A 57671-nucleotide genomic window follows, 5' to 3' on the forward strand; every position below is an offset into this window, starting at 1 on the left:
AGGTAACCTAAAAAAAATGAAACATAGTCTCTATAAAACGAAAAAGCCGCTAGACCGAAGTCCAGCGGTTGTTTCTCTCATTTTTTCGTTCGCAAGTAATTTCAAATTACTTAGCAGAATCAGCAGCAGCTGTATCAGCAGCAGCAGTGTCAGCAGCAGTTGTATCTACCTGAGCTGTGTCAGAATCAGCAGAAGCTGTGTTCTGAGCTGTTTTGTTACCACATGATGCGAAAGAGATAGCTGCGATAGCTACGAACATAAAAACTAATTTCTTCATTTTCTTTGCTTTTTTAAAATCTGTAAAACAATCATTTGTTCTTTTGAACGATGCAAAGGTAAGCATTTTTTTGATACGTTGTTCTTTTTTTTGCGATTTTTTTTTAGGTGATTTTGTAACAAAATTACAAATCACTATAAATCAGTTACTTACAAAGTGCTAACAAAGGTTAAAGTTTTTGATGTGCTCGGAAACAGCCTAATTTTAACACTTTTCGGTGTTTTTTAGCGTAACAAGGGTGCGCGCCAACACCTCTTCAGAGCAGTACTATATACATATAATAAGGTACGCGCGCGAGGGAAAGAACAGAAGATTTTCCCAAGAAATCGTCCCCAAAAACTTTGATTGCCGGGAATTTTTTCGTAACTTTGCACTCAAAACAAAGAAACAAACAGACAGAAAATGATACAGCTAAAAGAAAATCAGGGCATTCCCCGCAGCATTCTTCTGATGATGGCTATCGTCGCAGGACTCACCGTAGCCAACTGCTACTACAATCAGCCGCTTCTCGAACTCATCCGCCACGACCTGGATATTACCGAGCAGAAGGCTAACCTCATCACCGTCATTACCCAGATAGGTTATGCGCTGGGCTTATTCTTCCTCATTCCCTTGGGCGACATGCTTTCGCGCAAGAAACTCATCCTTGTCAATATGACCATTGCTGCATTGATGGCAATTGTGATGGCTACAGCGCAAAACGTATGGATGCTCTGGGGAGCTTCACTGCTGATTGGCGCCTGTTCGGTGATTCCGCAGTTCTTCATTCCGATAGCCGGACAGTTTTCGGAACCCAAGAACAAGAGCAGGAATATGGGCATTGTACTCTCCGGACTGCTGACGGGCATTCTCGCCTCACGAGTAATCAGCGGTTACATCGGCGAATGGCTGGGATGGCGGGAGATGTTTATCATAGCTGCTTTCGTGATGGTGGTTTGCATGGGAATCATGCTGCTGATGATGCCTGAAATGAAGCGCAACTATGTAGGAACCTACAGAGGGCTGATGACCACGATAGCAGAAATTTTCTTTTTCCATTCTTCTATCCGCATCTATTCCACCCGTGCAGCCTTCGGGTTCGGCAGTATGATGGCAATATGGTCTTGTCTGGCGTTCCATCTGGCGCAGCCACCTTTCAGCGCAGGAAGTGATATGGTAGGAATGCTCGGACTTTGCGGAATCATGGGAGCCGTTGCTGCCAGTGGTGTGGGAAAACTGGTTCCTAGGTTCGGCATTCGAAAATTCAATCTGTTCGGAGCAGGAATGCAGATTATCGCCTGGGCAATAGCCTTGCTTTTCGGCGACACTTACGCCGGACTCATCGCAGCCATCATCCTGGTTGACATCGGTCTGCAATGTCAGCAGCTCAGCAATCAGAGTGGTTGTCTGCAGGAGGTTCCGCAGGCTTCCAACCGCGCCAACACCATCTTCATGACCAGCTATTTCATCGGTGGTTCGCTAGGCACTTTCTGTGCCGGTTACATCTGGACGCAAGCCGACTGGCTCGGTGTCTGCATCGTAGGAATCGCCTTCGCCATGATTTCCCTGCTTATCACGCTAAACTGCAAGAAATAAACATATAAAAGAAAAGAGATTATATTCCCGACTTACAGGAACATAATCTCTTTTCTTATTTTAATAGAGACTGAAGCTGGCATTTCTGCCGAAGCTTCAACTACATCTTTTCATCTCCGTACATTTCCGTCCACCAGGAAGCATCATCCTGCAACCACTTAGCAAACCAGGCAAAGATGGTGTTCTGCCATTTCAGTCGCTTCTCGTAGTCGATGATGTGATGATCCTGACCATCTACCAGAACCATCGCCGTAGGACGGCCAAGGAGTTTCAGCGCTGTATAGAGCTGGATACTCTCGCCCACAGGCACATTATTATCTGCCGTGCCGTGAACAAACAGCAGCGGAGTATGAATCTTGTCGGCATTATAGAGCGGACTCTGATCTACAAAGAGATGCTTGTTGGTCCAAGGATATTCGTTCGCCATAGAAACTTCGCTGTAGCTGTAGCCCCAATAGCCCTCACCCCAATAGCTGGTGTGGTCGCTGATGCCTGCATGCGAGATGGCAGCAGCAAAGAGGTCGGTCTTGGTCTGAAGATACTGAGTCATGAATCCGCCGTAGCTTGCGCCGATGCAGCCAATCTTCTTGCGGTTTACGAAAGCATGCTCATCGCAGAAAGCCTGGGTGCTGGAGATGATGTCTTCAGCCACTCCCTCGCCTGCCGTATCTACATGGCGGGCAGAGAATTTCTGACCGAATCCGGTGGCTCCACTAGGATTCACAACCAGCACTACATAGCCCATCGCTGCATAAACATGATGAGGATAACGGCTCTGGAACATGCGGCTCGTAGGACTGCAACCGCCATAATAATTCACTATCATCGGATACTTCTTGGCAGCATCAAAATGAGGTGGCAGATAGTAACGGCAGCAAAGGGTGTCGCCACGAGAGTTCACGAAATTCCAAGCCTTGCATTCGCCCAGTTCAACATTCTTCAGTTCGCGCGCACTCAAATCGTCAACCAATTGCGATTTCAGCGCCTTCGTATTCATCTTATAGAGTCGGTCAGCATTGGATGCACTCTGACCGGAGAAAGCCATTTCTGCTGCAGAAGATGCAAGCGAGAAACTCTTGATGTACTCTTCAGGAGTCTTGAGAAGCGTAAACTTGCCCGATTTCGGATTGAGCTGGAAGAGATGCACGCAGTCTTTATCTTCAGCTGTAAAATAGATGTTTCCATCTGCCTTACTCCAATCCACACTCTGCACGTTCGGATTGAAATCCTTGGTCAGCGGACGAACCTTCTTATCCGACAAGGTCATCAGATAGAGCTGGGTGTCGATCATGCTAGGTGTCTGTCCTTCTTCCACATTCTTTCCAATGCCGTTGAAAGCTTCTGGCGAAGCACTGACGAGAATGCTCTTGCCATCAGGTGAGAACTGGGCGCTGTTCAGAAATTCGCCCTTTTCTATCAGGGTTTCTACCTTTGGCGTTGTGGCTGAAGATGCATTCATACTGCCCAAATCCAGGCGGTAGAATGATGTCAGGGTTGTAGGACGCTTGGTAAGTCGCTCCTCTCCCTTGCCTATGAGCAGATAACGCGAATCGGCAGAAATATCCATCAGATAGATGTTGTGGTAACCGAAGGTAAGCGGCTGGAGAATGCCCGATGCAAGATCATATTTGGCGAGATTGCTGCGCTCGCGCCAACCAGGCTGTCTGTCTTCCGGTTCTTTTACATCATAAACTTGCGGATCCTTTTTTCTGCCTTCAGTAGTGAGCGTATAGATGAGCGTTTTTTCATCGGGTGTAAACTGGAACCAGCCTTCTGGAAGATGGCTTGCCAGCACTTCGCGCTCCATCGTCAGCGGATTGATGGTGATGAGCTGCAATGTGCCATCCTGCTTTTCTTCTCCGGCAATACTGCTGTCGCTCGCCTTCTGGGTGAAATACAGTTTATTGCTTGCAGGCATCCATTTTACGCTCTCCTCAAATGTAGCCATCACTCTGTTAGTCTGAGCGTTGCGCAATTCACTAATGCTATGGTTATTACCTTTTCTATCTACCCAGGTTTTCCGAACTACGATAAATTTTCCATTTGGTGAGATAGAAACACTCGGATAGTTGGGCGCACAAATCACATCATAGATGTTATAGGCGCGCTTGGCTGCCGCATCGCCTACAGAAAGCGGAGCGCCGTTGGCTGCGGTTACGGTCAACTTGATAGATTTCTTATCAGAAGATGCATTCTTCCGGGTAAGATATTTGATGACAACCGTATGCTGCGAAGGAGTCAGGATGGTTTCAGCCTTATCGCCGTTCACCGCTACCTGTTCGCCGTCTACAAACAGGCGGTATTGCTCCAATCCTTCTACCGCGATGGTTGCTTTGGTGCGCTGGGTGTTAGAAACGCAGAAAGAAGCCAGATGGAGCGCATCCTGCTGCTTGTCGGCAAGGAGTTGGGCTGCACTCACCTCCTTGCCCTTATTTAATAAGGTGAAAGACAATGGCGAATCGAGCAGCTGCTTAAGGTCGAACGCTTCGCCCTTGATGTTCACACTGTCAGCCATCCAAGGCTGTGCTACGGCATAGGGGCCTGCATATTTCAGCGTTTTCACCTCTATGGTTTCGGCACTGGCAGAGATTGAAGCCATCAGGGCAGCTGCCAGCAGTCCACTTTTTGTTGTTTTCAGAATCAGTTTATTCATAAATATCCTTATTTTGATTTTGGTGCGAAATTACAAATAAAAATCGAGATAAACGAATGTTTGTATTACAAATTGCTCTTTTTACTGCATTTTTGCCATACAAATGTTATCTTTAAGTTAATCGGATGAGCCAGTAGGTTATTGTTGGGTTAACCCCCTCTCCAACGAGTTGCAATGCATAAAAAGCATTCGCAACTCGTTTTTTTTATGCGATTTATTGTCTATTTGATTTCTTTTTTGTACTTTTGCACGCAAAATATCACATAAAATAACAGAATGATGAAGAAACAGACTCAAGCTATTCATTTGGAATATGAGCGCCGCGATGCATACGACTCGCTGAGCGTGCCAGTATATAACACCCTTGCCTACGAATTCGACAATGCTGCCGTCATGGCTGAAGCATTCACCGACAAGATCAAGGCTCCAGATTATTCGCGCGTAGAGAACCCTACGGTGACCAACCTGGAGCGCCGTGTGGCAGCCCTTACCGATGCTGCTCATGCCACCGCCTTCAACTCAGGAATGGCGGCCATCAGCAACACCCTCATGGCGCTGGCAGCACAAGGCAAAAATATTGTTACATCCAAGCATCTCTTCGGCAATACTTATGCCCTGCTCGTAGCCACTCTGCGCCGTTTTGGTGTAAAGGTGCGTTTGCGCGATTTAACCAATATCGAAGCCGTACGCGAAGCCATTGATGATGACACCTGCTGCGTCTTCCTCGAAATCCTGACCAACCCACAGCTGGAGGTTGCCGATCTGAAAGCCATTTCTGAAGTGGCACATGAAAAAAATGTACCTTTGGTGGTGGATTCTACCGTGATTCCTTTCACACAATTCTCGGCTAAGAGTCTGGGAGTAGATATTGAGGTAGTTTCCAGCTCTAAATATGTAAGCGGCGGTGCTACTTCGCTCGGCGGTCTGGTTATCGACTACGGTACTCCTTACAACGGCGATTTCGCCAAGCGTCTTTATGGAGAAATGCTCTTCAATTTCGGTGCCTATATGACCCCACAGGTGGCTTATATGCAAACCATCGGACTTGAAACGCTCGATGCTCGCTATCGTGTGCAGAGCAGCAATGCCTTGGAACTTGCCAAGAAGCTGCGCTCTCTGCCTCAGATAAAATATGTAAACTATGTTGGTCTGGAGGATAATCCTTATCACGAGTTGGCGCAGCGCCAGTTTGGAAAAACTGCGGGAGCCATGATCTGCATCGACCTGGAGAGCAAGGAAGCCTGCTTCAGTTTTCTGAACAATCTGAAGCTCATCCATCGCGCCACCAACCTCTTCGACAACCGTTCGCTCGCCATTCATCCGGCAAGCACCATCTTCGGAGCTTTCTCTGATAACATGCGCAAGTCGATGGACGTGAAAGACACCACAATCCGATTGAGCATCGGCTTGGAAGATGTGGATGATCTCTTCGAAGACATCAAGCAGGCGGTTAATAGTTTATAATTGATAGTTTATAGTTAATAGGGCTGAGTAAAAAGGGCTAATCATAAAGTTCAATGTTCAAAGTTCAAAGTAAAATGTACAATTTCGATAAAGTCATAGACCGTTCGGGCAGCGACGACCTGAAGCATGGCGCCCTGTTGCCTCGTTGGGGACGAGATGATCTGCTGCCACTTTGGGTAGCTGATATGGATTTCGAGACCCCATCTTTCATTACAGATGCCCTCAAGGCACGTCTGGAACACTCTCTTTTCGGTTACACGATGGAGCCGGAAGATTACCGTCCTAGCATCATCGACTGGGTTCGCGACCACCACCAGTGGGATGTGAAGCGAGAGTGGATAAGATTCATTCCTGGTATTGTTAAAGGCATCGGACTCGTGGTGAATGTCTTCACCCAGCCTGACGAAAAAGTCATCATCCAGCCTCCCGTTTATCACCCATTCCGCCTCACCCCAGAGGGTAATGGCAGAGAGGTGGTCTTCAATCCGCTGAAGATGAGGGAAGACGGATATTACGAGATGGATTTCGAAAACCTCGAGAAGGTTTGCGATGAGAAATGCAAGATTCTCATTCTCTGCAATCCCCATAATCCGGGCGGTATTACCTGGAGCAAGGAAACCCTGCAGCAGCTTGCCGACTTCTGCTATGAGCACCATCTGCTCGTTATCAGCGATGAGATTCACGCGGATATGGCGCTCTTCGGCCACAAGCACATCCCGTTTGCTTCGGTTTCAGACAAGGCACGCAACATCAGCATCACCTTCCAGGCTCCTTCCAAGACCTTCAATATAGCTGGAATTGTGAGCAGCTACGCCATTATTCCAAACGAAGATATTCGGAATAGATTTTACAAATGGTTAAGCGCTAACGAGTTGGATGAGCCAACCCTCTTTGCTCCTATCGCCACTATCGCAGCCTTCCGCAAGGGAGAAGAATGGCGCAAGGCGATGCTTGCCTATATTGAGGACAATATCCGGTTTGTAGAAGATTACTGCCGTGAACATATTCCGGGCATTCGCCCTTTGCGTCCACAGGCTTCCTTCCTCGTATGGCTCAACTGCCGTGATCTGCATCTTTCTCACGATGCACTTCTCGACCTATTCATCGACAAGGCGCATCTGGCATTGAATGATGGAGAGATGTTCGGTCCTGGCGGAGAAGGATTCATGCGATTGAATGTAGCTGCACCAAGAAGTGTTATCAAACAGGCTTTGCAGCAGCTGGAAGAGGCTGTGAGCCAACTCTAGATAATTTAAAAAAATAGCCGTAACTACTGCAAATATAGTTACGGCTATTATTATAATATGGTGGAAGAAATGCTTTATTCCCCCTCCATCAAATCATGAACCAGTTTGATTTCGTAATAATCAATACCAGCTCCCAGAGCTTCCTTTATTTCGCTAAAATGCTCCAATTCAGGATGAGCCTTCATGAAATCACGGATTTTCTTTTCATGGGCACTTGAAATCAGCGCCCGCAGTCCAATCTTTCCTTCTTTCACATAAGGAGTAAGATGACCAATAATGGTACCTTTGGTATAACCCCGCTTAGCAGCAATCTGATCTACCGTCATTCCCTGCATATAGAAATCATAACTTACCTCCTTCGAAGCGACTTTCGGCACCTTCGGCACCTTCGGTTCATTCGGTTTTTTCTGTCTCCTTGACTTTCTGCCCGAACCGCTATCTGATGAGGCATCTGCATCCAACAGCAAGAACTGCGCCTTCTTTTTCAGATAATCTGTTACCGTGAATTCTGCACTACATTCATACTTCAAAAGCCGTTCTTTTAATTTTACATCCTCTGAGAAAACAGAGAAGCGGTCTTCAAACTTTTTCCTAGCCACCTTGTTGTCTGTATCAAGATTCGACTTTCTGATTAAATCACTCAGAATGCCGATTTTGTCAAGAAAATACATAGCTCCCTTATGAATACGATCTTGCAGCTCAGCCTGTCTTACATAAGGATTTCGGGCAAGCATACCCGTATACTGCACACGGAATTTATCCGATACGGCTATCAGACTCTTCAGCACCACCTGCAGCTTCTGATACTCGCTTACCACGCGCGGATATTTACCATTAAAGAACTCTACCAGGCAGCGCATCAGATGCTCATAGCTGGCTCTGATGGAATAAAAATCGAAGAGTTCGCTGATGCAATAAATGATGTATTGCAACTCCAGGCTGCTGATTTGCTCCTGACTAGGCGCAGCAAGCTGGCTGGTGAATGCATCCACCGTCTGACTGCTGATAATGGCTCCGCGAGAAAGCGGTTGACTGAGCACCATTCCCTCCAAAGTCTTGCAGCGGCTCAGTGCCACATAGGTCTGACCATGGGTAAAAGAATGAGAAGCATCGATGATGGCATGTTCGAAAGTAAGTCCCTGACTCTTGTGGATAGTTATCGCCCACGCCAGACGCAGAGGATACTGCATGAATTTTCCTTCCACCGTCTCCTCTATCTCCTTGGTTTTCTCGTTCAGCGTATATTTCGCATTGGTCCACTCCATTTTCTCCAGGTCAAACTCCTCGCCCGAATCCTTACTGCGAACGGTAATCTTGCTGCCGTCTTCATCGGTCCTAACCCCTATCACCTCGCCTATCATACCATTATAAAAACGGTGCTGCGGGTCGTTCTTGATGAACATCACCTGTGCTCCCGGCTTCAATGTGAGCTTGAAATCGGCCGGATAAGATGTTTCAGGGAAATCGCCCTCTATATCTGCTGTAAAAGAAAATGACTGCGCAGGCAAGGCAGCAAGCTGCTGTTCGTTGATATACTGGGCAGGTGCATTATGGGTGGTAAGCCTGATATAATTGCCCTCCTTAGGTGGTACAAAATTTGGAATATAGCGCTGATTCAGAGCCTGCAGCGTAGCTTCAGAAGCCTTGTTCTCCCTAATCTGGTTGAGCAGCGAGATAAACTGTTCATCCTGCTGCCTGTACACCTTTTTAAGTTCGATGGTGAGATAACCCACCTGCTTCAGAGCGTTGCTGCTGAAGAAGAAAGGAGTATCATAATGCTGCCCCAGCAGATGCTCTTCCTGTGGCGTAACCACGGGTGCCAGCTGCTGCAAATCGCCTATCATCAGGAGTTGCACACCACCGAAAGGCAAATCGTGGCGCTTGCGATACTGGCGAAGCACAGAATCTACAGCATCGAGCAGATCGCTGCGCACCATACTGATTTCGTCGATAACGAGCAGGTCGATGCTGCGGATGATATTGCGCTTGAGCTTGCTGAACTGATAGCGTTTCTGTTCGCCGCTGCCAAAGGTCGTGCCCGGCACGTATGGCGAGAAGGGAAGCTGGAAGAACGAATGGATGGTCATTCCTCCGGCGTTGATGGCTGCAATGCCCGTAGGAGCAAGCACAATCATTCGTTTGGGCGACAGTTCTTTCAATCGCTTGAGGAAGGTCGTCTTACCTGTGCCCGCCTTTCCGGTAAGGAAGAGGTTGGCATTTGTCTTTTCTATGATATTCCATGCCAGGATGGATTCTTCGTTCATTTCCATACAGCTTCGTTTTATACCAGTTTTTATACCAGAACTAGATTTCTTCTTATATCAGAACTAGATTTCTTCCGTAATTTCGCTCATCTCCTTACGCTTCTTCTCAGCGCGTGGACAGTCTTCAGCAATATGACCTACAGGGATAATTACCACCGTCTCATAGCCCTCGCGAGCAAAGAACTGCTGCATCTTCGCCGTATCGTAATTGCAGACCCAGCAGGTGCCCAGTCCCTTTTCGGTGGCAGCCAGACAGAGATGCTCTGCCGCTATCGCCACATCAATATCGCCATGCGGTTTCTCATCATATCTGCGCACCCAGTTCTCATTCACGTTTTTCATACCTATAATATATATAGGAGCCGTCTTGAACCATTCGCGGTCGTAGCAATCCTGCAGTTTCTTCTTCGCCTCTTCTGAGCGCACGATGAGCCAGCGCCAAGGCTGCCTGTTCACTGCCGATGGTGCCAGGCGCACACACTCCATGATATAGTCCAAATCCTCCTGGCTCACCGCCTCCGGAGTAAACTTGCGAGCCGAAAAACGCTCCTGGCTCAATGCCAACATGTTATTCTTATCATTCATATCGTTCAGTTTTATAATGTTTCAATACTAGCTTATGACCACAAAGGTAAGAATAAATCACGAAACGACAAAAAAACTTGAATGAAAAACTATCGTTTTCGGATTATTTTTTGTATTTTTGCACATCATACCAGGATTTCTGGTGAGAACAAGAGGTGTTAATGATAAGATATGATAGGACTGGCAGACTGCAACAACTTCTACTGTTCGTGCGAGCGAGTGTTTCGCCCCGACCTGACAGGAAAGCCCGTGGTTGTATTGAGCAACAACGACGGGTGCGTCATCGCACGCTCTGAAGAAGCCAAGGCATTGGGCTATAAGATGGGAGACCCGTTCTATCAGGTGAAGGAAAAACTGGAGGCTGAAGGAGTGGCTATCTTCTCCAGCAACTATACGCTCTACGGTTCGCTCTCCAACCGCGTGATGTCGATGCTATCCCGTTATTCCCCACGCATCGACCAATACTCTATTGATGAGAGTTTCTTCGAGGCAGACGAATCAATGGCGAAAGTTTTCTTTCGGGAGCATGCGGAAGACCATCCTACTTTGTTCAATAAAATGACAATAGACGAGCTATCAGAAAAGCCCGATAGCCTGCTCCATCGCTATGGCTCCAAAATATCGGCAGATGTACTTCGGGCTGTTGGAATCCCGATATCCGTAGGCATTGCAGAAACGAAGACATTGGCGAAAATCGGCTCTAAATTCGCCAAGAAATACAAGGGTTTCCAAGGCTGCTGCCTCATCGACACGGATGAACGGAGACACAAGGCGCTGTCTCTCTTCCCCGTAGAAGATGTATGGGGAATAGGCAGGCAGATAGCCAGAAAGCTCGATTACATGGGCATCAGGACCGCCGCTCAGTTTGCCGACAAGAAAGAAAGTTGGGTCCGCAGCCATTTCAATATCACCACCCTAAGAACATGGAAAGAACTGAATGGCGAAAGCTGCATCAGCATCGAGGAATTGCCGCAGAAGAAGAGCATCTGCACCAGTAGGAGTTTTGCCAACGAGGGCATTACCGACAAAAATGTGATAGAAGAAGCCGTGGCTAATTTCGCTGTACGTTGTACAGAAAAATTAAGGAGACAAGGTAGCGTATGTCAGGGCATCACGGTGTTCGCATGGACTTCCCGTTTTAACGAGCATGTGCCTGAATACACCATCCACGATTCCCTTACCCTGCCCATCGCCACCAATGCGCAGGAAGAAATAGTAGGTGCTGCCCTCAGCATTCTCCGTGCCAAATACCCGAAACCGATGGCAGACAGCAGGCCCGATCACCCCGACATGTCGTTTCACTTCAAGAAAGCTGGCGTTATCCTGTGGCAAATCTCACCCGACCATCCTCGCCAGCAAGACCTCTTCGACCCCATCGACCGAAGCAAGCAAAAAAAGCTGATGGAGGCTATCGACGCCATCAACCGGAAGAATAGTTATGGCACCATACGCCAGGCCATACAAGGCACAGACTGCCGATTCGACCTGAAACGCGAGTACATGTCGAAGCAGTTTACCACGAACATCCATGATATTCTGAAAGTAAAAACAAAATGAATAAGAATAACGATAACAAGATAAAACTGACATTTCACCCTGCGGAATTCGGAACAAAGATACCTATTCCGCTGGCAGAGCAAAGCGTAAAGGCAGGCTTCCCTTCGCCGGCACAAGACTATATGGAGGGAGAGATAGACCTCAACGATATTCTGGTTCGCCATCGTGAGGCCACCTTCTACGTGCGCATATCTGGCGACAGCATGCAGGATGCAGGCATTCTGGACGGTGATCTCGCTGTAGTTGACCGGCAGATAGAACCCTCAAACGGCAATTTCGTCATCGCCTTCGTAGATGGCGAATTCACCATCAAGCAGTTCAAGATGGACGAGAGCGGCACCTTCGGCTGGCTCATCCCATGGAACAAAAACTTCTCTCCTATCCGGGTAGATGAAACCAACCGATTCATGATTTGGGGCGTGGTTACCTATGTAATTCATCAAATTGCAGAATAATTCATCTTTTTCTACCCATCTTCCTTTGCCTCCTCATCAAAAAGTTGTACCTTTGCAGTCGAATTTTCAGCAAGAACCAGGCATTACGCCTTATAGAGAACAGAATTTTCAGCAAATATATGTAATTAATATGTAAAAACAGCAGTAGTTATGAGCATTAATATCAAGAGAAATCAGTTGAAGAGAGTAGTTATCGTAGGTGGCGGACTCGGTGGTCTTCGTTTGGCAGAAGACCTCTGCAATTCAAACCTGCAGGTGGTGTTGATCGATAAGAACAATTTCCATCAGTTCCCTCCGCTTATCTATCAGATAGCCTCAGCAGGTATCGACCCAAGCTCCATCTCCTTCCCTTTCCGCCAGATTTTCCGCAAGCGCAAGAACTTCTACTTCCGCATGGCAGAGGCGAGAGCCGTATTCCCAGACAAGAAGATTCTGCAGACTTCCATCGGTAAGATTGAGTACGATTACCTGGTGTTCGCAGCAGGAACCACTACCAATTTCTATGGCAATGCCAACATCGAGAAGTGGGCTATTCCGATGAAGACCGTTTCAGAGGCAATGGGATTGCGCAACGCCGTGCTGAGTAACCTGGAGCGTGCATTGACCTGTGCCACAGAAGAGGAGCGACAGGAACTCCTGAACGTGGTCATTGTGGGCGGTGGTGCCACAGGTGTGGAGATAGCCGGAGCCCTCTCTGAAATGAAGCGCTACGTGATTCCTTACGATTATCCGGATATGGACTCCTCTCTGATGCACATCTATCTCCTGGAAGCGGGCGACAGACTGCTCGCCGGAATGTCACAGGACTCTTCCAAGAAAGCATACGATTTCCTCACAAGCATGGGTGTGGATGTGCAGTTTGGCAAAATGGTAACCGACTACAAGGACCATAAGGTACTGATGAAGGATGGTCAGGAGATTCCTACCCGCACCTTCCTCTGGGTATCAGGTGTAAAGGCACAGCCTATCACGGGTATTGATGGCGACCATCTGGGTCGTGGTTTCCGCATCGTGGTAGATGAATTCAACCGCATCCCTGGCATGGACGGTCTCTTCGCCATCGGCGACCAATGTATCCAGACCACAGACCCAGCTTATCCTGGCGGTCACCCACAGTTGGCTCAGGTAGCCATTCAGCAGGCAGCACTTCTGGCTAAGAATATCCAGAAGATTGCCGAGGGAGCCACTGATTCCCAGCTCAAGCCTTTCCGCTACAAGAACCTGGGTTCTATGGCTACCATCGGAAGACACAAGGCTGTAGTAGAGCTTGGCAAGTTCCACAGCCAGGGCTTCTTTGCCTGGGTATTGTGGCTGGTGGTTCACCTCCGCTCCATCCTTGGCGTAAAGAACAAGGTAATGGTAATGCTCAACTGGCTCTGGAAGTACGTAAGCTATAACGATTCTATCCGAATGATTACCTACGCCACCAAGCCTAAGGAAGTGCGCGACCGATTAAAGCGTGAACAGACCACTCACCTCGGCACCGACTTGCTGGAGAATGAAGAAGAGGAAGAGGAAGCTTAAGATAAGGCGATAGATTAAGCTTAAATGCTTAAAATAAAGAGATAGAAAACGGGTGTATCATTCAATAATATAGATGATACACCCGTTTCTTTTACACTGTTTTCTGAAAATAGCTTCTTTTATGCAGATTCCTGAAGCCGATACCTTTATTAAGTAGATTCCCTTATCACTGTTTCACCTCTCAATGCAATTTCCTCTATCCTTCTATAACCATCGGCAATATGCTCCAGCAGCAGTCGGCAACTTTCCTGCGCCATTTTCTCAATAGGCTGCTCCACTACCGTCAACTGAGGATGAACTAAGGTAGCCAGAGCTGTGCCAGACATGCAGCAAAGTGCCACATCCTCCGGAATGCGCAAGCCACGTTTCTGGATAGCACTCTTGGCTCCCAAAACAGCAGTCTCCGTAAAGCCAAAGACCGCATCAAAGGGCACATTCTTCTCCAGGAAACGCTCCATCACCCAACTACCCTCTTCAGCCGACAATGCTGGCGACAAGACATCTTGCGCCTGATACTCTATATGAAACTTTTCCAGCGCATCCCGATAGCCCCTCAATCGTTCATAGCTGTTTCGGATATAAGCAGGTCCCGGGATATGAATAATATGCTTATACCCCTTGCGCAACAAAGTCTCCACCATGAAAAACGACATGATGTAATCGTCCATGTGCACCTGTGAAGCCTTTACCTTCTCCACCGTTCTATCGAAAAACACGATGGGAATGCCCCTTTCTATCACCTTATTATATAGGTCCACATTATGCTCCTTATCGCATGCACTCATCAGGATGCCATCCACACGCAGCTGCTCCATCATCAGAATGTTCTCTCTCTCCTGCTCAGGATTCTCGTTAGAGATGGCAATCATTACCTTATACCCCTGCTTGCGCAAGATGGCTTGAGCATCATTGATAAAGGTCATATAGAACGTTGTTACGATTTCGGGAATGATGATGCCGATGTTATGAGTACTCTGCTGGCGAAAGTTCACAGCCAGTTCGTTGCGATGATAGCCCATCCGCTCGGCAGTTGCCAATATCTTCTGCAAGGTTTCCGCCTTCACATTACCCGTATCTCCCGAAAGAGCACGCGAAACGGTGGACTTGGAAATCCCCAACTCCCTTGCAATGTCCATGATGGTTACATATTTTGCCATATCTCTTTTTGGTTTCTTGTTATATGTGCCTGCAAAGATACTTATTTTCCACGAAAGCAACAACAAAAAACAGAGAAATCTTTTTGGGAACGGTTGCGGAAAATGGGAACGGTTGCGGGAACGGTTGCGAAAAAAGAGTCGATTTTTTTCTTGTTTCTTCTGCAAAATCGTTCTATCTTTGCAACGTGAAAAGGAAAAACGATTTCTCAAATCGCTCTATTCCTACACAAAACAAAGAATAAACAACATTAAGTATCACAATCAAACCTAAAAAAAGAAATATGGAACAAGATTCTAAATTTCAAGCGAACACTTCGCTAGAGAACAATTCACAGGGAAAGGTTCCCTTCATCAGTAAGCTCGCCTATGGTATGGGCGATGTGGGCTGCAACTTCAGTTGGATGTTCGTGGGCAATTTCCTCATGATTTTCTACACCGATGTGTTCGGAATCAGCATGAGTGCCGTAGCAACCCTGATGCTTGTTTCCCGATTCTGGGATGCCATCAACGACCCCATCATCGGCACACTTACCGACAAGACCCACACCCGATGGGGACGATTCCGCCCATGGCTGCTCTTCGGAGCTCCTATCACGGCACTGGTACTGATACTCACCTTCTGGGCACATCCGGAATGGAGCCAGACCGCCAAGATTATCTATATGGCAGTAACCTACTGCATCCTGGTACTGGGATATACCTGCGTGAACCTGCCTTACGGCACACTCTGCGGAGCCATGACGCAAGACATCGATGAGAGAGCCAAGCTCAACACCAGCCGTTCGGTGAGCGCCATGATGGCCATCGGAGTAATCAACATCGTAACCGTTCCGCTCATCAGCTGGTTTGGCGCAGGTGATACAAAATATGGTTATCTGGCTGTGGCTGTACTCTACGGCATCATCTTCGCTGCCTGCCATCTGTTCTGTTTCCACAAGACCAAGGAAGTGGTAGAAGTTCCTGTGGGACAGAAGCTCCCTCTAAAGGTGCAGCTACGCTCCGTGATGAAGAACAAGCCCTATCTGCTCGCCCTCTTAGGACAGTTGCTCTTCGGTTTCATCCACTACGGACGCAACGCCGACATGCTCTACTATTTCACTTATGTAGAAGGTTCGGCAACGCTCTTCTCCTACTATTCCATGGCCATCATCGTGCCAAGCATCATAGGTGCAGCCTGCTTCCCTCTGGTATTCAGAAAAACGGGCAACAAGGGTTTCACGGCAGCCATCTTCGCTTTCCTCACCGGTATTACGATGATAGGTCTGTACTTCTTCAGCCCTAACGGCAGCGCCATCATGTTCTATCTGTTCTCAGCTTTGTCGTGGTTCTTCTTCTCAGGCTTCAATACAGCCATCTATGCCATCATCCCCGACTGTGTGGAGTATGGCGAGTGGAAGACGGGCATCAGAAACGACGGATTCCAATACGCCTTCATCTCGCTGGGCAACAAGATAGGAATGGCACTCGGCACATCGCTTCTCGCCATTGCCCTGGGCAGTGCAGGATATGTAAGCAACGCTGTGCAGAATCCAGAAGTATTGAACATCATGCACCACGCCTTCAGCACCATTCCGGGAGTCTTGTGGATCGTCACCGCAGGATGCCTCTGCTTCTACAAGCTCAACAAGAAGCAATACAAGCAGATCATGACCGATCTGGAGAATAAGAAGAAATAAAAAAAAACGGGATCTTTCATCCCACCAACATAACAATAACAATTTCAAAACATTATAATTATGAGACAGGCAATATTGGTAGAACCAAAGCATATCGAATTCAAGGAAGTAGCAGAACCAAAGGCAGCAGACTTAACTGCTCATCAGGTTCTCGTCAACATCAAGCGCATCGGCATCTGCGGTAGCGAGATTCACTCTTACCACGGTCTTCACCCAGCCACCTTCTACCCAGTGGTTCAGGGACATGAGTACTCTGGAGTGGTTATGGCTGTAGGCAGCGAAGTTACCGTCTGCAAGCCTGGCGACCACATCACCGCTCGCCCACAGTTGGTTTGCGGCAAGTGCAACCCTTGCAAGAGAGGACAGTATAATGTTTGTGAGCACCTGCGTGTTCAGGCTTTCCAGGCAGATGGTGCAGCACAGGATTTCTTTGTAGTAGATGACGACCGCGTGGCTAAGTTGCCGGAAGGCATGAGCCTTGACTACGGTGCCATGATTGAGCCTTCAGCCGTTGGTGCCCATGCCAGCAACCGCACCGATGTGAAGGGTAAGAATGTAGTAGTGAGCGGTGCAGGAACCATCGGCAACCTCATAGCCCAGTTCTGCATTGCTCGTGGCGCCAAGAATGTACTCATTACCGATGTAAGCGACCTCCGCCTGGCTAAGGCTCGCGAATGCGGCATCAAGCACACCCTCAACATCACCAAGAAGACCTTGAAGGAGGCAGCCCAGGAACTTTTCGGTGAGGAAGGCTATCAGGTAGGTTTCGAGGTAGCAGGTGTAGAAGTTTCCATCCGTTCGCTGATGGAGACCATCGAGAAAGGTAGCGACATCGTGGTTGTGGCAGTCTTTGCCAAGGACCCAGCCCTCAGCATGTTCTATCTGGGCGAGCATGAGTTGAGACTCATCGGTTCAATGATGTATCGCCACGAAGATTATCTCACAGCCATCGATTACGTAAGCAAGGGCATCGTCAACCTCAAGCCACTCGTAAGCAACCGTTTTGCCTTCGAAGAATACGATGATGCCTACAAGTTTATCGACACTCATCGCGAAACCAGCATGAAGGTTCTCATCGATTTCGAACAGAAACCTGGAGAGAAGAAGTAAAGAGATAGAAGAGAAGAAACATACTGCAAACGATTGCAGAAATTGGAAACGATTGCGGGAACGTTTGCAGAAAGTTTAGATGATTTTTCTTTGTGAAGGTAGCTGAAAAATGCTACCTTTGCAACAGAAATCAAGTAACATCTCTAACATTCTTAAAGTAAAAATGACAATGGAAAAGAAACAATCAGTGATAGGTATCGGCGAGGCACTCTTCGATGTGCTTCCAGAAGGAAAGAAGCTAGGTGGCGCTCCAGCCAACTTTGCTTACCATGTTTCGCAGTTCGGACTCAATAGCTGTGCGGTCAGCGCAATGGGCGATGATGAGTTGGGCAAGGAACTGGAGAAGGAACTCAACGATCACCATCTCAACTATCAGATAGACAAGGTAGCCTACCCTACAGGCACCGTCCAGGTTTCACTCGATGCCAACGGCATTCCTTGCTACGACATCAAGGAGGGAGCAGCCTGGGACAACATTCCTTACACCCCAGCCCTGGAGGATTTGGCAAAGAACTGCACCGCAGCCTGCTTCGGTTCACTGGCTCAGCGCAATGAGGTTTCCCGTAACACTATCTACCGCTTCCTCGACCACATGCCTGAGGGAGAAGGAATCCTCAAAATCTTCGATATCAATCTCCGTCAAGGCTTCTATACCAAGGAGATTATCACCGAGAGCATCAAGCGATGTAACATCCTCAAGATCAACGACGAGGAATTGATCACCGTAAGCCGCATCTTCGGCTATCCGGGCATCGACTTGGAGAATAAATGCTGGCTCCTCTTGGGCAAGTACAATCTGAAGATGCTCATTCTTACCTGCGGCGTAAACGGCAGTTATGTATTCACCCCTGGCGAAGTTTCTTTTATCGAGACACCGAAGGTGGAAGTGGCAGACACAGTGGGTGCCGGTGATTCATTCACAGGCGCATTCGTGGCAAGCATCTTGAAGGGTAAGAGCGTAAAGGAAGCTCATGAATTGGCAGTAAAGGTTTCGGCATTCGTCTGTACCCAGAACGGAGCCATGCCGGTCTTGCCAAAGGAATTTACAAGATAAGCCCTTATTTGCCCAAATTATATGCAAATTATAATTATCAGTAATATATGGTTTAAGTAATTAGTTAACGTTTATAAGGTTCATAGTTAGTTAGGTTCAAAAAGTTTATTTTGTAGTAAAACCATGAAAAGAATTGTAGTTATTGTTTTGATGATGGCTGCTTGCCTGGGAAACGCCCAGGCACAGCTCCATCTGAAAGCCAACGTGCAGAACAATCATCTGTGGCGTGGCATGGAAGTTTCCGACGGCATCGTCCTCCTCACCGACCTGAGCTATACGATGGCCAACGACCACGTTACCGTGGGACTTTGGGGTGGCTGCAACTCGGAAGGCTCCTACAAGGAGTTTAACCATTATCTGAATCTGAAGGCTGGCGGTTGGGGATTCGCCCTGTGGGACACCTACAACTTCTCCCCTGGCGCCAGCTATAATAATAAGGAATACTGGAACTACTCTGCTCATACCACCGGCCGATTCCTCGATGCTACATTAAGCTACCGGTTTCAGGACGAGAAGTTTCCACTGCTCCTGAGCTGGTCAACGGTAGTCTTCGGACGCGACCGCAACAGCGACAACACGAAGCAGAAATATTCCACCTTCGCCTATGCGGAATATCCTATTTATCAGAAGGATGGCTGGAAGGTTGATGCAGGAGTAGGTGGAGCCTTCGCCCTGAACAAAGCTGGCGAGGATGCCCACTTCTTCGGAACCACGGCAGGCATCGTTCACGTATCGCTGCAAGCCTCCCACGACCTCAAGCTCGGCAACTACACCATTCCGGTTTATGCCAAGGGCATGTGGAATCCGCAGAGCAACGAGAGCTATTTCCAGATTGGAGCAGAAATCATCCGCTTCTAAATCTTCAATACACAAAAAGTTTTATCATAACAATCATCTAAACACAGATTCATTATGAAAATCAAAGATTTTACAACAGGTGTGCAGCACATCGGCATTCCTACCAACGACATCAACAAGACCATTGAGTTTTATCATGCCTTGGGCTTCGAGACAGCCCTCCGCACAGTGAACGGCACCGAGGAAGTAGCCTTTCTCCAGCTCCACAATCTCATCATCGAGACCTATCAGAACCATCAGGCAAAGATGGAATATGGGGCCATCGACCACATCGCCATCGATGTAAAGAACATAGAGAATCTCTTCCTGGTAGTGAAGGAAGCAGGAACCTTCAAGATGCTGGATCAGCAGGTAAATGGTCTTCCATTCTGGGAGAACGGCGTAAAGTTCTTCACCATCGAGGGGCCAAACAAGGAGAAAATCGAGTTCTGCGAGAAACTATAATCAGCAGCATATTCTTTTAGATAAAAAACAGATGACTATAGCTATATAAGAGAGAAGAATGACGAAAGTCCAGCTTGGAGCCTTTTTATACTTTTTATAAGAGAGGCATCCGAGTTGGACTTTCTTTTTTCATTTTCCTCAGGAGGAATATAATATGGTTTTCCTTGATACTCCAGGGATATTAATGATGCTCAGGCACAATGGCGAGATACACCAGATCATGATCTGTGAGATTCTCCATATAATGAGCGTGGTTCATAGGACAATAATGCACCTGTCCCTGTCGAACCTCTTCTACGGTATCATCATAATGGAAAGTAGCAGTGCCGCTTACCACATAGATAATCTCGCAGTTGCCCTCGTGAGTATGAAGACCAGTTGATGCACCCGGACGCAAGGTAGAATACATAATCTTCACCTTGTCATCCACATAGTTACGAGTATCGAGTTTACCCTGTCCACCCTTGAAGCCCTCCAAATGAGCCTCAGCAATCTTTTCGAAATCTATTACCATCTTTATAATGTTTATTGTTTAATGTCTAATATTTACTTGGCTTTTATAAAAGAAGCCCTGCAGCTTACTTTGCTTTCGCAAAATACTTCCATAGCGGAGCCGCCATCAGGCTTTGCCAGATTTCTCCCTTCTCCAGCATATCCATCACTTCATCCCTGGAGAAGAGGCGAATCTCGATATCCTCAGCCTGGTCAAGATGCTGAACATCCATACGCTCCACATCCGTAGCCAGATAGCAATGGGTAAGATTGGTATGCGTACTTGGGTTGGCAGAAATCGTCATCCACTTCTGCCAGTTTCCGCCACCGAATCCAGTCTCTTCCATCAGCTCTCGCTTGGCAGCAACCATCGGGTCTTCGCCCTTCTCTATCACTCCTGCGCAGAGTTCATTCACCGTCTTACCTATCGCATAGCGATACTGGCGCACAAATACGAACTCTCCCTCCTTCGTAATGGCGATGGTGTTCACCCAATCAGGATATTCCAGCACGTAATATTCATCGATAATGGCTCCCGTAGGCAATTCCACCTTATCCACTCGTGCCGTGAGCCATGGCTTCTCTATCAGATATTTCTGCGAGAGCGTCTTCCATTTCATATCTTTATCAGCCATTTTCTTACTTCATTTAAAAAACTGGATTTTCTTCATTTAAATTGATGATGCAAAAGTACAAAAAAAGATTGAAAAACAAATAACTTACTTGTTATTTCTTTCGAAAACTTTATCCTTTGGAGTATCCTGGGTAGGAGTTCCCACCTTGCCGCCTATGCTGCATTCACCCATGTTCACACCCAGCACATTCTCGAAGCTGATGCCTGTCTTAGCATTTTTTACTTCAATCTTGTCGAATGAAACATTAGTAACAGGCTTAGCCTCTGTACCCTGCAAAACCAAGGCTGCAGCACTCACGTTGTTACACTTCAAACCATCCACGAAGATATTCTTCACGGTAGAGAAATGATGGTTTGTCTGTCCCTCACCTGCATAACGGCTGGTTACGTAGAAGAGATCCTCCACATCACCAAACGTACAGTTTTTTACAAATACATTCTCCACAAAACCGCCACGATCAGGATTGGTCTTGATAAAGATTCCACGCTTGCAATAGCCAGCATAATCACAGTTCTCTACGATTACGTTTCTTACACCAGAAGACATTTCGCTGCCGATAACCACCGCATGCAAGCCCTTGAAATGACAGTTGCGGATGATGATGTTCTCTGATGGCATCTTGGCATTCCAGCCATCATTGTCACGTCCGCTCTTGATGGCCACGTTGTCGTCACCATTATTAAAAGCAATGCCCTCTATCAGGATGTTTCGGGAACACTCTGGATCAAGACCGTCGTTATTGATAAGCTTGGCATCATATCGCAAATTACGACAGATGATATTCTCACTCTTTAGGAGATGAATGCACCAGAAAGGAGAATTGATAATCTTCACGCCTTCCAGGGTAATGCCCTGGCAGTTGTAGAGCTGAACGAGCTGAGGACGAAGCCAGTAGCCTTCTCCAAACTTGCGCTCACTTACAGGCACTTCCTCGTGATTCATCTTGCGGCTCAACTGCTGCGCTTTCTTCTGATTAGGCTTCCACTTGGCAAAGGTAGTCATAGCGTTGCCGTCGATGGTTCCCTCGCCAATGATAGAAACATTCTTACAGCCATAGGCATAGATGAGAGGAGAATAGTTGTAGAGGAAAGTTCCCTCCCAACTGGTATTAACGATAGGATAGTACTTCTCTTCTGGCGCAAACTTCAGGGTAGCTCCCTTCTGCAGTTCCAGACAGATATTGCTTGCCAGTACGATAGGTCCCTTAATATAATAGGTACCCGCAGGCACCACAATCTTGGCACCCTTCATCACCGAAGCCTTCTTGATGGCTTTGGCAAAGGCAGCACGGCAATCGGTCTTTCCATCGTTCCTGGCTCCGAAATTCTTGATCTGCAATGATTTCTCAGCAATCTTTGCACCGGAAATATGATTCAATATACTGTCACGAAGAGTGACTCTTCGCTGCTCAATCGCAGTAGCAACCAAAGTATTTTCTCCTGCTACCTGAGCATTTCCCTGAAGGCTGTTGAATGCACAAAGGCAAGTCATAGCCATTAAAATAGTTTTTGTATTCATTATAGTTTGTTTTTATGATTTCGATTGCAAAATTAATAAAAAAACGCCAGATAACTTAGAAAAAGACCTGAAAAATATCTTGTTTAAGTCAGGCTAATCTATTTTTAGCCCCTATTTTTAGAAGGTTTGATTCATTCTTAGCCCCTAATTTTAGAAGATTTAACCCATTCTAAGCCCCTAATTTTAGAAAAAACAGTATCTTTGCAAGGCATAAAAATCATTCGCATAAAGGAATTTAATCAAATAAAAAGACATCATGGCAGAACATCTTATTATAAAAGGAGAAACGAAGGAGGAACTTTACGCTACCCTCCTCCCTCAGCTTAAGTCGCTCATAGAGGGCGAAAACGACATCATCGCCAATATGGCGAATATTTCAGCATGCATCATGGACACCTTCCACTTCTGGTGGGTGGGCTTCTACCGGGTCATCGACGGAACTCTTGTGCTGGGTCCTTTCCAGGGACCGCTGGCCTGCACCCGCATCAAAAGGGGCAAGGGTGTTTGCGGAACGGCTTGGGATAAAGCGGAGACCATCGTGGTAGAAGATGTAGAGAAATTTCCAGGTCACATCGCCTGTAGCAGTGCCTCCCGTTCAGAGATAGTAGTGCCTGTTATCAGGAATGGTGAGGTAATCGCCGTACTGGATATTGACAGCGAACACCTCAGCACCTTCGATGATATTGATAAGAATTGGCTGGAGAAGGTAGCAGAACTGTTCACCTGATTCCTTAATATTCATTTCCCTCTTGCTTGATCACACTCGGACCATCGATGAGTTCAGGCTGAGGGGCATTTCTGTTCACATCACCATATGCTCTGCCCAGATCACTCATCGTAATACTGATGTTGCGGTTCACGGGTCTGTCCTTATCTGAAAGGCTGTGTGAGAAGAGCCACTGATAGGTTTTCTTCAGATAAAACACGCGGGCAGGAGTACCGTGATTGGCACCCTTCCACCAGTCGTATATCAATCGGGTATCCTTGCCATCCTTTTCAAGTTTATCTACCACCACCTTCGATTGCTTGACCGGTACTGCCCTATCTGCTGTGCCATGGATAATCCAGAAAGGCAAATCGCCCAATCCGCTCACATCCTTATACGAACAGCCGCCACACAGCGCCATGCCGGCAGCTATTCTGTCGGGATAAGTGGCGCAGACATCCATGGTGCCATAACCGCCCAAACTCATGCCCAAGACATAAACCCTATTAGAATCGCATGGGTAATTCTTCTTCACCCAGTCGAGCATATCCATGATTTTCTTCGGATTCCAGGCTCCTCCCGGATTCTGCGGAACGATGGTCAGCGCATCGATATCGCGCCCCTTGACGATGGCATCAAGCGGTCCGTATCTTCTCACCTTATTCAGATTTCTTCCACAAAGACTGGCTCCATGCAGAAAGATGATGACCGGTGTCTGCTCTTGCGAATAGAAATAATCTACCGGCGTATAAACCCAGAAGTTGTAACCTCCCGGAATCTCATCTTTCACAGCTCGCAGAAAGTCGTAAGCCGACATGCTGCATACGGAAAGACAGAATAATATAAACAAAAATATCTTCTTCATTTTCTTTTTTTTTACCTGTTTAGTATCACGCTCCCTGTTTCATACCATGAACGTTCATCACACAAAAGTAAGTAAATATCAGCATATTACCAAATATCCTCCCTATATTTTTCTTTTTTTTATCCAAAAGAAAGATTCGTTTAAACTTCCAGGTAGAAAGATAAACAACGATTATTTGTGTTAAAAATCATAAGAATCACATCGGTTCGCATTATTTTTATTATCTTTGCATCATAACAAGACATATAATAAATAAATATAGAATTATGAATGTAGGAGATAAAATACCAGAGATTCTTGGCATTGACCAGGACGGACGTGAGATAAAGGCAAGCGACTACCGTGGTCGCAAGATTGTGCTCTACAGTTATCCGAAGGCTAACACCAGCGGATGCACTGCCGAAGCCTGCTCCCTGCAGGCACATAAGGAGGAGCTGGCAGCAGCCGGTTATGAGATTATCGGCGTGAGCAAGGACAAGCAAGCTCTGCAGAAGAAGTTTGCCGAAACCAAGGGTTTGCAGTTCCCTCTTATCGCAGATACCGAAACCACCCTACTGCAGGAACTCGGCTGTTGGGGCGAGAAGGTAACCTGCGGCAGAAAGACCATCGGCATCCTCCGCACCACCTATCTCGTCAACGAAGAAGGCGTCATCGAAAAGATCTTCACTCCAAAGGAGATCAAAACCAAGATTCATGCAGAGCAGATTCTGGATTACATCCATCAATAGAGAACAAAGATGACAGAATTTGAAAAAATGAGAAACAGCGAGCTCTATGATTTCAGCAACAAGGAAGGCATGAAAAGCATAGAGCACGCCAACCGTCTCTGCTGCCGCCTGCAGACGCTAACCCTGTTTGATGAAGACTATCGAACCATTATCGAAGAACTGATTCCTGGCATTCCAGCTTCAGCCACCATCTGTCCACCCTTCCACTGCGACCATGGTCACGGCATCAAGGTGGGTGAGAATGTATTCATCAACTATGGCGCCACGATGCTCGATGAAGGCTGGATTACCATCGGCAACCGCACCCTGATAGGTCCGAACTGCCAGCTGGTAACCCCTAACCACCCCATCAATTATATGGAACGACGCAAGCCAGTAGAAACAGGCTTCCCCATCACCATTGGCGAGGATTGCTGGCTGGGCGCAGGAGTCATCGTCTGCCCTGGAGTAACCATCGGCAACCGCTGCGTAATCGGTGCCGGCAGCGTAGTGGTCAAGGATATTCCTGATGACTCCATGGCTGTGGGAAATCCGGCAAGAGTTATCAGAAAGCTCAGATAACAAGAAAAAATAAAATCAAAAGAGTATGTTAGAACACATTGCAGATTTCACAGCGTGGCCAATCCTTACGGGAATTTTCATTGGCTATATTGCCAACCGCATCATGAGCGGCGAAGGCAAAGGATGTTGTATGAACCTATTCATAGGTATTGTGGGCAGTTATGCCGGCGCCATCATCAGCAATCTGCTGAACATAGAACTGTTTGGCAAGGGTTATCTTACCAACTTCGTCTTCTGCGTCATTGGCGCCATAGCGGTATTGTGGATTTGGAAGAAACTCTTCGATTAGTATTCTTTTTATTGGTTAAAACATAAAATGATGACAAACAAGGAATTGATACTCGCCAATCTGATGAGGGCGATGATAAAATACGATGGTGGCGATGCGCCACGCATCCAGCATTTCGTGAAGGTACACGATTTTGCCCGTATGATTGCAATAGCAGAAGGAATGACCGGAGAAGACCTCTTCGTGCTCGAAGCAGCAGCCATTCTTCACGATGTAGGCATTCACGTTTCAGAAGCCAGATACGGCAACTGCAATGGCAAGCATCAGGAAGAACTGGGTCCTGGCGAGGCAAGAAAAGTACTGTCAGAAGTAGATGGATTCACAGCCACACAGATAGAAAGAATCTGCTGGCTCATTGCCCATCATCATACTTATAAGGATGTAACCAGCCTCGACCACCGCATTCTGCTCGAAGCAGATTTCCTGGTCAATTCCTTCGAAGACCATCTTGCTCTTGAAGGCATCATCACCTTCCGCAATCATGTCTTCCGCTCGGAATCAGCTATCAGTATGCTGAATGATATGTGGGGGCTGTAACGAAAGCTACTTTCTTGAAAAGAGCATCATAGAGGGAAGGTGAAAGTACAACAAACTGCTGTTATGTATTTTAATTAAAATAATCACTGCTGTCCCGTTTAGAAATCATCGGGCCTGAAAAGGCTAGGATATAGCCAATCCTCCGTCTCTTCTGTTGGAACAGCTTTGTTAAACAATTCATTTAAAGGAGTCTTGTCCGTAAGGAATAGACCCACGTTCTTTGAAATAGTGTGTAGCGATTGATCTATGTGCATCACTTTCTTTGCATAAGCTAAAAGCAAGTATGTGCATATGGCAATCCAGATTTGCAGATATATGGCATTCTCGGAAGTTCCATAAAAGGATTTGATGTGAAGGTGTTGCTTAATCCATTTAAAGTAAAGTTCCACGTTCCATCTTTCCCTATATAATTCAGATATGGTAAGCGCTTCATATTCCATGTTGTTTGTGAGAAACCTATACACCTTACTTGTTGCATAGTCCTCATAGGTTATCATTCTAAGTTCTTCAGGATACCATTTGGCAGTATGTAGTCCTGTTAATTTGATACGTTCATCAGAAATGATACCAGTACTCTTGTCAACTTCGGCTTCTGATACAACTTCAAAAAGCATGTTATCTTTTGCCCTAGTAACAAAGAATGCATTCTTCTTAGTTATCAACTTGAAGAGTCTGTTGAAATCTACATATCCTCTGTCCATCAAATAGATAGCAGAAGGTTCTATGTAGAGATCATCAAGAGCTTTTACATCATTAACTGATGCAGAAGTCAAATAAACTGAGACTGGAAGATTTCCTCGCAAATCGACTAATGTGTGCATTTTGATGCCACCTTTGTTTTTGTGATACTTTGCCCAAGGACATAATTTGAGACACAGACTTATAGTACTGCTATCAAAAGCATATACCATGTTGTCTAGGTCTAATCTGAACTTGTCTTTGACATAAAGAGGACGTACTTTTTTCAAAAGAACGTCTGCAAAATCTTTATAGATATGCCAATCTCGCTTCTCGTTAGCTTTTGCTAGAGTATTACGTGGTACAGCATAACTAATACCACAATGGTAAAGTTTGCTGGAGAGTGCCGTAAGGCAGTTTTCTATATCTCGAAGACTATCACGACCTGTTAATTGAGCATAGCTCATTACTAGGAATTGGTCTTTGCAAGAGAAGTCTCTTGCTCTGTAGTTTCCCTTATAACGGTCTACACAAGTTTTGAAATCACGTTCTGGTATAAGTGACATAATCTGAGAGAATATAGTTTTGCCTTTGTTCATCGCACACGTATTTTAAATATGCGTGCAAAGATACAAAATCAAATCGAATACACTATAAAAAGTCCGTAAACTTTTGAGTATTAATAACTTATTTAATAATCGTCTCGTTTTAACGGGACACTAGTGTAAAATAATACCTTTATTCTATTTTACTTCTGTCAGTTTGCCCGTCTGTGAGTCAATAATATAGCCATGAAGATTGACGTCTTTTGGTACGAGAGGGTGTGTACGGATCGTATTGATGGTATTCCTTACAGAATCCTCTGTGTCGTGGAATCCCTCCAGCCAATGGTCGAGGTCGATGCCGCAAAGCCCGATGGTATCGATAACATTCTGATGGATGCCACGTTTGAGCATCAATTTCTTCATCTGCTGTCCGTTCATGTGGCATGCACCGCAGTTGGAGTGGGCGATGACCATGATTTCCTCTACACCCAATTCGTAGATGGCTACAAGGAGACTACGCATGGCTGAGTCGAAAGGACTGATAACCAGTCCACCGGCGTTCTTGATGAGTTTGGCATCTCCGTTCTTCAGGCCCAAAGCTGCTGGCAGAAGCTCAGTGAGGCGGGTGTCCATACAGGAAAGAATGGCAAGTTTCTTGTCTGGATATTTACTCGTAAGATACTTTTCGTAAGCCTTACTGGCTACGAAGTTTTCATTATACTTGATGATTTCTTCTATAATCATAGTCGTGTAAATTGAAATGTGAAACTAAATTTTCCTATTTCTCAGGGGTTGGCTTGAGGTAAGCCATGAATTTCTCTGGCTGATAGTTGAGAACCAGCTCATCCGGGAACTCTGCTTTTTCTACCAGTGGCATAATGTTGCTGTAGTCGGCAATCATCGTAGAGAAGTGGGCATCACTTCCGAAGATGACTGGAGTTTCATACTTCTTGGCAAGTTCCAGCAGTTCCAGATTATTGGGAGCAGCCACAGTCTTGTGGCGAATAGGAGCCATAGAATGGTTGTTGATTTCAAGCAAGGTATGCGTCTCCCTGGAAACTTTCATGAGTTCCTCGAAATCCAGTTCTGCCGTACCATCGCCGGGATGAGAGATAATCTGCACGAAGGGATTGCGCATGGCATTGATGACACCCTGCGTATTCTCCTCCTTACTTCCTCCCTGCCAGCAAAGGCTATGGATGCCTGCTATTCGGATATCCAGCATACGCCAGTAATCCTCATCGAGATCGATATCTCCCTTCGTATTGAGAATGTTGAGTTCTGCTCCAAGCATCAGTTTGATTCCATAGAGCTGGCGTGGAACACAATGAAGGTTTCTGAAATAGATAGGATCACAGGTACCCGGGATATTGGGACCGTGCTCTGTGATTCCCAAGATATCCAACCCTTTCTCCTTTGCTGTCAAGGTCATTTCCTGCAAACTGCTGAAGGCATGACCTGATGCTATTGTATGTGTATGAACGTCTAATAATGTTTTCATGGGGCAAAGGTAACAAATATTTATAGATTACACAAGAAAAAGTACTATATAATGCTCGTTTTATAAAAAATTTTAATTTTATGGGATTTTTCTTGGCTATTTAGCATTGTATATTGATTTTTTCTTATCTTTGCAAGTACAATTCAAAAGATTGATTATTATGCAGATATTATTGGCAAATGCCAAAATCATGTTTGAGAAGGCAGACAGGAAGCCTATCTCCGTGCCACTATTCCAATCAGTTGCCAATGACTTGGCCAAAGAAATGGCAATGATGAATGTAGAGGAATTGGCTAAGCAACTGGATTGCAGCAGCAAGATTGCAATGACGAACTGGAAGCGATATCATGATTTTATGGCAACTGAAAAGATGCCTGCTATCCTGGCTTACAATGGTCAGGCATACAAACATTTGCGTGCCAGTTCTTTGAGCGAGGAGTCGTTAGAGTATGCCCAGAAACATCTCTGGATTACCTGCTTCCTTTATGGATTGCTTCGACCGTTGGATGGCATCGTACCTTATCGTATGGAGCATTGCGTATCGCTCGAAGCTACAAACGACAAGCCTATCAATCAGTTCTGGAAAGACAAACTGACAGATGTTCTCATCGATAGTGTGAAAGCTGATGATGGTATACTCATCCATCTTTCTACAGAGGAATATGAACATCTGTTCGATTGGAAGAGAGTATGTAAAGAGATAAAGATCATTCAGCCACTCTTTTATGTCCGCCAGAAAGACGGCAGATTGAAGATGCAGGCTGTATGGGCTAAATCTTGCCGTGGAGCCATGGTGAGATATATTCTGAATAATCAGCTTCTTACTCCAGAGGAACTGGCAGGCTTCAGTTACGAAGGTTTTGAATATGAGCCAGAATTAGGAGAAGCTGCTTTTCCTCATTTCGTTCGTTGAAATAGAACAAAAGCAAACGAACGTTATAAAAAGGAAGATGCTGTATGTTTGGATTGAATGAGAGCACCCAATATATCATAGAAGTATCATCATTTTACGATTGTACAACTAAAAAGTGTATAGTTGTACAACTAAAGAGGGTATAGTTGTACGACTAAAAGGTGTTGTCACTAGGCTCAGCAGAGGTGCTGACTGCAGTCAGCAGACCTGCTGACTAGGCTCGGCAGAGCTGCTGAGCCTAGTGGCAATGTCTGAGAAGGTTTATGCTTGTACTCTAAAAGACGCTAGTTCTGACTCCAGGAAACGCTTCTTTTAACTCTCGGAGACGTATCCTTCAACGAGAAGAGACGCTTCATTCAAGTTAAGGAGACGCTTCATTCAAGTTAAGGAAACGATTCCGTCAACCTAAAGAGCCGTTTCAACAACTACGTCTTAGTTACTCCTTCTTCCACAAACGATAGAGCGTTATAGGACCTTCCTTGGTAGCATACATTCTGGCAGCCGGTTCCTCACAGAGATCATTCAACACCTTATTGGCATGATAGCGGGTAACACCGAATTCACGAATCATATCCTTCACCGTGATATAACCCTGCTGCTGACAAATCTCTACAATATCAGCAAACTCCTTATCCGCCTCTTTTGGAGTAGATTTCACACTCCAATACTGTCGGCTGCAACCATTAGAGTGGCGCTTCAGTCTTTCCAGAAACTCCTTCGTGGGCTGAATTTCCAAGCCGCAGATATCCACCTCATTGGCTGGAATCAGATCCCCCTCATGATAAGTCCTTTTCCATTCGATTCCATTCTTGTCCTTATGCTTCACCATCCCCAGCTTTGGCTTGACAATAAACATATCGCCTACCCTCACCTCGTTGCCCTCAGCCAAGGCGTAAAGCGTTTCATCCTCCAGCGTTTCCAATGCGGAGATAAAGGACGAAACGTTCATCGCACAATGATCGCGAACACGCTTTTCCATCTTCTCCCTGTCAACGATATCCTGTTTCACGAACATCGGATGTATCTGATACTTACCGCTTTCGTCCTTCAAGGGCGTGCGATGCTCCAAATAATTGATTGAACCTGTTGCTCTAGCCATATTCTTAGTTGTTTTGATTCTTTAAAAGATTATGCGCAAAAATACTGATTATTAGCGAGATAAGCAATTATTTTATGTTAACTTTGCTAAATCAGACTCATACGAGCCATTATAATCAAGATTATCTGTGTTAAAATTCACAAGAACACCTCATTTCTCATTATTTTTTATTACATCAACATTACGTGTACCTACTTCATTTAGGTTACCAGTCATGAACTGGTAGATCACCCAAGAACAGAACCTGGTAAATTCCTTGCAGGGATGTAAGGTGCTGGCCTATCCACAAATTACCGAAGAGTTTTTCGAAACTCTCCTTCTGATTACAGTCATAGTAAGAGTAGAGCATACTGAGAAACAGGCTTTTTCCATAACGACGGGGACGGATGAAGAAGAGATTGCGAGGCTGCTTCTCCAGCTCTGGCAAAAAAATCGTCTTATCGACATAATATAGATTCTGACTCATCACCGTGGCAAAATCAGATACTCCGTATGGTACTTGTTTTACTTGCTGTTTCATCATGCAATGAAATTTAACCAGTTTACATGTGCAAAGTTACGGCTTTATTTTGAAACAGCCTAAGTTTTCACTACTTTTTTGTTCAAATAAAAAATCCCTGCCATAGGAAGCCTTTCCTACAGCAGGGATTATTTGATAATATCACTCGCTGTCCTCGAGCTTGATACCGAAGACTGGCACGTTCTAAACGTTGAGGCGCATAGCCAGGTTGTTAGGAATCTGACCATCGGTAAATACATCTTTGATTACTTGGCTGTAATTGAAAAGCAATGCTCTTCATCTAACATATCTTTTCCATTATTAGTTTTCAATACAAACGTATCTTGTTCTCTAAAAGAAGAAAGATATATTCTTTGAAATCTTGATTGCTTTAATCTTTCTCTAATAGCAGATAAGTCTGCACCTTCTATATTTATTTGATTAGATACGATGTTTTCTACCCATGGAATATAAATATTTAGCCACAATTCATCTGTATGCTCATATTCTACAGACTGCTTCTCCTTTTTCTCTATTTCCCTTAGAATATCTTTCCATTTTACTGGCCAAGGACTAGATGTATGAAAACAATCCACATAACTATAGGGAGAAGAAGTCTTAACTTTGATTTGACGAATGAGTTTCGTACTTATTGGGTATCTTTTATAACGTATAGCCTCAATATGCTCTATCAATTCATTTTGAAAATCATCATAATGCTTACCTTGGTATACTGCATCCGTTGTAAAGATTTGTACTCTATAACATTGGTCTTTTGTCAAGTTTACGAAATATGGATTTTTCTTGAATTTCTCACATTCTTTCATTAACCACTTATAGTTTTTCTTCTTACAAAGTGGTTTCTTTCCCTTATTTTTATCTTCTTTACTTATGTAATTGGAAGGATAACATTCTGTTACCTCTATTCCTATTCTTTTTTCACAAATCGCAAGAACAATATCAGGTCTGTCTTTCTTTTCCCTTTTAGGAAAGGTGTATACATCAGGATAAATTTCTTTCCTAATTATCGACAACAAGTTTTCTGATTGAAACTTTTCACGCTCTTCTTTTCTTTCATCTATATCCATTGCTTCAGCTTTTCTTTTTGAGTAAGATAAAGTACGATTACTTTATCACATCGTTTGACTTTGCGATATTTATAGCAGCATTCATATCTGCATCCTGCTCTTGGTTGTAACAAGTACATTCTGGGTTAGTACAAATAAAAGTATCTCGTTCTATTCTGTTTCCTCGTTGACCACAGACATGACAAGTTTGGCTGGTATATGCAGGATTTACATATTGTACCTTGATACCAGCCATTGCAGCCTTGTATTCTATGTCTTTCTGAAGCTCAAAGTAAGACCAACGACCAAGAAGGCGTTTGTGGTTATTCTCAACTTCTCCCTCTTGATTTTTCCCAAATTCTTTCAGGCTTTCCATTTGTATGGTCTCAACTTTCCAATGAGATGCCAAATTGACTATTTCTCGGCTTATACGGTGATTCTCAGTCTGTACCCAGTTTCTTTCTTTTCCCCTAAGAATTTCAGTCGCTTTGGTCTTGTGCTTTCTCCCATGCCCACCTTGCGTAAGTTGGGAACGTTGTAATTCTCGAAATCTTCTACGAAAGACATCACGTTGCTTTTGAAAGGCTTCACCATTACCTATGCGACTTCTCTCGGGCCCATTATTAACTGCCACATAAGCAGGATTTACAACACCAAGATCTACGCCCATAACTTTACCTTTCACAGGTACGCTTTCCGCTTTAGGAATATCAACCGTTATAAGTAAAAACAGTTTTCTTTCTTTGAGCTGAATTTTTGCAGCTGCACATAGCTTGTACTTCTTTGTCTTTATACAATTATCTATGATAGCACGATTGTTACTACGATCGCGTCCAAAGTTTAGCCTGAAGCGAGTATCCTCAAACCAAGGCAAATAGTAATTGTCACCATCACATATAATAACATGTCTCTTTTCGAAACTAAAGGGAATTGGCATACCTTTTTTATAAGTAGCCAAACTTCTTTCTCCTCGTATTTGTTCTTTCTTATTCTCATTAAAGTGCTGATAAACATCCTGTTTGAGATTATTCAAAATATCCGAAGGAATATCTTTTGCATATTCGCTACTTGTTACTGCACGATATGAATATGTTTGTGGATGCTTTGGAGCAATATCATTCTTCATAGAGACAAGTTCTGCATCAATTTCCTGCATACGTTTTTTAATTTCTTCCTTAGTTGCGTCTGTTATGAACTTGAAAGACAACTTGGACTGGCATTTTACATATTCATCATTCTGTAATCTCATTAAAGATAATAGATTGTCTAATCCATACAATTGACTTACAAGGAGATTTGCCACCTTGTATAGTTTTCGGTCAAATTTATAAAATGTATTATAACATTTCTTATTTGACTCTTCATGAGTTATCCCGTCTATATCTGGGATTATTTCAATTTTTCTTGTTATTTTTGACATAATCTATTACTTTTTAAATGGATTTACGTATAACACCTTAGCCTTATGAAGACTTCACACACTTTTTATGTTCCCTATATGTTTTGGTTATTGGATGTTCCTCACTTTTTTAGAAGATTTCCACCTAATTTGAAATAGGTAACGAGGGACTAACGTTGGACGTACCTCACTTTTTAAGATGATATCCACCACACCTCTACATTCTCTAAATTTCGTTTGTTGGATGTACCTCACTTTTTTAGATGATATCCACCGCCGGCCTAACAGAAGATCAGGTCAACACCATTGGATGTACCTCACTTTTTTAGATGATATCCACCACTTACCGCAAGGAGGTATTAGAGCCTTTCAGTTGGATGTACCTCACTTTTTTAGATGATATCCACCTGGTAGGCAAGTTGAGCCAAGCCATCGACGGTTGGATGTACCTCACTTTTTTAGATGATATCCACCCTATTTGTTACAATTATCTGTTATATAACAATTTAAGGTACTTACCGAGTGGCATAAGCCCTCAGCATAAGGGTTTCCAACAACCCCATTTGAATATTTTTATTCAACTATTTTCATTCATATCGAAATTATTATTCACAAACGTTTTACCACGAATGCGGTGCAAATATACGAAAAATAAATGAGAATAAGGCATCTGTAAACTGAAATAATCTGAAAATTATCATTTCTACCTCGAAACAGCTCAGATAATATCAAGAAAATATCATCTAACTATCAAGTTTACGAAGCCAAGCACAACAACTAATGAATAGCATATTAGAAATCATCTTCTTCTATTTCTTTTGCCCTCGTCCAAATACCAGCAATGATTTGACCTATATCGCTTGAATGTGATTCCAATATCTTTCTATTATAATCACTCCAAAGAGTAAATCCTTTTAAGTCAAGCCGTTTCCTGCCAATATCCTGCCTAGTACCATTAAAGATAAAAGATTCTTGCCAAGTTGCCATAGGATTTTCAGTCTTGACTCTATACTTTCCATCTTTTATGGTAATTGTAACTATATACTCAACAGTTCCCGTCATGTCAATTTTTGGTCTATTATCAGGAAAGGTTTTTGTTCCATGAAGATATGATGAGCTTCTAAACTTAATAGTTCCTGTTTCTTTATCATCATACTGCAATTTCTGTTGAAAGTTTGGTATATGTGTCGCAAGCGATTCCTTTGAAGCACGATACAAAACATCCTTAGATTGTGGACAAGAGAGAATCGCCGTAAAACTATAATTCATCGTGTCACAATCCACTTTCTCAAACTTAGCCTGAGCAAAGCAAGAAGTTGCCAAACTCATGTAAAGAAGCAATATTGGCAAGAATTTTTTCACATCCATATTTATTGAAAAACATTAATTATCTGGTTGGAAACCACTCTTATAGTCAACATCTATCCATTTTAGGCATGGAAAATATGTTTTGATATTATCCTTTGTGACAAGAATAGTATCGCTACCACCACCCATGTAATCAACTACAACCTTATACGGAAAAGGAGTTGGCTTCTTTCCGCCAATATAATAAGGATCAAAATGTTTGGTATAACTTTTCTTTGATTCAAATGGTCCAGTTGCATAGATGTGATGGAACTTTGTGTGCTTTACATTAGCATTAACACCACCACGTATTTCATCAACAATAGCATCGCCAACACCATTTACAGGAGTAAAAAACACATGTACATATTTCAAATTTCTGTCACTTGTCACCTTAAACTTTGTTTCCAGTTGCAAATGGCTAAAGTCCATAATATCTGCAACATAAAACTTAAATTTAGAGAATTGCACTTGTGCATGGACACTCATACTCATCGCCACACCAACGATAGCTAAAATCATACTCTTTTTCATACTTCCACTTTTTGAAGATTATACAATCATGTTTATTAAACGAAAAGCGCGAGAAACTAATCTTGCCCGTCACTTATTCTTGGTCGTAGGAAACCATTGCTTGATGACGAACAGATAGAATCTCACGCTGAAAGTTATAAAGACCCACGAAAAGTGTGCCGTAGAGGTTTGTCCCCTTGGCACACTACGAGAGTTGATTATACAACCTACCCGTGACACCTTCTCTGCTAAGCCATTGACAAGCATTTTGAATTTCCTACGTTCAGAATAATCAATGAGCAAAGCGTTGACGACGCCTTATGTTATGTTATACAAACGCATTTATTGCGAATGCACTGCAAAAGTATAAAAAATAAATGAGAATAAGCTATTTATGAACAGATTTTTTAGGTAAAAAAGTGTTTTTGCAGCAAAATAGTCCAGATGACAACTGAAAACAACCGACAAATGGACTATTACACTCCGCTTGGCGCAATCATCAGTGTCTTTGGAAGTGTAACAGTCTGAAGCTCTACAGGAGAATCAACAGTAAACTCAACTGGTAGCAACACTATAACTTTTGAAGAAGTTGATGGTTAAACGAGCCAAATTTACACTAACAATGTGTAATCTTCGTTCAAAACAGGGTACTTTACAAAAGTTTATTCGCAAAAAGTTTTGCAGTTTCAAAAAATATGCATACCTTTGCGGTGACAGTTCTCACCACGCTTCCCAACTTGCACAGCGAACCAGGGTGGGACTTTTGCATTTTACAATCCCATCAAGCACATTTCTACAAATGGCACTTAGCGGGATTGTTATTATGCAGCCTTTCCATACTCATAAATACTGTCGCTGGCAAGGTCAATCTTGTCGTTCCAATAAACACAAGTTCGGCTGGTGTCCAACTGAGCTTGTTTAAAAAGGCCATATACATCCACTAATGCACGAAACGAAGGAAGCGTCTTGATGTCATCCTTCACATCGTACAATACTTTATATCCATCATCGAATTCAACGAAAAGGAATAGGGACTCCATCTTTACAAAACGAGGAACTCTGAAAAGCATAGCCTCCTTGCAAAGCCGCAACTTCTTCTATTTTTCCACTTTTCCATTCCCCCTCAAATCCTTGAAATCTTATTTTGGGTTCATTTATATCTTGTTTCTCCTTGTCATTTATTATTGTTATGTTTTGCCTTACCTTCATGCTGCAAATAGAACAATTGCTTCTGGCGTTCTATCTCCGTGCGAAGCTGTTCTTCTGTCGGCAGATAAGTCTTGTACTTTGTAGCAAAGAGATGGTCATTATCTTTGAGGATGGAATAACGTGCAATATCCTTGCTCGTCTCTGAACAAAGCACGATGCCGATGGTTGGATTGTCGCCTTCCGTATGCTTGAACTCATCATACATACGGACGTACATATCCATCTGTCCCACATCCTGATGGGTGATAGCACCAAGTTTCAAGTCTATGAGGACATAACATTTCAGCACGACATTATAGAAAACAAGGTCTATGAAATAATCCTGTGTATCTGTGCGTACCAACTGCTGGCGTCCCATGAAAGCAAAGCCTCGTCCCATCTCCATCATAAACTCCTGCAGGTGGGTGATGATGGCAGACTCCAACTCTTCCTCAGAATAAGAATCATCCTGCTTGAAGCCTAAGAACTCTGCCACAACAGGGCTTTTCAATAGTTCAAACTGATGTGGTTCAGTCTCTGTCATAGGAAGCGAAGGCTGCACAAAATGACGTTCAAAGTATTGAGTGGAAATATTGCGGTCGAGCGTACGCACGCTCCACATTTCCTTTGAAGCCATTTCGAGATACCAACGAATGGCAGTAGAGTCTTCCACACGAAGAACTTTTGTTATATGTGTCCAAGTAAGATTTTGCAATCGCGATTGCAAAATTCGTATATCACTGATTGTCAAGTAGAATTGGCGGAAATAAGCCAAATTTCTTTTGCTAAATCCTTTACCATATTGATGTGTCAATAGCTCAGATAATTGCGCAATGATCTGAGCCCCATACTCAGCACGTGCCTCACCATTCTGTTCTTCTTCCACGATGCGTCGCCCTATGTTCCAATAGGTCTCTATCATCTTATGATTGACGGAGGCATAAGCTTCCTTCCTGCCTTGCTCTATGATGGAGCAGACATCGGTATATAATCTTGTATTTGTCAATTCATCCATAACTTAAAGTCTTGTTCTTTGGCGATTTTTATCAAACGTAGGCATTCTTCTTCCTCTGCAGTTCTCGTGCTTTGCCTGTTATCTCCATATTGTTGAGTGGATAACCCAGTCTCAAACACTCGAATATCGCTTCGGTCGCTATCTGCCTGTACTTTTCGCTCAGGCTCATAACATATTGCAGGGCGTTCCGTCCATCTCTTAAATATATAGTCGATAATTTTTCTTCCATAACTCTTCATTATTATAGTTTTTGCTGCAAATTTACGATTTAATTGTGAAACAACCAAAGTTTTCACTTCTTTTTATTCAAATAAAAAATCCCTGCCGTAGGAAGCCTTTCCTACAGCAGGGATTTTTCTATTGGGAATCATCAAGAATGACTTAACTGTCAATTCTTAACTATTAACTATCAACTATTTATACTCTCCCCAAGCCTTGATATCGATATCCTCGAGCTTGGTGGTGCAGAATGCATAGATGAATGCACTCGCCAGACGGCTGTTGGTAATCAATGGCACGTTCAGGTCGATGGCAGCACGACGAATCTTGTAACCATTGCTCAACTCGCTGCTGGTCAAGTTCTTTGGAATATTCACTACCATATCAATCTCGTGGTTGTGGAGCATCTCCAAAGCCTTTGGTGCACCGCCTTCTGCCTCCTCTGATGGCCAGAGCACACGGGTGTTCTCAATGCCGTTCTCGGTGAGGAACTTGCTACTACCACCGGTTGCATACAGCTTGTAACCATGCTTAACCAGCATCTGGGCAGCATCGAGCAAATCTACCTTCTGCTTGGCAGAACCTGTAGAAAGCAGGATGTTCTTGGCTGGAATGCGATGACCCACAGAAAGCATACTCTTCAGAAGTGCGGTAGATGTATCGTCGCCCAAGCAACCTACCTCACCGGTAGAACTCATATCCACACCCAATACAGGGTCTGCCTTCTGCAAACGGTTGAAGCTGAACTGAGATGCCTTGATACCTACATAGTCGAGATCGAAGAGGTTCTTGTGTGGCTTCTCTACTGGCAAACCGAGCATTACGCGGGTAGCCAACTCGATGAGGTTGATCTTCAATACCTTGCTTACGAATGGGAACGAACGGCTGGCACGCAAGTTACACTCGATAACGAGAATATCATTGTCACGAGCCATGAACTGGATGTTGAACGGACCGTTGATGTGCAACTCCTTGGCAATCTGACGACCTACTCGCTTCACACGACGAACTGTCTCAACATATAACTTCTGAGGAGGGAACTGGATGGTTGCATCGCCTGAGTGAACACCGGCAAACTCGATGTGCTCGGAAATGGCATAGGCAATCACCTCGCCATTCTTTGCCACTGCATCCATCTCAATCTCCTTGGCATGTTCGATAAACTTACTTACTACCACTGGGTGATCCTCACTCACGTTGGCTGCCAACTGCAGGAATCGCTTCAGCTCTTCCTCGTTAGAACATACGTTCATCGCAGCACCAGAAAGCACGTAGCTAGGACGAACCAATACTGGGAAACCTACACGCTCGATGAAGTTGTCGATATCCTCCATAGAGGTCAGGGCGCTCCACTCTGGCTGGTTGATGCCGTTGTTGGTCAACATCTGAGAGAACTTGGCACGGTCCTCTGCATTATCGATGTCCTTGGCAGCAGTACCCAGAATTGGCACGTTCTGTGCATCCAGGTGCATAGCCAGGTTGTTTGGAATCTGACCACCGGTAGATACGATGACGCCATGAGGCTGCTCCATCTCGATGATATCCATCACACGCTCGAAGGTCAACTCGTCGAAGTAGAGACGGTCGCACATATCGTAGTCGGTAGATACGGTCTCTGGGTTGTAGTTGATCATCACTGAGCGCCAACCCTCCTTGCGGATGGTGTTCAATGCCTGAACGCCACACCAGTCGAACTCTACGGAAGAACCGATGCGGTAAGCACCCGAACCGAGTACGACGATAGAACGGTGGTCGTTCTCGAAGGTGATGTCACTCTTCACGCCAGCGTAGGTTACATAGAGGTAGTTGGTCTGAGCAGGATACTCTGCTGCCAGGGTATCAATCTGCTTTACTACAGGCAGGATGCCATAGCTCTTGCGCTTGTTGCGAACCAGGAGGGCAGCCTTGTGCATGTTGCCCAACTCCTGCTCTAAGCCCACGGCACGAGCTACCTGGAAGTCGGTGAAACCATAAACCTTAGCGGTACGGAGCAGATTCTGGTCAAGAGTATTGATATTGCACTTCTTCATCTCCTCGTCGATGTCGATGATGTGCTTCAACTTCTCCAGGAACCACTTGTCAATCTTGGTCAAGTCGTGAATCTGATCTACGGTATAGCCCTTGTGCATTGCCTTTGAAATCACGAACACACGCTTATCTGTTGGCTCGCGCAAAGCTGCATCGATATCATCGATTTCAAGCTCCTTGTTCTCTACGAAGCCGTGCATGCCCTGACCAATCATACGAAGACCCTTCTGGATAGCCTCCTCGAAGTTGCGGCCGATGGCCATTACCTCACCTACTGACTTCATAGATGAACCCAACTCCTTATCTACGCCACGGAACTTAGACAAGTCCCAACGAGGAATCTTACAAACCACGTAGTCCAATGCTGGCTCGAAGAAAGCTGATGTGGTCTTGGTTACAGAGTTCTTCAACTCGAACAGACCGTAACCCATACCGAGCTTGGCTGCAACGAAGGCAAGAGGATAACCGGTAGCCTTAGATGCCAAGGCAGATGAACGGCTCAAGCGGGCATTCACCTCGATAACGCGATAGTCCTCGCTCTTAGGGTCGAAGGCATACTGCACGTTACACTCACCCACGATTCCGATGTGACGGATAATCTTGATGGCGAGGGCACGGAGCTTATGATACTCAGAATTGCTCAGGGTCTGAGATGGAGCGATGACGATACTCTCACCGGTATGGATGCCCAGTGGGTCGAAGTTCTCCATGTTACAAACTGTGATACAGTTGTCGTAACGGTCGCGAACCACCTCATACTCAATTTCCTTCCAACCCTTCAAGCTCTTCTCTACCAATACCTGTGGAGAGAATGAGAAGGCCTTCTCTGCGAGTTTGTTCAGCTCCTCCTCATTGTCTGCGAAACCAGAACCGAGTCCACCCAAGGCGTAAGCAGCACGGATAATGACAGGATAGCCGAGCTCGGCAGCAGCCTTGCGGGCCTGCTCGATGTTCTCGCAAGCCTCACTCTTGATGGTCTTCACGTTGATTTCATCCAGCTTCTCTACGAAGAGCTCACGGTCCTCAGTATCCATGATAGCCTGAACAGGAGTACCCAATACCTTGACATTATATTTCTCCAGGATGCCCTGGCGATAGAGTTCCACACCACAGTTGAGGGCAGTCTGACCACCGAAGCTGAGGAGGATACCGTCTGGCTTCTCCTTCTGGATGACACGCTCTACGAAGTAAGGCTGCACTGGCAGGAAGTAAATCTGGTCGGCAACACCTTCTGATGTCTGTACGGTTGCGATATTCGGGTTGATGAGCACAGTCTCGATACCTTCCTCGCGCAATGCCTTCAGGGCCTGCGAACCTGAGTAGTCGAACTCACCTGCTTCACCGATCTTCAAGGCTCCAGAACCTAAGAGGAGCACCTTCTTTATATTTTCGTCTTTCATCTTTTTCCTAATTATTTAAGTGTTTCTACAAACTTATCAAACATGAACTCTGTATCCACAGGGCCTGAGCAAGCCTCTGGGTGGAACTGGCTTGAGAACCAAGGGTTCACCTTGTGGCGGATACCCTCGTTAGAGCCATCATTCATATTTACAAAGAGTTCCTCCCAGTCGTTGCCCAATGTCTTGGCATCAACGGCATAACCGTGGTTCTGAGAGGTGATGTAGCAATTGTTGGTTCCTACCATGCGCACAGGCTGGTTGTGTGAACGGTGACCATACTTCAACTTGTAGATAGTAGCACCGGCTGCCTTAGAAAGCAACTGGTTACCCATACAGATACCGCAGATAGGCTTGCGGCTCTGACTGATCTGCTTGCGAATAATGTTTACTGCATCCTCGCACATATCTGGGTCACCAGGACCATTTGCCAGGAACAATCCGTCGAAGTCCATATCGGTGTAATCGTAATTCCATGGCACACGGATCACCTCTACGCCTCTGTTGATGAGGCAACGGATGATGTTTGCCTTCACACCGCAGTCAACGAGAACCACCTTCTTGCCGGCACCCTCGTTATAACGGATAATCTCCTTGCAGCTTACCTGGTCAACAAAGTTTACACCCTCATAGTTAGCCTCAGGGATGTTGTCTAGTTCATCATCAAAGAGAATCTTACCCATCATCACACCATGTTCACGAAGCACCTTAGTCAACTCACGGGTATCGATGCCTGTAATTCCTGGCACCTTTTCTCGCTTCAACCAGTCGGCAAGACTCTCCACTGCATTCCAGTGGCTGTACTGCTCGCTGTAATCATTCACGATGATGGCAGAAGCATAAATCTTGTCACTCTCCATGAAGGTTGGCAAACCATTCTCCTCAAAAGTAAATGGTGGCACACCATAGTTACCCACGAGAGGGAATGTAAGTGTCATCAACTGACCGGCATAAGAAGGGTCGGTCAAACTCTCTGGATATCCCATCATGGCTGTGTTGAACACAACCTCGCCCGCTACAGGAGCGTCATATCCAAAAGATTTGCCATGGAACTTGGTTCCATCGCTCAAAACTAAGGTTACTTTTTTCATATCTGACATTTGATTCTTTTATTTCATACTTATAAGAGCAAATGAATTCTTCACTCTTCGTTCTTCTCTATTCACTTATTTATGATAAACGTTTTCGATGTAGTTTACAAACGACTGGTTGCAGAGCTTCGTGCCGCCTGGGGTTGGATAATGACCGGTGAAATACCAGTCACCCTTGTGGTTTGGAATCGCCTCGCGCAAGCCCTCAATGCTCTGGAATACAAGCTGGATAGGAGTGGTCATGCCCTCTGGGCGAAGCATCTCAACAATCTTCTCGTTGATTTCCTCGGTGCTGAATGGCTTGTAGATGGAGCGTACCGGATTGATCTGCTCCTCCTTTGGCTTTGCCAATTCTGCCTTGCAAGCCTCATAGGTCTGCTTGATAAGGTCTTCCATCTTGCGCTCTTTCAAAAGCTGGATGGCAGCACGGAACACGCAGAACTCTTCCAGTCTTGCCATATCGATGCCGTAGTAATCCGGATATCGGATCTGAGGGGCACTGGAAACCACTACAATCTTCTTAGGATGCAGACGGTCGAGGATGCGGAGAATACTCTCCTTCAGGGTAGTACCACGCACGATACTATCATCGATAATGACAAGATTATCCACATTCGGCTCGATGCTTCCGTAGGTAACATCATACACATGGCTCGCCAGGTCGTTACGGCTGTTACCCTCGGTGATGAAGGTACGGAGTTTGATATCCTTCCATGCTATCTTTTCTGAGCGGACGAAGTCGCCGAGGATTTCGTATAATTCTTCTTTTGATGGAACATGATCGAGGTTGGCAATCTGCTCTATCTTGGTCTCATTAAGATACTTCTTGAAACCGCTCAACATGCCATAGTAAGCCACCTCGGCAGTGTTCGGGATATAGCTGAACACGGTGTGGTCTACATCATAATCCACAGCCTTCAGGATAGGCTGGGTCAACTGCTCGCCCAACTGCTTACGCTCCTTATAGATATCCTTGTCGGAACCACGACTGAAGTAGATGCGCTCGAATGAGCAGGCTGAATCGCCCTTCTGCTCCATGATGCGCTCGATGCTGCACTCGCCGTTCTTCTTCACGAGAAGCGCCGTGCCCGGCATCAGTTCCTGCACTTCCTCTGCTTCCAGGTCGAAGGTGGTCTGGAGTACAGGGCGCTCGCTGGCTACTACCACGATTTCATCGTTCTTGTAATAGAACGCAGGACGGATGCCCCAAGGGTCGCGCATAGAGAACATTTCACCCGAACCGGTGATACCGCAAACCACATAACCGCCATCAAAGTTCTTCATCGTGGTCTTGAGTACATTGCTCATCTTCACGTGGTCTTCTATATAGTTGGTGATATCGGTATTCTGCATCTCCATCGCCTTTGCAGCTACGAAGTTGCGCTCCACCTCTCTGTCCAGACGGTGGCCCATCAGTTCAAGCATGATGTAGGTGTCGCTGTAGATGCGAGGACTCTGGCCCTGCTTGGTAAGTTCCTCGAAGATTTCATCTACGTTGGTCATGTTGAAGTTACCACAAAGGCAGAGGTTCTTCGCCTTCCAGTTGTTACGTCGCAGGAATGGGTGCACATACTGAATACCACTCTTTCCAGTGGTACTGTAGCGCAGGTGTCCCATATAAAGTTCGCCTGCAAAAGGCAGTTCCTCTTTAGCGAACTTTGCATCAGCAAGCTGCTCGGGAGTCAGGCTCTTGAAGTTGGCATTCGCCTTGCCGAAGATTTCGGTCACGGCATTCTTGCCCTCTGCACGCTCACGGAACATATACTCATGACCAGGCTTACCGCCCAGTTTGACACAAGCCATACCAGCACCCTCCTGGCCACGGTTGTGCTGCTTCTCCATCATCAGATAGAGTTTGTTGAGTGCATACATCCAAGTACCATACTTCTGCTGGTAATACTCCAGTGGCTTGAGCAATCTGATCATTGCTACACCACACTCATGTTTCAATGGTTCCATCTCTCTATTATCCTTATCTTATTTAGTTAAATTTGAATATACCTATCCGAGGGATCCCCCTCCAAAAAAAGGGAAACGTCAAGAAATGACGAATCCCTTTATATATTATTCTACAGTAACTGACTTGGCCAAGTTTCTAGGTTGGTCAACGTCCTTGCCCTTACATACAGCTACATGGTAAGCCAAGAGCTGCAAAGGAATGGTAGCCAATAATGGCTCCAAGCACTCCAAGGTCTCAGGGAGTTCAATCACTTCGTCGGCAATCTTGGAAATGGTTTCATCGCCATTGCTGACAATAGCAATAACACGACCCTGACGGGCTTTGATCTCCTGGATATTAGACAAGACCTTCTCGTACATGAAGTTGTGGGTAGCAATAACTACCACTGGCATATCGCTGTCAATCAATGCGATAGGGCCATGTTTCATCTCCGCTGCAGGATAACCCTCAGCGTGGATGTAGCTAATCTCCTTCAACTTCAATGCACCCTCAAGGGCCACAGGATACTGGAATCCACGGCCCAGATAGATGAAATTGCGAGCGTATGTAAACGTACGGCTCAAGTCAGCTATCTTATTGTTGAGCTTCAACACTTCCTTCATCTTGGCAGGAATGTTCCAAAGCTGTTCTGTAATCTTCTGATATTCATTTTCGCTGATGGTTCCCCTCTCCTTACCGATGGCAAGTGCCAGAAGGATAAGGACGGTAACCTGACCAGTGAACGCCTTGGTAGAGGCAACACCAATCTCCGGACCTACGTGAATATAGGTACCTGTATCTGTCTCTCGTGCGATGGAAGAACCGATGGAGTTACAGATACCATAGATAAACGCACCGCTCTCCTTGGCAAGCTTGATGGCAGCCAGGGTATCAGCGGTTTCACCACTCTGGGAAATGGCGATGACCACATCATCCTTCGTTACCACAGGATTACGGTAACGGAATTCAGATGCATATTCCACTTCCACAGGGATGCGGCAATAGTTCTCTATCATCTGCTTGCCGATAAGTCCGGCATGCCATGATGTACCACAAGCCACGATGATGATTCGCTTGGCATTGAGAAGCTGCTGGCGATGGTCGGTAATGGAACTGAGCACGACACCCATCTCAGTCTCCTTCTTGCTGGTTGTATCGTCGCCATCAGTCATTACGCGAGTTTCCACTGTGCGGCTAACTACACGACCACGCATACAGTTACGAAGGCACTCTGGCTGCTCAAAAATTTCCTTCAACATAAAGTGAGGGAAACCGCCCTTCTCTATCTGACCGAGATCAATGTCTACGGTCTGTACCTCAGGGTTGAGTTTAACGTTCTGGATGTTCACCACCTGCAATTCCTCACCGAGGCGCATCACAGCAATGTTACCATCCTCCAGATAAACCACCTTATCTGTATATTCGATGATAGGACTGGCATCAGAACCGAGATAAAACTCACCATCCTTTCCGATACCTACAACCAACGGACTCTGCTTACGGGCAGCAATGATCTGATTAGGGTTACGCTTATCAAGAATAGCGATAGCGTAGGCTCCGATTACCTGACGGAGAGCCACCTGAACGGCAGTCAGCAAGTCGAGATTTTTCTTTATCTGAATATATTCAATCAGCTGAACGAGAACCTCAGTATCCGTCTCGCTCTTAAACTCTACTCCCTTAGCAATGAGATTCTTCTTGATATCGGCATAGTTTTCAATGATTCCATTATGAATCATGGCAAGGTTCTTGCTAGAGGAATAATGCGGGTGAGCATTTACAGCTGAAGGCTCTCCATGGGTAGCCCAACGAGTATGAGCAATACCCACATGTCCCGAAATATCCTTATCAGAGCAGAACGCTTCAAGATCCGCCACCTTACCCTTTGCCTTATATACATTCAAAGAGCCGTCATTGCCAATAAGGGCAACTCCCGCAGAATCGTATCCGCGGTACTCCAGACGCTTTAAACCTTTGATAAGAGCAGGATAAGCCTCACCCTTACCTAAATATCCTACAATGCCACACATATATATATTATTATTTTTGTAGTATCCTAATTTTACTCCCACCTATTACCTGCTATCGCAAGATATTGACAATCAATGATGCGATAGAAATCAATGTACCAACGGCAGAGAACCACAATGTAGTAGATGAACCGATAGATGAGTTTTGAGCTTTCACCTTATTTGGTTCTACATAGATAATATCATTCTGCTGCAGATAATAGAATGGTGAATTAATAATATTTGCATCATTCAAGTTCATACGATAAGTATGCTTCTCTCCTGCTGCATCCTGACGAATCAATAATACATTGTCACGCTTACCATAGATAGTTAAGTCGCCACACTGTGCCAAAGCTTCAAGAATACTCATCTTCTCCTGTGGAGCATAAATAATTCCTGGCTTTTCTACTTCACCTAATACAGATACATGGTAACTGCCCATGCGAACCGTAACAATAGGATTTTCTTTTTCTGCCAGATAAGGCTTCACCTTATTCTTGATGAGATCTTCAGCCTGCTTCTTGGTCAAACCACCGACATGCAAGGTTCCAACAACAGGAAACTCAATATTACCATCATTATCAACCAGATATCCTTGCAGGGAACCACTACCATAACTCAGCTGTCCGCCTGTACCCAATGTTTGAGAGACAGAGAGGTTGAAAGGCATGGCAGCCTTTGGATCTGTTGTAATTACTGTAATTGTAAGTTCGTCCTTAGGCATAATCTTGGCTTCATAAAGCATTCTTGAAGCAGCCAAGCTGATAGAATCTGCATTTTGGAAATAAGCTACATTCTTAGTACTTCCACAACTGCCAAGTACTAAGAGCATAGTCAAAGCGACTAAAACTGAACTAACGAGTTTTTTCATTTTCTAAAATTTTCGTTTTAAAATATTGGTGCAAAATTACGGTATTTTTTTGAATACTGCAAATTTTTGCACCAATAATTCTATTTACGTCTATTTTTTTTTGAAATAATAGCCTTTTTTACTTATCTTCGATGCCATTTGATGGCAAATTAAAGCTATAACTGTTATCGAAAATCTTCTTCACTTTATTAATCTCAACGAAGGTTGTGCCTCCACCCTCTCCAAAGCTACCGCTCAGATAAGCAATCTTATCCTCCTCACCTAAGTAGCCTTTCTGGCGAAGCATACGTACCGCTGCGGTAAACATAGCCTTGGTAGAAACCTGATCCTTCTGATGAATTGGAATAATACCATAGCTCAGATTCAACCAGCGCTGGAGTTTCTCCTTATAGCAGATTGCCAATACCGGATTTGGACCACGGAAGGCTGCCAGGTCGCGTGCAGTCTGACCGGTCTCGCCATCGGTAATAATACCAGCAACACCCAACTTCTTTGTAGCCTCAATGGCAGCATGAGCCAGGAAGAGTTTCTGGTCAATCTTACCATCTTCCATTGGATCAATATCATTCAGTGGAGACTTGTCCTTCTCTGCCTGCTCAGCAATACGGACCATGGTCTGCACTGCTTCTACAGGATACTTACCGCTTGCTGTCTCACCAGAAAGCATCAGCGCATCGGTGCGATAGAAGATAGCATTGGCAATATCAGTTACCTCAGCACGGGTAGGACGTGGATTCTTAATCATGGTATGCAACATCTGTGTAGCCACGATTACCGGTTTCTGCGCCTTCACACACTTAGAGATGATGCGGCGCTGGATGCCTGGAATTCTCTCGATTGGCACCTCGATACCCAGGTCACCACGGGCAACCATGATACCATAGCAGGCATCAATAATCTCGTCAATATTATCAACACCTTCCTGATTTTCAATCTTAGAGATAATCTTGATATCACTGTTGTGAGCGTCCAAGATATCCTGAACTGCCTTCACATCGGCTGCATTGCGCACAAAAGAGTGAGCGATGAAATCAATATCCAACTCGATAGCGAGTTCAATATTTCGGCGGTCTTTCTCTGTCAGTGCAGGCAAGTCGATATGCTCTCCCGGCACATTCACGCTCTTGTGAGCCCCGAGCACTCCCTCGTTCTGAACCTCGGCAACCAGCATAGGACCCTGGCTGTCGATAATCTTCATATCGAGTTCACCATCATCGAAGAGCAAATCATCACCTACCTTAACATCGGCTGCGATGTCAGGATAGCTCACATTCACAATATCATGAGAAGACTCCATTTCCGGACGTCCAAAGATTTTCACTACATCACCAACATTGTAGTGGATAGGTTCCTTCACACCTGTAGTTCGCACCTCAGGACCTTTGGTATCAATCATAATACCAATATGTGGAGACACGGCTCTTACATTCTTTACGATGGTGCGTATACCCTCTTCTGTGGCATGAGCAGTATTCATACGAACAACGTTCATACCGGCGAAAAACAGTTTTCGGATAAAATCCTGATCACATCTACGATCACTGATGGAAGCGACAATCTTTGTTTGTTTCATATTTGTAATTTACCTTATTGAAATTTCAATGTTTGCGGTATTTCTACCATATTTCTTAAATTGCGTGCAAAGATACAAAGAATTTCTGAAATAAAAAACATCTGAAATACAAAATATATATAAAATATTGAGTTACTTTCAAATTGAAAGCGCATAAAACAGAAAATCTAGCCAATGGGACACTTCTCGTTCCCATTGACTAGATAACAAATCTATTAATCCCGTTGAAAAACAGGATTTTTAATGATCAATTCTAAATTAGATATCCAAGTCTGGCGCCTTCTCAGCTCCTGCTGCTGCCTCAAACTTAGGCATCACATTGAAATTGAAGAGGCCGGCGATAAGGGCACTTGGCATTTTTCTAACCGTCTGGTTATAGTTCTGAACGGCTTCATTATACTTGCGGCGTGCCTCGCTGATACGGTTTTCCGTACCCTCTTCCTGAACCTGAAGAGCCTTGAAGTTCTCGCTGGCTTTCAACTCAGGATATTTCTCGGCTACTACCATCAGTTTGGAGAATGCATTCGCCAACTCACCCTGTGCAGCAGCATACTTCTTCAGGCTAGCCTCAGTAAGATTGTTGGCATCCAGCTTTACCTGACCAACAGCAGCACGAGCCTTGGTTACCTCGGCAAAGGTTTCTTTCTCATGCTTGGCATAAGCCTTTACGATCTTAGCCAACTGTGGCATCATATCAGCACGACGCTGATACTGAGTCTGAACATTAGCCAACTCTGTGGTAGCCAACTCCTGTTTCTCTACCAATCCGTTATAACCACTGAACATCCATAGTACCAGCACAACTACGATGCCCAGAATAATCCAACTTTTCTTTATACCTCTCTTTGCCGGTTGCATGTTTGAATTCATTGTCTGTTCCATTGTCATTATTATTAATTAATTATTTACTATAAACTATTAACTATAAACTATTAACTATAATCAGTCATCACCATCCTCCGCCAGAGCCACCTCCGCTAAAGGTACCTCCGCCAAAAGAACCGCCCGAGAAACCGCCGCCGGAAGAACCGCCACCTCCCATAAAGAAAGGAGGTATCCAGTCATCGTCATTGTTTCTCCTACGAGACTGGTTTCTCTGATGGCTCTTCGGTCTTGGCTTCACAATACCGAGTATCTCCAGAATATACCTGATAAACAGATAGATAGGAATACCGAAGAAGATAAGGAACAGGATAATGACCAGGAACCAGTCCTCTTCGTCATTAACCGAACCTTCATCAACATCCGCAATTCCCGTCCGTCCACTTTTCACCTTATTATATATAGCACGGCTCACAGATGCTACCGCCTCGCCCGGATTGCCTTCACGCATATACTTCACGATGCAAGCCCGGGCAATATCATCGCAGTCCACATCGGTCAACTCCCCCTCCAGTCCACTTCCTGGAGCAATAAAGTACTTATGGTCCTCCACCGCGATGACGATAACCAGTCCTCTCCGGCTCTTCTTGTAACCGATACCATATTGGTTGCCCACATCCTGCGCCATCCGAAAGGCATCCTGGTTGTCAACCTTTCCCACAATGATGAGCACATTCTGTACGCCACACTCCAACTTCAGTTTCTGAAGATAGAAATTGGCAGAATCCTTCTGAGCCTTATCAACATATCCATCCGGGTCGGAAACATATTGCGTAGAATCCCTGAGGAAAGGAATCGGTACATTTTTCGCCGTCCAGACCTCCCCAGCCGTCAACGCCAATGCATGAAAGGCAACCATCATCAAAGCCAAAAAATATCTCTTAAATCTCATAATTTCTCTATTTTGGTGCAAAAATACGCAATAAAAACCTTATATGCAAATACTTAGAGCATTATTTTTGCAAAAAAAGCCTTAAGTATTTTGTTATATCATAAAAAACTTGTATCTTTGCACACCGAAATAAAGATTAACAAGTAAAATTAGTAAAAAATAAAGAAATGACCAAAGCAGATATCATTAATGAGGTAGCTATCGCTACTGGTATGCCTAAGAAAGAAGTAGGTACTGTAGTAGAGGCTTTTATGGAAGAGGTTAAGAAGTGCCTCATCGAAAAGAAGGACAATGTATACTTGCGTGGTTTCGGCAGCTTCAACATCAAGCATCGTGCTGCTAAGACTGCCCGTAACATCTCTAAGAATACAACCATCACCATTCCAGCTCACGACTTGCCAAGCTTCAAGCCATCAAAGAGCTTCATCGAGGAGATGCAGAACGCTCAGTAATACTGCTGGACAGAAAGAGAGAAATATCATTTTTTATAATAACAATATTTTAAAATTTTAAAATCATGCCAAACGGAAAGAAAAAGAAGGGCCACAAGATGGCTACTCACAAGCGTAAAAAAAGATTACGTAAGAACAGACATAAGAGCAAGTAAGCTAGCATTGTAGCTAGTCTACTATAGCTCTCGGTCAGTTCGTGACTGAGGGGGTGTGTCAGTTCTGATATGGAATGACATACCCTTTTTTTGTATTAATTTAAAGTTAAAAGATTATTGAAGATATGACAAGCGAAGTTGTAATTGATGTCCAACAGAAAGACATCTCTATCGCACTCATGGAGGACAAGCAGCTGGTGGAATACCAGAACGAACCTCGTGAGGCATCGTTCTCTGTGGGCAACATCTACATCGCAAAGGTAAAAAAACTGATGCCGGGTCTTAACGCCTGCTTCGTGGATGTAGGTTATGAACGCGACGCCTTTCTTCATTATCTTGACCTAGGAAGTCATTTTAATTCCTACCAGAAGTACCTTAAACAAGTACAGAGCGACAGAAAGAAACTTTTCCCATTCTCTAAAGCCAGCAAAATGCCTGAATTGGAAAAGGACGGCAGCATACAGAATGTACTCAAAGCAGGACAGGAAGTGCTGGTACAAATCGTAAAGGAACCAATCTCTACCAAGGGACCTCGACTCACAGGCGAAATCTCATTCGCGGGCCGATACCTGGTACTCATGCCATTCGGTGATAAAGTTTCTGTCTCGTCGAAAATTAAAAGCGGTGAAGAACGCTCCCGACTCAAACAACTCATTCACAGCATCAAACCAAAGAATTGCGGCGTTATCGTCCGCACTGTGGCTGAGGGTAAGAAGGTCGCTGAGCTCGATGCTGAGCTGAAAGTCCTGGTGAAGCGATGGGAGGATGCTATCGCCAAGGTACAGAAGACCCAGCAGCGCCCGCAACTTGCATTCGAGGAGACCGGAAGAGCCGTTGCTCTCTTGCGTGACTTGTTTAACCCATCTTACGAGAACATCTACGTGAACAACGAAGATGTGATGAACGAGGTGAAGAACTATGTTTCTCTAATAGCCCCTGAAAAGGCGGGCATAGTTAAGCTCTACACCGGTAAGGTGCCCATCTTCGACAATTTCAGCATTACCAAGCAGATTAAAGCTGGCTTTGGTCGTGTTGTTAACTACAAGCACGGTGCTTATCTCATCATCGAGCACACCGAGGCCTTGCACGTTGTCGATGTAAACAGTGGTAACAGAACTCGTGAGAAAGGTCAGGAAGCAAATGCACTGGATGTTAACCTCGGCGCTGCTGATGAGTTGGCTAGACAATTGCGCCTCCGAGATATGGGAGGTATCATTGTTGTCGACTTCATCGACATGAATCTTGCCGAAGACCGACAGTTGCTCTATGAACGCATGTGCAAGAACATGCAGAAGGACCGTGCCAAGCACAACATCCTGCCATTGAGCAAGTTCGGACTGATGCAGATTACACGCCAGCGTGTACGTCCGGCTATGGATGTGAATGTAGATGAAACCTGCCCTACCTGTTTCGGTACGGGCAAGATCAAGTCTAGCATCCTCTTCACCGACCAGTTGGAAAGAAAAATCGACCGCCTAGTCAACAAGATCGGCGTCAAGAAATTCACTTTGTATGTGAATCCTTACGTGGCTGCCTTCATCAACAAGGGCTTCATTTCCCTGAAGCGCAGATGGCAGTTTAAGTATGGTTTCGGCTTCAATGTGATTCCTTCACAGAAACTGGCATTCCTCCAGTACGAATTCTACGACAAGGACAACCAGTATCTGGACATGCAGGAAGAACAGGAAACAAAGTAAGTTTTTAATTATCAGAAAAAAGCTCCATTCGCATCTGATTGCGAATGGAGCTTTTTTATTTTGTTTTTCTACACCTTATTATATATAGGGCATTTTAGTACTCTATCTCATTATTCACCATCTTCTCTGTATCCCAAGGTGCAGGAGCACCGCCGAGATAACGATGGAACCAGTCGAGGTGCGCGTTGTAATAGAGCGGCATCGACTTCAGGTTGCTTGGCCAGTGACCATCATACTTCAAGACTATCAGTCGCGAAGGAATGTTTAGGGTCTGCAAAGCTGTGAAATACTGCAAACTCTGGGTATACGGTACACGATAGTCCAGCTCACCTGTCATCACGAGGGTTGGTGTTGAGAAGTTCTTGATGTATGAGGATGGTGACCACTTCTCGTAGAGATCGGAATTATAAGGCTGTCCCTCTAACTCAAAGTTAGGAAACCATACTTCCTCAGTACTGCCCCACATAGAGCGCAAGTCATATACGCCCATCATGGAAGCCAGACACTTGAATCGCTTGGTATGTCCCTGCAGCCAGTTCATCATGTAACCGCCATACGACCATCCCATCGCTCCCATCCTCGTGGAGTCAACATATTCCAGAGTTGCCAACTTATCGGTAACCTTCATTACATCCTCGAATACCTTTCCGCCCCAGTCGCCAGAGATGGAACGGGTGAAAGCCTGACCATATCCCGTAGAACCGTGAGGATTAGGATAAGCCACCACATAACCGGCAGCAGGATAAACCTGCCAGTCGCCACGGAAGGAATTCATCCACTGCATCTGTGGTCCGCCATGCACATTGATGATAAGCGGATATTTCTTGCTGGCATCAAAGTTGTGTGGCTTCACGATGAATACCTGTACCTTGTCGCCACCAGCACCCTCTACCCAGATACTCTCAGATGGACGGATATCCACTTCATCCTCCAACTGCTGGTTGAGGAAGGTAATCTGCTGTTCCTTGCCGCTGGCTACAGGAGTTCCATTCCACTTCTTCATCTGCTGGCGATAGAGAGCCGATGGCTTGCCTGTCGTGCTATAGGTATAATATACCATACCCTTATTGTCGAAATCAAACTCCGAGATGGCCTTGCCCGTCAATACCGGCGAGATGGTTTTTCTGGCTATATCGAGCTTGTAGAGCGGCTCAGCGCCCTGTACCTGACCGAGGAAGAAGATACTCTTGCTGTCGGGAGCCCATTTGTAATCATCTACCCAGTTGTCAAACTTCTCTGTCAGGATGGTAGACTTCTTTGCAGCCCGGTCGTAGATAGCAAGACGGAAGTGATCAGACTCATAACCAGGCACTTGCTGCAAGCGGTAAGCGATATACTTGCCGTCAGGCGAATAGGCTGGAGTACCATCCCAAGCCTTGTTCTCCTTCGTGATGCAGACCGGTTCTCCCCCATTCACAGATACCGTCCACAGGTCGGCATTGGTGCTAGCCTCCTGATGCTCATCATGATTGGATACGAAACAGATCTCCTTGCTGTCAGGAGAGAATTGATAGGTGATTCCACCCCCAACCACGAATATCAGCGAATAATTGCCCGGAGTCAGATCCTTGTAAGTCTTCGTCTGTGTATCGAAAAGGATAAGGTGATTGCATCTGCCATCATTATAGCTCGTCCAATGACGGTAGAGCAACTTGTCGGCGATATGCGCCTGTACAGGTCCCTGCTCCTTTTTCTCCATCCGGGCCTTGTTAGCCTTGGCATCAGCTCCCAGGTCGGGATATACTTCTGCGGTAAAGGCAATGTATCGCTCATCCGGAGAGATGACAGGGCTACCGATACCCAACTCATAATCAGTTACCTGTTCCGTCTCGCAGGTAGTCAGATCCATGCAAAAGATTTGAGCCGTCCCTTTCTCATAATTAGTAAAGAAGATACTCTTTCCATCCTTGCTCCACACGGCAGAACTGCTCTTTCCATCCTCGGTAAGAGCCTTGGCGTGAGAGCCATCCGCATTCATGATGTAGATGTCGGAGCCAGACTTCTGGTTCTTCAGGTCAGAAGAACTGGCGGTATAGCAAACCGTCTTACCATCAGGCGAAAGGCTCACCGAAGAAACGCCCTTCACCCTGTACAAATCCTCGATGGTAAACGCCCTTTTCTGAGCGTTTGCCGAAAGCAGCGCCATCACGAGTGCTGCCGAAAACATCAATCTCTTGTTCATATAACCTATTAATATTTATATTTACGATGCAAAAATAGCAATTATTTTTGGATTTCCTGCAACCTTTTCTCTACTTTTATCGTCTAAGCTATAAATAACATTGATAATAACATAAAAAAGAAAGGAAAAGACTATGATTTTAAGTACCACTCCAACCATAGAAGGGCACCCTATCCGTGAATACCGTGGCGTAGTGACCGGCGAAACCATCATCGGTACCAACTTTGTAAAGGATTTCTTTGCCAGTGTCCGTGATGTAATCGGCGGCAGAAGCGGTTCTTACGAAAGCACCCTCCGCGAGGCTAAGGATACAGCCCTCAGAGAGATGGCCGACCGTGCCGCATCCCTGGGCTGCAACGCCATCGTGGGCATCGACCTGGATTACGAAACCGTAGGAAAAAGCGGCTCCATGCTGATGGTAACATGCAGCGGAACGGCGGTGATTATCTAAGTTCTGCGACTGTACAAAAGAACAAAACATGCTTGAAATGGGGCGGTAACTGCCTTTAAAAACGAGTTACCGCCCCTGTTCAGATATATTTTTATCTATATAGTGTGGTGACATACACCTGATGAAGGTCACCAACATTCTTCTATTTCATTTATTCTATCACCCAATCCTCTATACTTCGCTGGTTTTCCGAGAAGTTAATACCCACTTTCACAACCTTTCGCCCATCATCGGCAAAAGCCTTGGCATAGTTCTTATCGCTGATTTGCGCCATGGCGATGTCGGCAGACTTCTTATATTTCAACTCAAAGATAAAGATACTCTTATCCGTCTTGAGCACAAGGTCTATTCTTCCATCCGAAGTGGTATGCTCCACCTTCACATCTTCGCCAAGCATGGTGAAGATGGTGAATATCACGGCTTGATAGTGACGCTCATTATTGTTGATAATCGTATATGGGAACTTATCATAGAATGCCTTCAAATGAGGCATAAAGGCTCCCATGTCGTCATTGATGAGCACATTCTTTTTATAAGCATATACGATAGCATCAAGTTCGCCTACCTCTGAAGGGGTATAATATTGGCAAAGGCTTTCCGAAAAACCTTGTCTAACTTCTTGATTAGGAAAACTAAGGTAATACATACCTAACTGCTTGTCATATCCCTTAATCGTAAGATACCCACTTTGGAAAAGGACTGGCACAGGGTCAGTAATCGTCTCAGTAGGAACATCGAAGCGTTTAGCTCTAGCCCAGATATCATTTAAGTCCATCATATCCAAATTCTTCTGCTGCATCAGTTCTATCAGGAACGTAGGCGTACCAGATGTAAACCAATAGCTATTAAACTCCTTATCGTCCAAAGCATTGATAATGCTGTAAGGATTGAAGATATCCTCGCTATTGATACTGAAGTGGTAGCCATCATAATGCTGCTTGAGTTGCTGCAAGGTCTCCTCATAAGTGAGTCCATTATGCTCAGCCATCTCCTCGATTCCCTCATGGAAATACTGAGTCAATTCACTCTTGGTTATACCACAACAGCTACTGTATTCATCCTTCAACGTGAGAATCTTGAGATTGTTCAATTCACTAAAGATGCTGAGCTGACTAAACTTGGAGATGCCTGTGATGAATACAAAGCGGATGTTTCCCTCTTGCTGCTTCAAGGGGCTGAAGAAATCTCGCATAATATTGCGGATGGTTTTCTGCAAGTCTTCGTCACTGACAGAATCATGCATTGGAGCATCATATTCATCGATGAGAACAACTGCTTGTTTACCTGTTTGAGCAGCTGCTGCAAGCAAGATGTTCTTAAGACGACCTCCAAAAGACTTCTCATCTATTGGATTAACTTTTAAACCATATTTTTTCTCTTCTACTTCTAGTATTCCGTTTAGAATTGAATATGTATTCTCCAAACTATAATATTTACCACAGCTCAGATCCAGGTGGATGACAGGATATGCCGTCCATTCCTTCTCCATCTGTTCAATGGCAAGGCCCTTAAACAGTTCTTTCTTACCCTCGAAATAAGCCTGGAGGGTAGATACAAACAAGGATTTTCCGAATCGACGTGGGCGACTCAGAAAATGAAATTTGGCATAATGAGCCAACTGATAGACGATAGCCGTCTTGTCAGCATAGAAGTAATTCCCCTTCACGATTTCGGAGAACGTTTGTATTCCCAAAGGATATCTCTTTGAAGCCATAATCTTACTCTTAATAATTAATGTACAAAGATACAGATAATATTTCAGAAAACAAGCATTTTTCTGATTATTAACAATATATCTAAAGGAAAACGACCCGCACATTTGAGCATCGTTGAGA

The 57671-nt window shown here is 45.0% G+C and carries 49 protein-coding genes, 2 pseudogenes and 1 CRISPR repeat array; of the genes and pseudogenes, 20 read left to right on the forward strand and 31 right to left on the reverse strand.

Features of this window, described 5'->3' with window-relative positions; genetic code table 11:
* Positions 1-106: 106 nt before the first annotated feature.
* Complete coding sequence (locus ONT18_RS06760; RefSeq protein ID WP_022122035.1) at positions 107-277, reverse strand: PG1828 family lipoprotein; 171 nt, start codon at positions 275-277, stop codon at positions 107-109.
* Positions 278-679: 402 nt separating this feature from the next.
* Between ONT18_RS06760 and ONT18_RS06765 the strand changes: the two genes are divergently transcribed.
* The gene (locus ONT18_RS06765) at positions 680-1852 is read left to right on the forward strand and encodes an MFS transporter (protein ID WP_264904616.1); all 1173 of its coding nucleotides are present in this window, start codon (positions 680-682) and stop codon (positions 1850-1852) included.
* Positions 1853-1952: 100 nt separating this feature from the next.
* Here ONT18_RS06765 and ONT18_RS06770 read toward each other — a convergent pair whose 3' ends face one another.
* On the reverse strand, positions 1953-4505 hold the full coding sequence (locus tag ONT18_RS06770) for a S9 family peptidase (RefSeq protein ID WP_264904618.1): 2553 nt from the start codon (positions 4503-4505) through the stop codon (positions 1953-1955).
* A 279-nt stretch (positions 4506-4784) separates the two neighbouring features.
* Here ONT18_RS06770 and ONT18_RS06775 point away from each other — a divergent pair, with 279 nt between their 5' ends.
* A complete protein-coding gene (locus ONT18_RS06775) occupies positions 4785-5969 on the forward strand; it encodes a PLP-dependent aspartate aminotransferase family protein (protein ID WP_264906818.1) in 1185 nt (394 codons plus the stop codon).
* Positions 5970-6043: 74 nt separating this feature from the next.
* Complete coding sequence (locus ONT18_RS06780; protein ID WP_117692326.1) at positions 6044-7216, forward strand: MalY/PatB family protein; 1173 nt, start codon at positions 6044-6046, stop codon at positions 7214-7216.
* 74 nt (positions 7217-7290) lie between these two features.
* On the opposite strand, the gene ONT18_RS06785 is transcribed toward ONT18_RS06780, so the two are convergent.
* Positions 7291-9486 (reverse strand): helix-turn-helix domain-containing protein, encoded by a 2196-nt coding sequence (locus ONT18_RS06785; protein ID WP_264904619.1) that lies wholly within the window; start codon positions 9484-9486, stop codon positions 7291-7293.
* A 57-nt stretch (positions 9487-9543) separates the two neighbouring features.
* Positions 9544-10065 carry a nitroreductase family protein gene (locus ONT18_RS06790; RefSeq protein WP_264904620.1) on the reverse strand — a complete coding sequence of 174 codons (522 nt, stop codon included), beginning with the start codon at positions 10063-10065 and terminating at the stop codon, positions 9544-9546.
* A gap of 171 nt (positions 10066-10236) precedes the next feature.
* Here ONT18_RS06790 and ONT18_RS06795 point away from each other — a divergent pair, with 171 nt between their 5' ends.
* The 3 genes from ONT18_RS06795 to ONT18_RS06805 all read left to right on the forward strand — a co-directional run bounded on the left by ONT18_RS06795 (position 10237) and on the right by ONT18_RS06805 (position 13601).
* On the forward strand, positions 10237-11622 hold the full coding sequence (locus ONT18_RS06795; protein WP_264904621.1) for a Y-family DNA polymerase: 1386 nt from the start codon (positions 10237-10239) through the stop codon (positions 11620-11622).
* Complete coding sequence (locus ONT18_RS06800; protein WP_264904622.1) at positions 11619-12077, forward strand: LexA family protein; 459 nt, start codon at positions 11619-11621, stop codon at positions 12075-12077. Before ONT18_RS06795 ends, ONT18_RS06800 begins: the two co-directional genes overlap by 4 nt.
* Positions 12078-12227: 150 nt before the next feature.
* The gene (locus ONT18_RS06805; protein ID WP_119227861.1) at positions 12228-13601 is read left to right on the forward strand and encodes an NAD(P)/FAD-dependent oxidoreductase; all 1374 of its coding nucleotides are present in this window, start codon (positions 12228-12230) and stop codon (positions 13599-13601) included.
* Positions 13602-13750: 149 nt separating this feature from the next.
* Here ONT18_RS06805 and ONT18_RS06810 read toward each other — a convergent pair whose 3' ends face one another.
* A complete protein-coding gene (locus tag ONT18_RS06810; RefSeq protein WP_154480891.1) occupies positions 13751-14758 on the reverse strand; it encodes a LacI family DNA-binding transcriptional regulator in 1008 nt (335 codons plus the stop codon).
* Between the two features lie 281 nt (positions 14759-15039).
* Between ONT18_RS06810 and ONT18_RS06815 the strand changes: the two genes are divergently transcribed.
* The 5 genes from ONT18_RS06815 to ONT18_RS06835 all read left to right on the forward strand — a co-directional run bounded on the left by ONT18_RS06815 (position 15040) and on the right by ONT18_RS06835 (position 19900).
* On the forward strand, positions 15040-16434 hold the full coding sequence (locus tag ONT18_RS06815) for an MFS transporter (RefSeq protein ID WP_153081181.1): 1395 nt from the start codon (positions 15040-15042) through the stop codon (positions 16432-16434).
* Between the two features lie 60 nt (positions 16435-16494).
* Positions 16495-17544 (forward strand): zinc-dependent alcohol dehydrogenase, encoded by a 1050-nt coding sequence (locus tag ONT18_RS06820; protein ID WP_117692312.1) that lies wholly within the window; start codon positions 16495-16497, stop codon positions 17542-17544.
* Positions 17545-17713: 169 nt separating this feature from the next.
* A complete protein-coding gene (locus tag ONT18_RS06825; RefSeq protein ID WP_118080829.1) occupies positions 17714-18598 on the forward strand; it encodes a carbohydrate kinase family protein in 885 nt (294 codons plus the stop codon).
* Between the two features lie 123 nt (positions 18599-18721).
* Positions 18722-19456, forward strand: coding sequence for a hypothetical protein (locus ONT18_RS06830; protein WP_264904623.1), 735 nt, complete (start codon positions 18722-18724; stop codon positions 19454-19456).
* Between the two features lie 54 nt (positions 19457-19510).
* Complete coding sequence (locus ONT18_RS06835) at positions 19511-19900, forward strand: VOC family protein (protein ID WP_118139134.1); 390 nt, start codon at positions 19511-19513, stop codon at positions 19898-19900.
* Between the two features lie 181 nt (positions 19901-20081).
* On the opposite strand, the gene ONT18_RS06840 is transcribed toward ONT18_RS06835, so the two are convergent.
* The 3 genes from ONT18_RS06840 to ONT18_RS06850 all read right to left on the reverse strand — a co-directional run bounded on the left by ONT18_RS06840 (position 20082) and on the right by ONT18_RS06850 (position 22545).
* Positions 20082-20414 carry a cupin domain-containing protein gene (locus tag ONT18_RS06840; RefSeq protein ID WP_022122055.1) on the reverse strand — a complete coding sequence of 111 codons (333 nt, stop codon included), beginning with the start codon at positions 20412-20414 and terminating at the stop codon, positions 20082-20084.
* A gap of 64 nt (positions 20415-20478) precedes the next feature.
* The gene (locus ONT18_RS06845; protein WP_153086305.1) at positions 20479-21027 is read right to left on the reverse strand and encodes an NUDIX hydrolase; all 549 of its coding nucleotides are present in this window, start codon (positions 21025-21027) and stop codon (positions 20479-20481) included.
* A gap of 84 nt (positions 21028-21111) precedes the next feature.
* The gene (locus tag ONT18_RS06850; RefSeq protein WP_264904624.1) at positions 21112-22545 is read right to left on the reverse strand and encodes a glycoside hydrolase family 28 protein; all 1434 of its coding nucleotides are present in this window, start codon (positions 22543-22545) and stop codon (positions 21112-21114) included.
* Between the two features lie 256 nt (positions 22546-22801).
* Here ONT18_RS06850 and ONT18_RS06855 point away from each other — a divergent pair, with 256 nt between their 5' ends.
* Positions 22802-23272 (forward strand): GAF domain-containing protein, encoded by a 471-nt coding sequence (locus ONT18_RS06855; protein ID WP_264904625.1) that lies wholly within the window; start codon positions 22802-22804, stop codon positions 23270-23272.
* A 4-nt stretch (positions 23273-23276) separates the two neighbouring features.
* Here ONT18_RS06855 and ONT18_RS06860 read toward each other — a convergent pair whose 3' ends face one another.
* A complete protein-coding gene (locus ONT18_RS06860) occupies positions 23277-24116 on the reverse strand; it encodes a prolyl oligopeptidase family serine peptidase (protein WP_264904626.1) in 840 nt (279 codons plus the stop codon).
* A gap of 266 nt (positions 24117-24382) precedes the next feature.
* Between ONT18_RS06860 and ONT18_RS06865 the strand changes: the two genes are divergently transcribed.
* The 4 genes from ONT18_RS06865 to ONT18_RS06880 are packed head-to-tail and all read left to right on the forward strand — an operon-like array spanning position 24383 to position 26231.
* A complete protein-coding gene (locus tag ONT18_RS06865; RefSeq protein ID WP_117727864.1) occupies positions 24383-24844 on the forward strand; it encodes a peroxiredoxin in 462 nt (153 codons plus the stop codon).
* 9 nt (positions 24845-24853) lie between these two features.
* On the forward strand, positions 24854-25405 hold the full coding sequence (locus ONT18_RS06870) for a sugar O-acetyltransferase (RefSeq protein ID WP_119227872.1): 552 nt from the start codon (positions 24854-24856) through the stop codon (positions 25403-25405).
* Positions 25406-25430: 25 nt separating this feature from the next.
* Positions 25431-25694: a GlsB/YeaQ/YmgE family stress response membrane protein gene (locus ONT18_RS06875; RefSeq protein WP_022120864.1), complete on the forward strand. Its 264-nt coding sequence runs from the start codon at positions 25431-25433 to the stop codon at positions 25692-25694.
* Positions 25695-25721: 27 nt separating this feature from the next.
* Entirely contained in the window at positions 25722-26231 is a 510-nt protein-coding gene (locus tag ONT18_RS06880; RefSeq protein ID WP_264904628.1) for an HD domain-containing protein, read from the forward strand.
* Between the two features lie 98 nt (positions 26232-26329).
* Here the strand turns inward: ONT18_RS06880 and ONT18_RS06885 are convergent, their stop codons facing one another.
* From ONT18_RS06885 to ONT18_RS06895, 3 genes are all read right to left on the reverse strand, one after another.
* Entirely contained in the window at positions 26330-27508 is a 1179-nt protein-coding gene (locus ONT18_RS06885; protein ID WP_264904630.1) for an IS4 family transposase, read from the reverse strand.
* Between the two features lie 144 nt (positions 27509-27652).
* Entirely contained in the window at positions 27653-28195 is a 543-nt protein-coding gene (locus ONT18_RS06890) for a beta-class carbonic anhydrase (protein WP_117587733.1), read from the reverse strand.
* A gap of 37 nt (positions 28196-28232) precedes the next feature.
* The gene (locus ONT18_RS06895; protein WP_153139586.1) at positions 28233-28955 is read right to left on the reverse strand and encodes a phosphatase; all 723 of its coding nucleotides are present in this window, start codon (positions 28953-28955) and stop codon (positions 28233-28235) included.
* Between the two features lie 160 nt (positions 28956-29115).
* Between ONT18_RS06895 and ONT18_RS06900 the strand changes: the two genes are divergently transcribed.
* Complete coding sequence (locus ONT18_RS06900) at positions 29116-29868, forward strand: YaaA family protein (protein ID WP_264904633.1); 753 nt, start codon at positions 29116-29118, stop codon at positions 29866-29868.
* A gap of 436 nt (positions 29869-30304) precedes the next feature.
* On the opposite strand, the gene ONT18_RS06905 is transcribed toward ONT18_RS06900, so the two are convergent.
* The 17 genes and pseudogenes from ONT18_RS06905 to ONT18_RS06985 form a co-directional block, all read right to left on the reverse strand.
* Entirely contained in the window at positions 30305-30967 is a 663-nt protein-coding gene (locus ONT18_RS06905; RefSeq protein WP_118254053.1) for a hypothetical protein, read from the reverse strand.
* Between the two features lie 232 nt (positions 30968-31199).
* Positions 31200-31487 (reverse strand): annotated as a pseudogene (locus tag ONT18_RS06910) (AAA family ATPase); the annotation flags it as partial.
* 245 nt (positions 31488-31732) lie between these two features.
* Entirely contained in the window at positions 31733-32554 is an 822-nt protein-coding gene (locus ONT18_RS06915; protein ID WP_264904635.1) for a hypothetical protein, read from the reverse strand.
* Between the two features lie 37 nt (positions 32555-32591).
* The gene (locus ONT18_RS06920) at positions 32592-33953 is read right to left on the reverse strand and encodes a transposase (protein ID WP_264904637.1); all 1362 of its coding nucleotides are present in this window, start codon (positions 33951-33953) and stop codon (positions 32592-32594) included.
* 90 nt (positions 33954-34043) lie between these two features.
* A CRISPR array of direct repeats spans positions 34044-34406; the repeat unit is 35 nt; unit sequence TTGGATGTACCTCACTTTTTTAGATGATATCCACC.
* Positions 34407-34724: 318 nt separating this feature from the next.
* Positions 34725-35300 (reverse strand): DUF4468 domain-containing protein, encoded by a 576-nt coding sequence (locus ONT18_RS06925; protein ID WP_264904639.1) that lies wholly within the window; start codon positions 35298-35300, stop codon positions 34725-34727.
* Positions 35301-35315: 15 nt separating this feature from the next.
* Positions 35316-35801, reverse strand: a complete 486-nt coding sequence (locus tag ONT18_RS06930) for a hypothetical protein (protein ID WP_264904641.1) — start codon at positions 35799-35801, stop codon at positions 35316-35318.
* Between the two features lie 812 nt (positions 35802-36613).
* Positions 36614-36862: a DUF2442 domain-containing protein gene (locus ONT18_RS06935; protein WP_264904643.1), complete on the reverse strand. Its 249-nt coding sequence runs from the start codon at positions 36860-36862 to the stop codon at positions 36614-36616.
* A 104-nt stretch (positions 36863-36966) separates the two neighbouring features.
* A complete protein-coding gene (locus tag ONT18_RS06940) occupies positions 36967-37995 on the reverse strand; it encodes a PDDEXK nuclease domain-containing protein (protein WP_264904645.1) in 1029 nt (342 codons plus the stop codon).
* Positions 37983-38291 (reverse strand): hypothetical protein, encoded by a 309-nt coding sequence (locus tag ONT18_RS06945; RefSeq protein WP_264904647.1) that lies wholly within the window; start codon positions 38289-38291, stop codon positions 37983-37985. The genes ONT18_RS06940 and ONT18_RS06945 overlap by 13 nt, the downstream gene beginning before the upstream one ends.
* 117 nt (positions 38292-38408) lie before the next feature.
* Positions 38409-41642, reverse strand: a complete 3234-nt coding sequence (carB, locus tag ONT18_RS06950; RefSeq protein WP_264904649.1) for a carbamoyl-phosphate synthase (glutamine-hydrolyzing) large subunit — start codon at positions 41640-41642, stop codon at positions 38409-38411.
* Between the two features lie 11 nt (positions 41643-41653).
* Positions 41654-42730, reverse strand: a complete 1077-nt coding sequence (gene carA / locus ONT18_RS06955; RefSeq protein ID WP_217759974.1) for a glutamine-hydrolyzing carbamoyl-phosphate synthase small subunit — start codon at positions 42728-42730, stop codon at positions 41654-41656.
* A 75-nt stretch (positions 42731-42805) separates the two neighbouring features.
* A complete protein-coding gene (locus ONT18_RS06960) occupies positions 42806-44689 on the reverse strand; it encodes an amidophosphoribosyltransferase (RefSeq protein WP_264904651.1) in 1884 nt (627 codons plus the stop codon).
* A gap of 105 nt (positions 44690-44794) precedes the next feature.
* Complete coding sequence (gene glmS / locus ONT18_RS06965; RefSeq protein WP_218432738.1) at positions 44795-46699, reverse strand: glutamine--fructose-6-phosphate transaminase (isomerizing); 1905 nt, start codon at positions 46697-46699, stop codon at positions 44795-44797.
* 52 nt (positions 46700-46751) lie between these two features.
* On the reverse strand, positions 46752-47552 hold the full coding sequence (locus ONT18_RS06970; RefSeq protein ID WP_022121476.1) for a polysaccharide biosynthesis/export family protein: 801 nt from the start codon (positions 47550-47552) through the stop codon (positions 46752-46754).
* A gap of 118 nt (positions 47553-47670) precedes the next feature.
* A complete protein-coding gene (pyk, locus tag ONT18_RS06975) occupies positions 47671-49125 on the reverse strand; it encodes a pyruvate kinase (protein ID WP_264904656.1) in 1455 nt (484 codons plus the stop codon).
* A gap of 258 nt (positions 49126-49383) precedes the next feature.
* Positions 49384-50007, reverse strand: coding sequence for a LemA family protein (locus ONT18_RS06980; protein WP_228114989.1), 624 nt, complete (start codon positions 50005-50007; stop codon positions 49384-49386).
* Positions 50008-50074: 67 nt separating this feature from the next.
* Positions 50075-50899, reverse strand: coding sequence for a TPM domain-containing protein (locus tag ONT18_RS06985; protein ID WP_264904658.1), 825 nt, complete (start codon positions 50897-50899; stop codon positions 50075-50077).
* A 155-nt stretch (positions 50900-51054) separates the two neighbouring features.
* Here ONT18_RS06985 and ONT18_RS06990 point away from each other — a divergent pair.
* Together ONT18_RS06990 and ONT18_RS06995 are read left to right on the forward strand one after the other, a co-directional pair.
* Positions 51055-51351: pseudogene (locus ONT18_RS06990) on the forward strand (HU family DNA-binding protein); the annotation flags it as partial.
* A gap of 280 nt (positions 51352-51631) precedes the next feature.
* On the forward strand, positions 51632-53203 hold the full coding sequence (locus ONT18_RS06995; RefSeq protein WP_117692278.1) for an Rne/Rng family ribonuclease: 1572 nt from the start codon (positions 51632-51634) through the stop codon (positions 53201-53203).
* A 94-nt stretch (positions 53204-53297) separates the two neighbouring features.
* On the opposite strand, the gene ONT18_RS07000 is transcribed toward ONT18_RS06995, so the two are convergent.
* Positions 53298-55385, reverse strand: a complete 2088-nt coding sequence (locus ONT18_RS07000; RefSeq protein ID WP_264904660.1) for a S9 family peptidase — start codon at positions 55383-55385, stop codon at positions 53298-53300.
* 133 nt (positions 55386-55518) lie between these two features.
* On the opposite strand from ONT18_RS07000, the gene ONT18_RS07005 reads away from it, so the two are divergent.
* Complete coding sequence (locus ONT18_RS07005) at positions 55519-55836, forward strand: heavy metal-binding domain-containing protein (RefSeq protein WP_117587376.1); 318 nt, start codon at positions 55519-55521, stop codon at positions 55834-55836.
* Positions 55837-55987: 151 nt separating this feature from the next.
* Here ONT18_RS07005 and ONT18_RS07010 read toward each other — a convergent pair whose 3' ends face one another.
* The gene (locus ONT18_RS07010; RefSeq protein ID WP_264904666.1) at positions 55988-57550 is read right to left on the reverse strand and encodes an ATP-binding protein; all 1563 of its coding nucleotides are present in this window, start codon (positions 57548-57550) and stop codon (positions 55988-55990) included.
* Positions 57551-57671: the final 121 nt, after the last annotated feature.

The sequence above is a fragment of the Segatella copri genome, from assembly GCF_026015295.1.
Taxonomy (GTDB): Bacteria; Bacteroidota; Bacteroidia; order Bacteroidales; family Bacteroidaceae; genus Prevotella; species Prevotella copri_C.

Coding starts and splice junctions, on each gene's coding strand:
- ONT18_RS06760 (WP_022122035.1), bottom strand. CDS start 277: ATGAAGAAATTAGTTTTTATGTTCGTAGCTATCGCAGCTATCTCTTTC.
- ONT18_RS06765 (WP_264904616.1), top strand. CDS start 680: ATGATACAGCTAAAAGAAAATCAGGGCATTCCCCGCAGCATTCTTCTG.
- ONT18_RS06770 (WP_264904618.1), bottom strand. CDS start 4,505: ATGAATAAACTGATTCTGAAAACAACAAAAAGTGGACTGCTGGCAGCT.
- ONT18_RS06775 (WP_264906818.1), top strand. CDS start 4,785: ATGAAGAAACAGACTCAAGCTATTCATTTGGAATATGAGCGCCGCGAT.
- ONT18_RS06780 (WP_117692326.1), top strand. CDS start 6,044: ATGTACAATTTCGATAAAGTCATAGACCGTTCGGGCAGCGACGACCTG.
- ONT18_RS06785 (WP_264904619.1), bottom strand. CDS start 9,486: ATGGAAATGAACGAAGAATCCATCCTGGCATGGAATATCATAGAAAAG.
- ONT18_RS06790 (WP_264904620.1), bottom strand. CDS start 10,065: ATGAATGATAAGAATAACATGTTGGCATTGAGCCAGGAGCGTTTTTCG.
- ONT18_RS06795 (WP_264904621.1), top strand. CDS start 10,237: ATGATAGGACTGGCAGACTGCAACAACTTCTACTGTTCGTGCGAGCGA.
- ONT18_RS06800 (WP_264904622.1), top strand. CDS start 11,619: ATGAATAAGAATAACGATAACAAGATAAAACTGACATTTCACCCTGCG.
- ONT18_RS06805 (WP_119227861.1), top strand. CDS start 12,228: ATGAGCATTAATATCAAGAGAAATCAGTTGAAGAGAGTAGTTATCGTA.
- ONT18_RS06810 (WP_154480891.1), bottom strand. CDS start 14,758: ATGGCAAAATATGTAACCATCATGGACATTGCAAGGGAGTTGGGGATT.
- ONT18_RS06815 (WP_153081181.1), top strand. CDS start 15,040: ATGGAACAAGATTCTAAATTTCAAGCGAACACTTCGCTAGAGAACAAT.
- ONT18_RS06820 (WP_117692312.1), top strand. CDS start 16,495: ATGAGACAGGCAATATTGGTAGAACCAAAGCATATCGAATTCAAGGAA.
- ONT18_RS06825 (WP_118080829.1), top strand. CDS start 17,714: ATGGAAAAGAAACAATCAGTGATAGGTATCGGCGAGGCACTCTTCGAT.
- ONT18_RS06830 (WP_264904623.1), top strand. CDS start 18,722: ATGAAAAGAATTGTAGTTATTGTTTTGATGATGGCTGCTTGCCTGGGA.
- ONT18_RS06835 (WP_118139134.1), top strand. CDS start 19,511: ATGAAAATCAAAGATTTTACAACAGGTGTGCAGCACATCGGCATTCCT.
- ONT18_RS06840 (WP_022122055.1), bottom strand. CDS start 20,414: ATGGTAATAGATTTCGAAAAGATTGCTGAGGCTCATTTGGAGGGCTTC.
- ONT18_RS06845 (WP_153086305.1), bottom strand. CDS start 21,027: ATGGCTGATAAAGATATGAAATGGAAGACGCTCTCGCAGAAATATCTG.
- ONT18_RS06850 (WP_264904624.1), bottom strand. CDS start 22,545: ATGAATACAAAAACTATTTTAATGGCTATGACTTGCCTTTGTGCATTC.
- ONT18_RS06855 (WP_264904625.1), top strand. CDS start 22,802: ATGGCAGAACATCTTATTATAAAAGGAGAAACGAAGGAGGAACTTTAC.
- ONT18_RS06860 (WP_264904626.1), bottom strand. CDS start 24,116: ATGAAGAAGATATTTTTGTTTATATTATTCTGTCTTTCCGTATGCAGC.
- ONT18_RS06865 (WP_117727864.1), top strand. CDS start 24,383: ATGAATGTAGGAGATAAAATACCAGAGATTCTTGGCATTGACCAGGAC.
- ONT18_RS06870 (WP_119227872.1), top strand. CDS start 24,854: ATGACAGAATTTGAAAAAATGAGAAACAGCGAGCTCTATGATTTCAGC.
- ONT18_RS06875 (WP_022120864.1), top strand. CDS start 25,431: ATGTTAGAACACATTGCAGATTTCACAGCGTGGCCAATCCTTACGGGA.
- ONT18_RS06880 (WP_264904628.1), top strand. CDS start 25,722: ATGATGACAAACAAGGAATTGATACTCGCCAATCTGATGAGGGCGATG.
- ONT18_RS06885 (WP_264904630.1), bottom strand. CDS start 27,508: ATGAACAAAGGCAAAACTATATTCTCTCAGATTATGTCACTTATACCA.
- ONT18_RS06895 (WP_153139586.1), bottom strand. CDS start 28,955: ATGAAAACATTATTAGACGTTCATACACATACAATAGCATCAGGTCAT.
- ONT18_RS06900 (WP_264904633.1), top strand. CDS start 29,116: ATGCAGATATTATTGGCAAATGCCAAAATCATGTTTGAGAAGGCAGAC.
- ONT18_RS06905 (WP_118254053.1), bottom strand. CDS start 30,967: ATGGCTAGAGCAACAGGTTCAATCAATTATTTGGAGCATCGCACGCCC.
- ONT18_RS06915 (WP_264904635.1), bottom strand. CDS start 32,554: ATGGATATAGATGAAAGAAAAGAAGAGCGTGAAAAGTTTCAATCAGAA.
- ONT18_RS06920 (WP_264904637.1), bottom strand. CDS start 33,953: ATGTCAAAAATAACAAGAAAAATTGAAATAATCCCAGATATAGACGGG.
- ONT18_RS06925 (WP_264904639.1), bottom strand. CDS start 35,300: ATGGATGTGAAAAAATTCTTGCCAATATTGCTTCTTTACATGAGTTTG.
- ONT18_RS06930 (WP_264904641.1), bottom strand. CDS start 35,801: ATGATTTTAGCTATCGTTGGTGTGGCGATGAGTATGAGTGTCCATGCA.
- ONT18_RS06935 (WP_264904643.1), bottom strand. CDS start 36,862: ATGCTTTTCAGAGTTCCTCGTTTTGTAAAGATGGAGTCCCTATTCCTT.
- ONT18_RS06940 (WP_264904645.1), bottom strand. CDS start 37,995: ATGGATGAATTGACAAATACAAGATTATATACCGATGTCTGCTCCATC.
- carB (WP_264904649.1), bottom strand. CDS start 41,642: ATGAAAGACGAAAATATAAAGAAGGTGCTCCTCTTAGGTTCTGGAGCC.
- carA (WP_217759974.1), bottom strand. CDS start 42,730: ATGAAAAAAGTAACCTTAGTTTTGAGCGATGGAACCAAGTTCCATGGC.
- ONT18_RS06960 (WP_264904651.1), bottom strand. CDS start 44,689: ATGGAACCATTGAAACATGAGTGTGGTGTAGCAATGATCAGATTGCTC.
- glmS (WP_218432738.1), bottom strand. CDS start 46,699: ATGTGTGGCATTGTAGGATATTTAGGTAAGGGTGAGGCTTATCCTGCT.
- ONT18_RS06970 (WP_022121476.1), bottom strand. CDS start 47,552: ATGAAAAAACTCGTTAGTTCAGTTTTAGTCGCTTTGACTATGCTCTTA.
- pyk (WP_264904656.1), bottom strand. CDS start 49,125: ATGAAACAAACAAAGATTGTCGCTTCCATCAGTGATCGTAGATGTGAT.
- ONT18_RS06980 (WP_228114989.1), bottom strand. CDS start 50,007: ATGGAACAGACAATGAATTCAAACATGCAACCGGCAAAGAGAGGTATA.
- ONT18_RS06985 (WP_264904658.1), bottom strand. CDS start 50,899: ATGAGATTTAAGAGATATTTTTTGGCTTTGATGATGGTTGCCTTTCAT.
- ONT18_RS06995 (WP_117692278.1), top strand. CDS start 51,632: ATGACAAGCGAAGTTGTAATTGATGTCCAACAGAAAGACATCTCTATC.
- ONT18_RS07000 (WP_264904660.1), bottom strand. CDS start 55,385: ATGAACAAGAGATTGATGTTTTCGGCAGCACTCGTGATGGCGCTGCTT.
- ONT18_RS07005 (WP_117587376.1), top strand. CDS start 55,519: ATGATTTTAAGTACCACTCCAACCATAGAAGGGCACCCTATCCGTGAA.
- ONT18_RS07010 (WP_264904666.1), bottom strand. CDS start 57,550: ATGGCTTCAAAGAGATATCCTTTGGGAATACAAACGTTCTCCGAAATC.